Source organism: Pseudomonas violetae (genome assembly GCF_023072615.1).
Classification (GTDB): Bacteria; Pseudomonadota; Gammaproteobacteria; order Pseudomonadales; family Pseudomonadaceae; genus Aquipseudomonas; species Aquipseudomonas violetae.
Window position 1 is genome coordinate 1 of record NZ_JAKNRW010000013.1, and the last position, 56,768, is coordinate 56,768.

53 protein-coding genes, 1 other RNA gene, 1 pseudogene and 1 riboswitch (1 of these 56 running past the window's edge) are annotated in these 56,768 nt (G+C 59.8%); of the genes and pseudogenes, 38 read left to right on the top strand and 17 right to left on the bottom strand.

Annotated elements, in window-relative coordinates; genetic code table 11:
- Positions 1-400, top strand: a 400-nt coding sequence (locus tag L9059_RS16555) for an SOS response-associated peptidase (RefSeq protein ID WP_247292063.1), incomplete at its 5' end; no start/stop codon positions are given.
- A gap of 128 nt (positions 401-528) precedes the next feature.
- Positions 529-1,347: a M48 family metallopeptidase gene (locus L9059_RS16560; protein ID WP_247292064.1), complete on the top strand. Its 819-nt coding sequence runs from the start codon at positions 529-531 to the stop codon at positions 1,345-1,347.
- Positions 1,348-1,495: 148 nt separating this feature from the next.
- Here the strand turns inward: L9059_RS16560 and L9059_RS16565 are convergent, their stop codons facing one another.
- The 3 genes from L9059_RS16565 to L9059_RS16575 all read right to left on the bottom strand — a co-directional run bounded on the left by L9059_RS16565 (position 1,496) and on the right by L9059_RS16575 (position 4,342).
- Positions 1,496-2,080: a TMEM165/GDT1 family protein gene (locus L9059_RS16565; RefSeq protein ID WP_247292065.1), complete on the bottom strand. Its 585-nt coding sequence runs from the start codon at positions 2,078-2,080 to the stop codon at positions 1,496-1,498.
- Positions 2,081-2,170: 90 nt separating this feature from the next.
- Positions 2,171-2,293: riboswitch (yybP-ykoY riboswitch) on the bottom strand.
- A gap of 51 nt (positions 2,294-2,344) precedes the next feature.
- Entirely contained in the window at positions 2,345-3,343 is a 999-nt protein-coding gene (locus tag L9059_RS16570) for a methyltransferase (protein WP_247292066.1), read from the bottom strand.
- Positions 3,344-3,376: 33 nt separating this feature from the next.
- On the bottom strand, positions 3,377-4,342 hold the full coding sequence (locus tag L9059_RS16575; protein WP_247292067.1) for a 2-hydroxyacid dehydrogenase: 966 nt from the start codon (positions 4,340-4,342) through the stop codon (positions 3,377-3,379).
- Between the two features lie 131 nt (positions 4,343-4,473).
- Here L9059_RS16575 and L9059_RS16580 point away from each other — a divergent pair, with 131 nt between their 5' ends.
- Positions 4,474-5,103, top strand: a complete 630-nt coding sequence (locus L9059_RS16580) for a LysE family translocator (protein ID WP_247292068.1) — start codon at positions 4,474-4,476, stop codon at positions 5,101-5,103.
- A gap of 123 nt (positions 5,104-5,226) precedes the next feature.
- Here the strand turns inward: L9059_RS16580 and L9059_RS16585 are convergent, their stop codons facing one another.
- On the bottom strand, positions 5,227-5,865 hold the full coding sequence (locus tag L9059_RS16585) for a CatB-related O-acetyltransferase (RefSeq protein WP_247292069.1): 639 nt from the start codon (positions 5,863-5,865) through the stop codon (positions 5,227-5,229).
- Positions 5,866-5,896: 31 nt separating this feature from the next.
- Complete coding sequence (locus tag L9059_RS16590; RefSeq protein ID WP_247292070.1) at positions 5,897-6,790, bottom strand: glycosyltransferase family 2 protein; 894 nt, start codon at positions 6,788-6,790, stop codon at positions 5,897-5,899.
- A 233-nt stretch (positions 6,791-7,023) separates the two neighbouring features.
- Between L9059_RS16590 and L9059_RS16595 the strand changes: the two genes are divergently transcribed.
- The 6 genes from L9059_RS16595 to L9059_RS16620 all read left to right on the top strand — a co-directional run bounded on the left by L9059_RS16595 (position 7,024) and on the right by L9059_RS16620 (position 16,794).
- A complete protein-coding gene (locus tag L9059_RS16595; RefSeq protein WP_247292071.1) occupies positions 7,024-8,706 on the top strand; it encodes a fatty acid--CoA ligase in 1,683 nt (560 codons plus the stop codon).
- 335 nt (positions 8,707-9,041) lie between these two features.
- Positions 9,042-10,943, top strand: coding sequence for a DUF1302 domain-containing protein (locus tag L9059_RS16600; RefSeq protein ID WP_247292072.1), 1,902 nt, complete (start codon positions 9,042-9,044; stop codon positions 10,941-10,943).
- Positions 10,944-10,971: 28 nt separating this feature from the next.
- On the top strand, positions 10,972-12,336 hold the full coding sequence (locus L9059_RS16605; protein ID WP_247292073.1) for a DUF1329 domain-containing protein: 1,365 nt from the start codon (positions 10,972-10,974) through the stop codon (positions 12,334-12,336).
- Positions 12,337-12,518: 182 nt separating this feature from the next.
- Positions 12,519-15,257, top strand: a complete 2,739-nt coding sequence (locus L9059_RS16610; RefSeq protein WP_247292074.1) for a winged helix-turn-helix domain-containing protein — start codon at positions 12,519-12,521, stop codon at positions 15,255-15,257.
- 59 nt (positions 15,258-15,316) lie between these two features.
- Positions 15,317-15,961: an MBL fold metallo-hydrolase gene (locus L9059_RS16615; RefSeq protein WP_247292075.1), complete on the top strand. Its 645-nt coding sequence runs from the start codon at positions 15,317-15,319 to the stop codon at positions 15,959-15,961.
- A gap of 104 nt (positions 15,962-16,065) precedes the next feature.
- Positions 16,066-16,794, top strand: coding sequence for a YiaD family glycine zipper/OmpA-like lipoprotein (locus L9059_RS16620; protein WP_247292076.1), 729 nt, complete (start codon positions 16,066-16,068; stop codon positions 16,792-16,794).
- A gap of 184 nt (positions 16,795-16,978) precedes the next feature.
- On the opposite strand, the gene L9059_RS16625 is transcribed toward L9059_RS16620, so the two are convergent.
- Positions 16,979-17,413, bottom strand: a complete 435-nt coding sequence (locus tag L9059_RS16625; protein ID WP_247292077.1) for a Z-ring associated ZapG family protein — start codon at positions 17,411-17,413, stop codon at positions 16,979-16,981.
- Between the two features lie 145 nt (positions 17,414-17,558).
- Between L9059_RS16625 and L9059_RS16630 the strand changes: the two genes are divergently transcribed.
- From L9059_RS16630 to zapE, 3 genes are all read left to right on the top strand, one after another.
- Positions 17,559-18,188 (top strand): alpha/beta hydrolase, encoded by a 630-nt coding sequence (locus L9059_RS16630; RefSeq protein WP_247292078.1) that lies wholly within the window; start codon positions 17,559-17,561, stop codon positions 18,186-18,188.
- Positions 18,189-18,212: 24 nt separating this feature from the next.
- On the top strand, positions 18,213-19,568 hold the full coding sequence (locus L9059_RS16635; protein WP_247292079.1) for a tryptophan--tRNA ligase: 1,356 nt from the start codon (positions 18,213-18,215) through the stop codon (positions 19,566-19,568).
- A 91-nt stretch (positions 19,569-19,659) separates the two neighbouring features.
- Positions 19,660-20,754 carry a cell division protein ZapE gene (gene zapE / locus L9059_RS16640; protein ID WP_247292080.1) on the top strand — a complete coding sequence of 365 codons (1,095 nt, stop codon included), beginning with the start codon at positions 19,660-19,662 and terminating at the stop codon, positions 20,752-20,754.
- A 196-nt stretch (positions 20,755-20,950) separates the two neighbouring features.
- Here the strand turns inward: zapE and L9059_RS16645 are convergent, their stop codons facing one another.
- Entirely contained in the window at positions 20,951-21,871 is a 921-nt protein-coding gene (locus L9059_RS16645; protein WP_247292157.1) for a GlxA family transcriptional regulator, read from the bottom strand.
- A gap of 220 nt (positions 21,872-22,091) precedes the next feature.
- Between L9059_RS16645 and L9059_RS16650 the strand changes: the two genes are divergently transcribed.
- A complete protein-coding gene (locus L9059_RS16650; RefSeq protein WP_247292081.1) occupies positions 22,092-23,228 on the top strand; it encodes an acyl-CoA dehydrogenase family protein in 1,137 nt (378 codons plus the stop codon).
- A gap of 125 nt (positions 23,229-23,353) precedes the next feature.
- On the opposite strand, the gene L9059_RS16655 is transcribed toward L9059_RS16650, so the two are convergent.
- Entirely contained in the window at positions 23,354-24,394 is a 1,041-nt protein-coding gene (locus L9059_RS16655) for an NADP(H)-dependent aldo-keto reductase (protein ID WP_247292082.1), read from the bottom strand.
- Positions 24,395-24,639: 245 nt separating this feature from the next.
- Here L9059_RS16655 and rplM point away from each other — a divergent pair, with 245 nt between their 5' ends.
- The 7 genes from rplM (at position 24,640) to L9059_RS16690 (ending at position 29,525) form a co-directional block, all read left to right on the top strand.
- A complete protein-coding gene (gene rplM, locus L9059_RS16660; RefSeq protein WP_046048262.1) occupies positions 24,640-25,068 on the top strand; it encodes a 50S ribosomal protein L13 in 429 nt (142 codons plus the stop codon).
- Between the two features lie 14 nt (positions 25,069-25,082).
- The gene (gene rpsI, locus L9059_RS16665; RefSeq protein WP_003216038.1) at positions 25,083-25,475 is read left to right on the top strand and encodes a 30S ribosomal protein S9; all 393 of its coding nucleotides are present in this window, start codon (positions 25,083-25,085) and stop codon (positions 25,473-25,475) included.
- Between the two features lie 267 nt (positions 25,476-25,742).
- Positions 25,743-26,336, top strand: coding sequence for a ubiquinol-cytochrome c reductase iron-sulfur subunit (petA, locus tag L9059_RS16670; protein WP_247292083.1), 594 nt, complete (start codon positions 25,743-25,745; stop codon positions 26,334-26,336).
- Positions 26,336-27,547, top strand: coding sequence for a cytochrome b (locus L9059_RS16675; RefSeq protein ID WP_247292084.1), 1,212 nt, complete (start codon positions 26,336-26,338; stop codon positions 27,545-27,547). Before petA ends, L9059_RS16675 begins: the two co-directional genes overlap by 1 nt.
- Complete coding sequence (locus L9059_RS16680) at positions 27,547-28,326, top strand: cytochrome c1 (protein WP_247292085.1); 780 nt, start codon at positions 27,547-27,549, stop codon at positions 28,324-28,326. Before L9059_RS16675 ends, L9059_RS16680 begins: the two co-directional genes overlap by 1 nt.
- Positions 28,327-28,477: 151 nt before the next feature.
- Complete coding sequence (locus tag L9059_RS16685; RefSeq protein ID WP_007905304.1) at positions 28,478-29,095, top strand: glutathione S-transferase N-terminal domain-containing protein; 618 nt, start codon at positions 28,478-28,480, stop codon at positions 29,093-29,095.
- A 16-nt stretch (positions 29,096-29,111) separates the two neighbouring features.
- A complete protein-coding gene (locus L9059_RS16690) occupies positions 29,112-29,525 on the top strand; it encodes a ClpXP protease specificity-enhancing factor (RefSeq protein ID WP_247292086.1) in 414 nt (137 codons plus the stop codon).
- A gap of 51 nt (positions 29,526-29,576) precedes the next feature.
- On the opposite strand, the pseudogene L9059_RS16695 reads toward L9059_RS16690, so the two are convergent.
- From L9059_RS16695 to L9059_RS16715, 5 genes and pseudogenes are all read right to left on the bottom strand, one after another.
- A pseudogene (locus L9059_RS16695) lies at positions 29,577-29,666 on the bottom strand (outer membrane lipoprotein carrier protein LolA); the annotation flags it as partial.
- Positions 29,667-29,687: 21 nt separating this feature from the next.
- On the bottom strand, positions 29,688-30,266 hold the full coding sequence (locus L9059_RS16700; RefSeq protein WP_247292087.1) for a BON domain-containing protein: 579 nt from the start codon (positions 30,264-30,266) through the stop codon (positions 29,688-29,690).
- Positions 30,263-30,856: a phosphoheptose isomerase gene (locus tag L9059_RS16705; protein ID WP_045059278.1), complete on the bottom strand. Its 594-nt coding sequence runs from the start codon at positions 30,854-30,856 to the stop codon at positions 30,263-30,265. Before L9059_RS16705 ends, L9059_RS16700 begins: the two co-directional genes overlap by 4 nt.
- A 104-nt stretch (positions 30,857-30,960) precedes the next feature.
- On the bottom strand, positions 30,961-31,323 hold the full coding sequence (locus L9059_RS16710) for a YraN family protein (RefSeq protein ID WP_247292088.1): 363 nt from the start codon (positions 31,321-31,323) through the stop codon (positions 30,961-30,963).
- Entirely contained in the window at positions 31,323-33,134 is a 1,812-nt protein-coding gene (locus L9059_RS16715; RefSeq protein ID WP_247292089.1) for a penicillin-binding protein activator, read from the bottom strand. The genes L9059_RS16710 and L9059_RS16715 overlap by 1 nt, the downstream gene beginning before the upstream one ends.
- A gap of 176 nt (positions 33,135-33,310) precedes the next feature.
- Between L9059_RS16715 and rsmI the strand changes: the two genes are divergently transcribed.
- From rsmI to lpxC, 18 genes are all read left to right on the top strand, one after another.
- Positions 33,311-34,216 carry a 16S rRNA (cytidine(1402)-2'-O)-methyltransferase gene (rsmI, locus tag L9059_RS16720; protein WP_247292090.1) on the top strand — a complete coding sequence of 302 codons (906 nt, stop codon included), beginning with the start codon at positions 33,311-33,313 and terminating at the stop codon, positions 34,214-34,216.
- A gap of 76 nt (positions 34,217-34,292) precedes the next feature.
- Positions 34,293-34,646, top strand: an RNA gene (gene rnpB / locus L9059_RS16725) — RNase P RNA component class A.
- Between the two features lie 356 nt (positions 34,647-35,002).
- Positions 35,003-35,458, top strand: coding sequence for a division/cell wall cluster transcriptional repressor MraZ (gene mraZ / locus L9059_RS16730; RefSeq protein ID WP_008147486.1), 456 nt, complete (start codon positions 35,003-35,005; stop codon positions 35,456-35,458).
- Positions 35,455-36,402, top strand: a complete 948-nt coding sequence (gene rsmH / locus L9059_RS16735; RefSeq protein ID WP_428480279.1) for a 16S rRNA (cytosine(1402)-N(4))-methyltransferase RsmH — start codon at positions 35,455-35,457, stop codon at positions 36,400-36,402. The genes mraZ and rsmH overlap by 4 nt, the downstream gene beginning before the upstream one ends.
- Positions 36,399-36,692 (top strand): cell division protein FtsL, encoded by a 294-nt coding sequence (gene ftsL / locus L9059_RS16740; protein ID WP_247292091.1) that lies wholly within the window; start codon positions 36,399-36,401, stop codon positions 36,690-36,692. Before rsmH ends, ftsL begins: the two co-directional genes overlap by 4 nt.
- Positions 36,692-38,431 carry a peptidoglycan D,D-transpeptidase FtsI family protein gene (locus L9059_RS16745; protein WP_247292159.1) on the top strand — a complete coding sequence of 580 codons (1,740 nt, stop codon included), beginning with the start codon at positions 36,692-36,694 and terminating at the stop codon, positions 38,429-38,431. The genes ftsL and L9059_RS16745 overlap by 1 nt, the downstream gene beginning before the upstream one ends.
- Positions 38,431-39,894: a UDP-N-acetylmuramoyl-L-alanyl-D-glutamate--2,6-diaminopimelate ligase gene (locus L9059_RS16750; protein ID WP_247292092.1), complete on the top strand. Its 1,464-nt coding sequence runs from the start codon at positions 38,431-38,433 to the stop codon at positions 39,892-39,894. Before L9059_RS16745 ends, L9059_RS16750 begins: the two co-directional genes overlap by 1 nt.
- On the top strand, positions 39,887-41,254 hold the full coding sequence (locus L9059_RS16755) for a UDP-N-acetylmuramoyl-tripeptide--D-alanyl-D-alanine ligase (RefSeq protein ID WP_247292093.1): 1,368 nt from the start codon (positions 39,887-39,889) through the stop codon (positions 41,252-41,254). The genes L9059_RS16750 and L9059_RS16755 overlap by 8 nt, the downstream gene beginning before the upstream one ends.
- Entirely contained in the window at positions 41,254-42,336 is a 1,083-nt protein-coding gene (gene mraY / locus L9059_RS16760) for a phospho-N-acetylmuramoyl-pentapeptide-transferase (RefSeq protein WP_045059287.1), read from the top strand. Before L9059_RS16755 ends, mraY begins: the two co-directional genes overlap by 1 nt.
- A gap of 5 nt (positions 42,337-42,341) precedes the next feature.
- Positions 42,342-43,688 (top strand): UDP-N-acetylmuramoyl-L-alanine--D-glutamate ligase, encoded by a 1,347-nt coding sequence (gene murD, locus L9059_RS16765; RefSeq protein WP_247292094.1) that lies wholly within the window; start codon positions 42,342-42,344, stop codon positions 43,686-43,688.
- Between the two features lie 2 nt (positions 43,689-43,690).
- Positions 43,691-44,902 carry a putative lipid II flippase FtsW gene (ftsW, locus tag L9059_RS16770; protein ID WP_247292160.1) on the top strand — a complete coding sequence of 404 codons (1,212 nt, stop codon included), beginning with the start codon at positions 43,691-43,693 and terminating at the stop codon, positions 44,900-44,902.
- Positions 44,892-45,962 carry an undecaprenyldiphospho-muramoylpentapeptide beta-N-acetylglucosaminyltransferase gene (gene murG / locus L9059_RS16775; RefSeq protein WP_247292095.1) on the top strand — a complete coding sequence of 357 codons (1,071 nt, stop codon included), beginning with the start codon at positions 44,892-44,894 and terminating at the stop codon, positions 45,960-45,962. The genes ftsW and murG overlap by 11 nt, the downstream gene beginning before the upstream one ends.
- On the top strand, positions 45,955-47,415 hold the full coding sequence (murC, locus tag L9059_RS16780; protein ID WP_122838790.1) for a UDP-N-acetylmuramate--L-alanine ligase: 1,461 nt from the start codon (positions 45,955-45,957) through the stop codon (positions 47,413-47,415). Before murG ends, murC begins: the two co-directional genes overlap by 8 nt.
- Positions 47,412-48,368 carry a D-alanine--D-alanine ligase gene (locus tag L9059_RS16785; protein ID WP_247292096.1) on the top strand — a complete coding sequence of 319 codons (957 nt, stop codon included), beginning with the start codon at positions 47,412-47,414 and terminating at the stop codon, positions 48,366-48,368. The genes murC and L9059_RS16785 overlap by 4 nt, the downstream gene beginning before the upstream one ends.
- Positions 48,369-48,372: 4 nt before the next feature.
- Positions 48,373-49,242, top strand: coding sequence for a cell division protein FtsQ/DivIB (locus tag L9059_RS16790; RefSeq protein WP_247292097.1), 870 nt, complete (start codon positions 48,373-48,375; stop codon positions 49,240-49,242).
- Positions 49,243-49,257: 15 nt separating this feature from the next.
- Entirely contained in the window at positions 49,258-50,517 is a 1,260-nt protein-coding gene (gene ftsA / locus L9059_RS16795; RefSeq protein WP_247292098.1) for a cell division protein FtsA, read from the top strand.
- Positions 50,518-50,597: 80 nt separating this feature from the next.
- The gene (gene ftsZ / locus L9059_RS16800) at positions 50,598-51,791 is read left to right on the top strand and encodes a cell division protein FtsZ (RefSeq protein WP_247292099.1); all 1,194 of its coding nucleotides are present in this window, start codon (positions 50,598-50,600) and stop codon (positions 51,789-51,791) included.
- A 112-nt stretch (positions 51,792-51,903) separates the two neighbouring features.
- Entirely contained in the window at positions 51,904-52,815 is a 912-nt protein-coding gene (gene lpxC / locus L9059_RS16805) for a UDP-3-O-acyl-N-acetylglucosamine deacetylase (RefSeq protein ID WP_045059296.1), read from the top strand.
- Between the two features lie 114 nt (positions 52,816-52,929).
- Here lpxC and L9059_RS16810 read toward each other — a convergent pair whose 3' ends face one another.
- The 4 genes from L9059_RS16810 to L9059_RS16825 form a co-directional block, all read right to left on the bottom strand.
- The gene (locus L9059_RS16810) at positions 52,930-54,429 is read right to left on the bottom strand and encodes a sensor domain-containing diguanylate cyclase (protein WP_247292100.1); all 1,500 of its coding nucleotides are present in this window, start codon (positions 54,427-54,429) and stop codon (positions 52,930-52,932) included.
- Between the two features lie 290 nt (positions 54,430-54,719).
- Entirely contained in the window at positions 54,720-54,944 is a 225-nt protein-coding gene (locus L9059_RS16815) for a hypothetical protein (protein ID WP_247292101.1), read from the bottom strand.
- A 136-nt stretch (positions 54,945-55,080) separates the two neighbouring features.
- Positions 55,081-56,445, bottom strand: a complete 1,365-nt coding sequence (locus tag L9059_RS16820; RefSeq protein ID WP_247292102.1) for a heavy metal sensor histidine kinase — start codon at positions 56,443-56,445, stop codon at positions 55,081-55,083.
- Positions 56,435-56,768, bottom strand: partial view of a heavy metal response regulator transcription factor gene (locus L9059_RS16825; protein WP_247292103.1) — the 3' end only. The gene runs 344 nt beyond the window's last position; 334 of the gene's 678 nt are visible here — the last part of the coding sequence; its start codon lies off the right edge, out of view; the stop codon is at positions 56,435-56,437. Before L9059_RS16825 ends, L9059_RS16820 begins: the two co-directional genes overlap by 11 nt.

Sequence of the window (56,768 nt, forward strand, 5' to 3'; positions counted from 1 at the left end):
CGTGGCCGAACAACCCATGTTCCGCGAGGCCCTGCGCCGGCGCCGTTGCCTTTTGCCGGCCAACGGCTTCTACGAATGGCGCGGCACTGCGCGCAAGCGTCCTTACTGGCTGACGCCGGGTGAGGGCGCGTCGCTGTTTTTCGCGGCGATCTGGGAAGCGTATCCGGTGCAGGAGCAGGTGTGGTTGAGTACGGCGGTGATCACGCAGCCGGCCGCCAGCCAACGTCGGCCATTGATACTGGATGCCGCAGGGCAGCAGGCGTGGCTCGACCCCGAGACCCCGTTGCACGCCCTGCAGGCGCTGCTGGCGAGCGAGCCTGCGGCATTGCGCGAGCGGGTGCTGGCCAATCTGGTCAATGATCCAAAGCTCAATGGGCCCGAGTGTTTGACGCCGGGGTAGGCGCTGCCATGGCAAATTTTTGCTCTGGTTCGGACCTTTTTCTCAAATGCACGTCTGTATGTGAGTTGTATCTGGCGCCGATATCATTCCGCGCCTAGGATACCGGCATGTTTTCCAGGAGCTTTTCGATGAACAAGACATTGGTTTTGTGTGCACTGAGCGCAGGTCTGCTGCTCGCCGGGTGTCAGTCGGTCAATACCACCAGCGGTGGCGCGGTGGGCGTTGAGCGCAAGCAGTATATGTTCAGCATGCTGTCGACCGACGAGGTCAACCAGATGTATGCCCAGTCTTATCAGAAGACTGTCGGTGAAGCGACCACCCAGGGCGTCCTGGATAAGACTAGCAATGATGCCAAGCGCGTCCAGGCGATTGCCAGCCGGCTGATAGCTCAGGCGCCGGTGTTCCGTCCGGATTCGGCGCAGTGGAAGTGGGAAGTCAATCTGATTAAGAGTGACGAGCTCAACGCCAACTGCGGGCCTGGCGGCAAGATCATTTTCTACACCGGGTTGATCGACACGTTGAAGCTGACCGACGATGAAATCGCCGCGATCATTGGCCATGAAATCGCTCACGCCTTGCGCGAGCACGGGCGTGAAGCAATGTCCAAGGCCTACGGTATCGAGATGGCGAAGCAGGGCGCTGGTGCGCTGTTCGGCCTGGGTCAGGACAGCCTGGCGCTGGCGGACACCGTGGCCAACTACGGCATGACCCTGCCCAACAGTCGCTCCAACGAAAACGAAGCGGACCTGATCGGCCTGGAGCTGGCAGCTCGTGCCGGCTACAACCCGAATGCCGCGATCACCCTGTGGAACAAGATGAGCAAGGTGTCGGAAGGTTCGCCGCCGGAGTTCATGAGTACTCACCCGGCTTCGACCAGCCGCATTGCTTCGCTGCAAGCAGCGATTCCCAAGGTGATGCCGCTGTACGAGAAAGCCAAGAAGTCCTGATGGTCGTGCGGTGATGCCGCTGACGCCTTCGCGGGCAAGCCTCGCTCACACAGGTTTTGTGTCGTACACACATTATGTAATCGACCGAAAACCTGTGGGAGCGAGGCTTGCCCGCGAAGAACGATAAGCGGTCTAAAGACCTACCGCGTTAAACCCACCCACTGCTTTGCATCGCCTTGTACACCGCAACGATCGCCAGGATGAAAAACGCTGAAGCCGCCAGGCGCCGAATCAGGGTCAGTGGCAGTTTTTCCGCAGCAAAGTTACCAGCCAATACCACCGGCACGTTGGCAATCAACATGCCCAGGGTGGTGCCAATGATCACCAGCCACAATTCCGGATACTGCGCTGCGAGTATCACTGTGGCGATCTGGGTCTTGTCGCCGATTTCGGCGAGGAAGAACGCGATCAACGTGGTCAGGAACGGCCCGAATTTGCGCGCGGTGCTGGCTTCGTCGTCATCCATCTTGTCCGGCACCAGGGTCCACAGCGCCGTCGCGGCGAAGCTCGCGGCCAGGATCCAGTGCAGCATTGCATCCGAAAAGAAACTTCCTACCCAGGCGCCTACTGCGCCGGCAGCCGCATGGTTGGCCAGGGTCGCGGCGATGATGCCGGCGATGATCGGCCAGGGCTTGCGGAAACGCGCTGCGAGAATGAGTGCGAGCAGTTGCGTCTTGTCGCCGATTTCGGCCAAGGCAACTATTGCAGTTGGAACGAGTAGAGAGTCCAGCATCAGGGATTTTCCTAAGGGGCGGGTCGACACGGCTATGACACGTACAGCCTTCCCGCCCCGGGTAAGGTGTTCGTGTCATAGGTCTTGTCAAACCCTGAGGTCCGTCTGAGCGGACCTTGAGGTCGCATACGCCATGGTTTGAGGACCAAGTATGTTGACGTATGCCGGACGAGCATGGCGCTCGTGGGAGACTACTCCCCTAGGACGGAGCGGATTCTGCCTAGGCAAATCCGAATGAGCAAGTCTCTTTTTGCAGAAAAGGTTTCAGCCGCGCTTGGCACGATAGATTCTGAAGCCCTGTCCTTCGGCCTTGATTGCACACACGCCAAGGTGTTCTTCGATCAAAGGCTGGTACTTCAGGAAGCTGTTAGCGACAAGGCGCAGTTCTCCACCATTTTTCAGATGTTTGGCCGCTTTTCGCAGCAAGTTCTCGGTGGCGAAGTAGTCGGTATGTACGCCGACATGGAACGGCGGATTGCTCAGAATCGCACTCAAGCCCATAGGTGCCGCATCAATGCCGTCACCGGTTATCACCTCTGCTTCAAGGCCGTTCGCAGCCAGCGTCAGGCGACTGCTGGCTGCTGCGAATGCGTCCACGTCGAGCAAAGTCACCTGATTGTGCGGATACCGGCGCTTGACCGCCGCCCCCAGCACACCGGCACCGCAACCAAAGTCCAGCAGATGGCCACTAGGTAGTTTGTCGAGATGTTCAAGCAGCAGGGCGCTGCCGCGATCCAGGCGGCCGTGGCTAAATACGCCGGGTAGGCTGATAACGGTCAGCGGCCCTTCAGACAGGTCCAACTCATAGGTCTGAGCCAGGCTTTCCAAAGGTTTGGCGGCGGGCGTGGTGGTCACGGTGACCTGCCACAGCTGGCAGTGGCGGGCGCTGTCGAGCTTGCGCGGTTTGCCAAACGGGTTGAGCTGCTTGGCCGCGCCTTCGATGCCGCTGCGCTTCTCGCCGACCAGGAACAGCTCGCGACCGGCCAGGCGCGAGGCCAGGGCGTTGAGGATGTAGTCGGTGAGGTCCTTCGACTTCGGCAGAAACACCACTGCTGCATCGAACTCGCGCTCGGGCGCGGTTACGCCAAAGTGGCTGCGCCCGGCGAGGCGGGCGTCGAGGGCTGCTTGATCGCCAGCGTGCCAGCACCAGCCGTGGGCATCGGGCAGGCGTCCCAGCAGATCATCGGCAGGTAACCCGGCGAGCAACACCGAACCCTGGAATAACTCGGCCTGACGAAGCAGTACTTCACTGCGCGGATCCATAATCTGCTCCCTGGAAAAAAGTGCCGCAGTCTATCAACTGACGACCCGCAGCGCTTTACCGCTGAAGTATCCCTGCGCGTTTTCGGTCAATTGCCCGACGATCCGCTGGCGCGCCTCGCGACTGCCCCAGGCATTGTGCGGGGTGACAATCAACCGAGGAATGTCGTTGGCCAGTAATGGATTGCCCGCGGTCGGTGGCTCGACGCTCAGCACGTCGGTGGCCGCACCACCGAGATGGCCGTTGCGCAGGGCGTCGGCCAGCGCCTGCTCGTCAATCAGGCCGCCACGTGCGGTGTTCACCACAAAAGCGCCGGGTTTCATCGAAGCCAGCTCCGCGGCTCCTATGAAATGGCGGGTGTGTTCGTTTAGTGGGCAGTGCAGCGTCAGGGCATCGATCTGCGGCAGCAACTCAACCAGCGGCAGGCGATCCGGCCTGGCAGGGCGGCCCGGTATCTGGCCCAGCAGCACGCGCATGCCGAATGCTTGCGCCAGTCGGGCGACGGCGCCACCCAGTTCGCCGTGTCCTAGCAAGCCAAGGGTTTTGCCTTCTAGCTCGACAATCGGATAGTCCAGCAGGCAGAACTGTTTGGCCTGCTGCCAGCGCCCTTCGCCCACGGCTTTCTGGTAGTCGGCCAGGCGCGTCGCCAGGTTCAGCAGCAACATAATGGTGTGTTGCGCCACCGAGGGCGTGCCGTATCCCTGGCAGTTGCATACGGTGATGCCATGGGCGCGAGCGGCGGCCATATCGACATTGTTGGTGCCGGTCGCGGTAATCAGGATCAGCTTCAGCTCGGGGCTCGCGGCGATTGCCGCAGCATCAATCAGGATTTTGTTACTGATGGCGACGGTGGCGCCCCTGAGGCGTTCGATCACCTGGTCGGGCGTCGTTTGGGTGAACAGTTGCAAGTCGCTGAAACACTCGCGCAACGGTGTCAGGTCGAGGTCACCCAGGTCCAGGGAGGGGTGGTCGAGGAAAACTGCGCGGTGAGTGTTCGTCATCAACTGTACCTTTTGTGCATTGATCTGAAGGCGTAATCTGCCGAGCCTAACAGATGAAACAATCAGTTACTCATCGCTGGGCTGGTATCCACCTCCAAGATTTCGCCAGACCTGCCACTAAGGATTTCCGCATGTATTGGACAGAGTTCTTGACCGTTGCCCTCATCCACCTGCTTGCCGTGGCCAGCCCCGGCCCGGACTTTGCGGTGGTGGTGCGTGAAAGCGTGACCCACGGTCGTCGCGCCGGCACCTGGACCGCGCTGGGGGTCGGCTCGGCGATATTCCTGCACGTAGGTTATTCGCTGCTGGGCATCGGGCTGATCGTGTCGCAATCGATCGTGCTGTTCAACGCCTTGAAATGGGCTGCTGCCGCTTATCTGCTGTACATCGGGTTCAAGGCGCTGCGGGCGCAACCGGCCAAGCCGATGGCCGACGGCCTGCACAAGGAGGCCGGTGAGCGTACCGCCCGTGGTGCCTTTACTTCGGGCTTCGTGACCAATGGCCTGAACCCGAAGGCCACGCTATTCTTCCTTTCGCTGTTCACCGTGGTAATCAACCCGCACACGCCTTTGTCGGTGCAGGCCGGCTACGGAATCTATCTGGCGGTGGCAACTGCGATCTGGTTCTGTCTGGTGGCGATGCTGTTCAGCCAGCAGCGAGTCCGCGCCGGATTTGCGCGCATGGGTCACTGGTTCGATCGGACCATGGGCGCGGTGCTGATTGCCATCGGGGTGAAACTGGCGTTTACCGAAATGCATTGAGTGGCTGAACGAAGGCGTCTTCCGACGCACCCCCTCGTAGGAGCGAGCTTGCTCGCGATGGACTAGAGAGCGCCGCCGGGTATCAGTTTTCCCGCGTTATCGTTCACGACCATCGCGAGCTGGTTAGCTCCTACCCGGTTGAGTTGCCTGGCGCTGGCGGACGTAATTCAGAAAACCTTCCATATCACTGCTGCACAGAATGCGCGACGCAGTCTTGACCTCTTCCATCGGCCAGTCCCACCAGGCAGACGCCAACAGTTCCTGGCGTACATCTTCCTCGAAGCGCCAGCGAATGTGGCGGCTGGGATTGCCGCCAACGATCGCGTAAGGTTCGACATCGCGGGTCACCACGGCCCCGGCCGCGACGACCGCGCCGTGACCGATGGTGACGCCGGACAGGATCAGCACATTGGCGCAGATCCAGCAATCGCTGCCGATCACCACATCACCCTTGGTCGGACTGCATCCAGGAATGTCACGGGCTTCGTCGATCATCAGCGGGAACGGGTAGGTGCTGACCCAGTCGGTACGATGCCCGCCACCGAGCAAAATCTGCACGCCTTCGGCTATCGAGGTGTAGGAGCCGACCTTCAGGATCGTATCGTCACCGAACTCCATGACCTCGGGAATGCCGTAAGTCCCCACACCGACTTCATAGCGGGGGTAGCGCAGGCGAATTTTTTCTGGCGCCCGTTGCAGTTTTTCCAGGCGCTTGAGGTGTTTTCGGATTTTTCGTTGTTTGAGTTTTTCGAGAAATTTCATGGACAGGCCTGGAGAAACGGGGAGGGCGCGCTCAGCGATGCAGCATCAGGCGTTTCAAACGGCGGAAGCTGGTTCGATTCAAGTGACGCCAGGGAATGGAGCGCAGCAGTTCCCAGGCCTCTTTCTTATCTTCGACTACCGCGTACTTGAGGGCCTTGTTCACCAGTTGGGTGCGAGCGCTCTGATACGCGGGATGGCTCAGGTACGGCGCAATGGCTTCAAGGTCCGCCTGGAGCAGCACCTTGTACTTTCTCGACAGGTTGTTGGGATGACGACGATAGCGGGTCACGCACACGGGGAGCTCATGCACCTCGTAACCAAGGCGGGCGATGCGCAGGGTCATCTGGAAATCCTGGACCCGCAGGCTCTGCGCATAAAAACCGGCATTGCGCATGGCGCTCATGCGGTACAGCGCGACCGGGGCGCCGATCACCACGGCACCGCTGAGAATCTTGTCGAAATCGTATGTGCGGATCTCGTCGCGTTGCTGCTGCTTGATGGTATTTCCGTCGCTGTCCATGTAGATGATCAGCGCCCCTACACAGCCTACTTTTGGGTGCTGGTCCAGGTAATCCACCCGGATGCGCAAGGACTGCGGCAGCATGATGTCATCCAGGTCTGGCGTCGAAACGTAGTCGCCCTTGGCATAACGCAAGCCGTGGTTGAGTGCTGCGCTGACGCCTTGGTTCGCTTGGGTGTACAGCTGGAAGTCATGGGTTTGCTGCAATTGCCTGAGCAGCGCGACGCTGTTGTCGCTGGAACCATCGTCGACAATGATGACTTCGAAATTCGGGTAATCCTGGGCAAAGATGCTTTTGATCGCCTCTTCCAGGTATTTTTCCGCGTTGTAACAAGGCGCCACGATGGAAACCAGGGGCGCTTTTTTACTGGAGCAATCCAGAGGGGCGGTCACTTCAGTGTTCATCGTTGTCATTGTGTCAGTAAAAGTGCATAGGCTCGCACGAAACCCGTGCGGGCATCCATTACAACTTGACGTGCACAGGTAATGAGCGTGGCCGCCGGGGACCGCGGGATGTGGCGTAAAGCTATCATTTGCCCCGTTGATGAAATCATTCCTTTGGCTGATTTGATGCCTGGGCCGGCGCATTAAAGTGCTGTTTTTCAGCCACGACCGTGCAGTCAGGAAAAGGGATTCTTATGTTGCAGACTCGCGTTATCCCCCCAGCCGAAGGCGCTTACCAATACCCGCTGCTGATAAAACGCTTGCTGATGTCGGGTGCCCGGTACGAGAAAACCCGCGAGATCGTCTATCGCGATCAATTGCGCTACAGCTACCCAACCCTGATCAAGCGCGTGGCGCAACTCGCCAACGTACTGACAGCTGCCGGCGTCAAACCCGGGGATACCGTGGCGGTGATGGACTGGGACAGCCATCGCTATCTGGAGTGCATGTTCGCCATCCCGATGATCGGCGCGGTGATCCACACCATCAACGTACGCCTGTCCCCGGAACAGATCCTCTACACCATGAACCACGCTGAGGACCGCTTCGTGCTGGTCAATAGCGAGTTCGTGGGCCTCTACAACGCGATCGCCGGGCAGCTGACCACGGTCGAGAAAACCCTGCTGCTGACCGACCTGCCGGAAAAAACCGCTGACTTGCCCAATCTCGTGGGGGAATACGAGCAACTGCTGGCGGCGGCGAGCGCGCAATACGATTTCGCGGATTTCGACGAGAACTCGGTCGCCACCACCTTCTACACCACCGGTACCACCGGCAATCCCAAGGGCGTGTACTTCACCCATCGGCAACTGGTGCTGCACACCATGGGCGTGTCGACCATCATGGGCGCCATCGACAGCGTGCGCCTGTTGGGCACCAATGATGTGTACATGCCGATCACCCCGATGTTCCACGTGCACGCCTGGGGATTGCCGTATGTGGCGACCATGCTCGGGCTCAAGCAGGTTTATCCCGGCCGTTACGACCCGGAATTTCTAGTGGAGTTGTGGCGTAAGGAGAAGGTCACCTTTTCCCACTGCGTACCGACCATCCTGCAGATGGTCCTCAATTCCAAGGCGGCACAGAATACCGATTTTGGAGGGTGGAAGATCGTCATCGGCGGCAGTGCCTTGAACCGGGCGCTGTATGAGGCAGCCAAGGCCAAGGGTATTCAGTTGACCGCTGCCTACGGCATGTCGGAAACCGGGCCGCTGGTGTCATGCGCGCACCTTAACGACGAGCTGATGGCCGGCACCGAAGACGAACGCACCACTTACCGCATCAAAGCTGGTGTGCCGGGCCCGCTGGTGGAGGCGGCGATCGTCGACTCCGAGGGCAATTTCCTGCCGGCCGATGGCGAGACCCAAGGCGAACTGGTACTGCGCGCGCCATGGCTCACCGAAGGCTATTTCAATGAACCGCAGAAGGGCGCCGAGCTATGGGCGGGCGGCTGGCTGCACACCGGTGACGTCGCGACCCTGGACACCATGGGCGTGATCGATATTCGCGATCGCATCAAGGACGTGATCAAGACCGGCGGCGAGTGGATTTCCTCCCTGGACCTCGAAGACCTGATCAGCCGTCATGCAGCGGTACGCGAAGTAGCAGTGGTGGGCATCGCCGACCCGCAGTGGGGCGAGCGTCCGTTTGCCTTGCTGGTGATCCGCGAAGGCCACGTTATCGGGGCCAAGGAACTCAAGGAGCACCTCAAGCCGTTCGTGGAACTGGGGCACTTGAGCAAGTGGGCCATCCCGAGCCAGATTGCCCTTGTTACTGAAATTCCCAAGACCAGCGTCGGCAAACTCGACAAGAAAAAAATCCGCATCGACATCACCGAATGGCAGGCCAACAACAGCACCTTCCTCTCGACGCTTTAAGCGTTTCTGGCGTGCCCGAAAAGGCACGCCAGCCCCACCAAGCAAGCGCTTGGCTTGTGAAATCTGAATTTTCAGCCATTCTTCCCGTGCCGACAGTTGTCGGACTGGCGAAAGGACTGTTCCAGAGTGGCTGGCAGCTGCAAATCACACTTTAGAGGGATCAAGCTGTACTACCTGCTGGCTATAGTCCGCTCAAGGATTTTTAAGAACGGAGCAAGCGCACAAATGGGGCGATGCAAAACTGGAGCGACTTCGGGACCACTTGGGTGCCGGTCATCCACAACGTTTTTGAAAGTACTCACTGCCATAACAATAATGCACATGGAGTAGCGTCGATGACATCAGTAAACCAGTTCTGGCGCCGGGCTAAATTGCCGCTGGCGGTCAGTCTTGCTTCTACGCTCGCCGGGCCCGCATTCGGCGTCAGTTTTAACATTGGTGAAATCGAAGGTCAGTTCGACTCTTCTCTCTCCCTGGGCATGAGCGTCTCCACCCAGTCGCCGAACAAGAACCTGATCGGGGTCAACAACGGCGGCCACGGGCTGTCCCAGACATCCGATGACGGCCACTTGAACTTCAAGAGCGGCCAGGCCTTCTCGAAGATCTTCAAGGGCATCCATGACCTTGAACTGAAATACGGTGATACCGGTGTGTTCGTGCGGGGCAAATACTGGTACGACTTCGCGCTGCAAAACGAAGACCTCGAATTCAAGAACGTCAGCAACGACAACCGCAAGGAAGGCTCCAAGTCCTCCGGCGGCCAGATCCTCGACGCCTTCGTCTACCACAACTACTCCATTGCCGATCAACCGGGCTCCGTGCGTCTAGGCAAGCAGGTAGTGAGCTGGGGTGAAAGTACGTTTATCGGTGGTGGCATCAACTCGATCAACCCGATTGACGTTTCCGCATTCCGTCGTCCTGGCGCCGAGATCAAGGAAGGCTTGATCCCGGTCAACATGTTCTATGTCTCGCAGAGCCTCACCGAAAACCTCTCGGCCGAAGCGTTTTACCAGCTGGAATGGGACCAGACCGTTGTCGACAACTGCGGCACCTTCTTCTCTCAGCCGGATATCGTCGCCGATGGCTGTGACAACAACCTGCGCGTGCTGAACAAGCGTTCGCAGATTCCAGCCATTGCCCTCGGTCCATTGGCCGGCGCTGGCGTCGACGTCAACGAGGAAGGTGTACTGGTGCGTCGCGGACCCGATCGCGATGCGCGGGACAGCGGCCAGTGGGGCGCGTCCCTCAAGTACATGTTCGATCCGCTGGATACCGAATTCGGTGCGTACTTCATGAACTACCACAGCCGTGCGCCGATCTTCAGCGCCACGGGTGCGCCGCAGTCGGTGTACAACACTGCTGCGGGCCTGCCAGGTCCGTTCGCGGCACTGGCCCCTTTACTGGTAGCGGGCAACTCGCAGTACTTCATCGAATACCCGGAAGACATTCGTCTCTACGGCTTGAGCTTCTCTACCACCCTGCCTACCGGTACGGCGTGGAGCGGTGAGATCAGCTATCGTCCGAACGCGCCGGTGCAGCTCAACTCCACCGACATTCTGTTTGCTGGTATTCGTCCTTTGGGCGGCGGCAATCCGAATAATCCATTGACCAATGCTTCGTTACTTTCCGCTGGGGCGGGTAGCGACCTTCACGGCTATCGTCGTAAAGAGGTTACCCAGTTTCAGACCACCCTTACGCACTTCTTCGATCAAGTCATGGGCGCGAGCCGTCTGACGCTGGTTGGTGAAGTGGGCGTGACACATGTTGGCGGCCTGGAAAGCACCTCCGACGTCCGTTACGGCCGAGATCCGGTCTACGGTCCAGGTGAGTTGCCAGCCTCAGGCGCCGCGGATACCTGCACGACGCTCAATACCAGCACCATAAATGGTGCGGGGCCGGGTACTGCGGCCAACAACCGAAGCCGCAATTGCACCAACGAAGGCTTCACCACGGCGACTTCGTGGGGCTACCGCGGTCGTGCAATTTGGGAATACAACGATGTATTCGCCGGGGTCAACCTCAAGCCGAACGTGGCATGGTCCCATGACGTCAGCGGCTACTCGCCAGGCCCTGGCGGCAACTTCGAGGAAGGTCGCAAAGCGGTCAGCCTGGGTGTCGATGCCGAGTACCAGAACACCTACACCGCGAGCCTGGCCTACACCAACTTCTTCGACGGTAAGTACACCACTGTGGACGACCGCGACTTTGTTGCGCTCAGCGTCGGCGTGAACTTCTAAGCACAGTATTTTCAGGATGAACACACATATGAAAATAACAAAGAGTCTGTTCCAAGCCGGTGTTCTGGGACTTTCGCTGCTGGCGACCAGCGTGATGGCGGCGGTTCCCGCTGCCGAAGCGGACAAGTTGGGCAAGAGCCTGACGCCGATGGGCGCCGAGATGGCGGGTAACGCCGACGGTTCGATCCCGGCCTGGAAACCCATGGCCAAAAATGCTGGCACTGTCGACAGCAAGGGATTCCTCTCCGACCCGTACGGCAGTGAAAAGCCGCTGTTCACCATCACCGCGCAGAACGTTGATCAGTACAAAGAGAAACTTGCTCCGGGCCAGTACGCGATGTTCAAGCGTTATCCGGAAAGCTTCAAGATGCCGGTATACCCGTCCCATCGCGGCGCCACCGTGCCGGATGAAGTGTTCGCCTCCATCAAGAAAAACGCCGTCAACACCAAACTGGTGTCCGGCGGTAACGGCCTGGAAAACTTCGAGACTGCCGTCCCGTTCCCCATCCCGAAAACCGGCGTTGAAGTCATCTGGAATCACATCACCCGTTATCGCGGTGGCAGCGTGACTCGCCTGGTCACCCAGGCCACGCCACAGCCGAACGGCTCGTTCAGTCTGGTGTACTTCCAGGACCAGTTCGTGTTCCGCGACAAGATGAAGGATTACGATCCGGCGAACCCGGGAAATATCCTGTTCTACTTCAAGCAGAAAGTGACCGCGCCGGCACGTCTGGCCGGTGGCGTGCTGCTGGTTCACGAAACCCTCGACCAAGTGAAGGAGCCGCGTTCGGCGTGGGTCTACAACGCCGGTCAGCGCCGAGTGCGTCGCGCCCCGCAAGTGTCTTATGACGGGCCGGGTACTGCCGCCGATGGCCTGCGTACCTCCGACAACCTGGACATGTACAACGGTGCGCCGGATCGTTACGACTGGAAACTCGAAGGCAAGAAGGAGATGTACATCGCCTCCGACAGCTACAAACTCGACGATCCGAAGCTCAAGTATACTGACATCATCAAGGCCGGCCACATCAACCAGGACCTGGCTCGCTACGAGCTGCGCCGTGTGTGGCATGTGGTTGCAACCCTGAAGGAAGGCCAGCGCCATATCTATGCCAAGCGTGACTTCTACATCGACGAAGACACCTGGCAGGCGGCGGTGATTGACCACTACGACGGTCGCAACCAACTGTGGCGCGTTGCAGAAGCCCATGCCGAGAACTACTACGACAAGCAAGTACCGTGGTACGCCCTGGAAACCCTGTATGACCTGCAATCGGGTCGTTACCTGGCGCTGGGCATGAAGAACGAAGAGAAGTCGGCGTATGACTTCGGTTTCACTGCCACCACCAGCGACTTCACCCCTGCTGCATTGCGTCAGGAAGGTGTTCGCTAAGCTGCACTGAGCAGAGGCCGCATCCTCTGAAAACGCCCCGACTGGTTCGGGGCGTTTTTTTTGCCTGGCGTTTCGTGGCCTTTTTGTAGCCATTTGTAGCAACAACCTTCATTACCTCTTCGTTTACCGCTAGTCTGCGGACATCTGCAACGCCGCCACCCGCCATCAAACAAGAGCCGGCCATGACTGATCTGTCCCCCATCCCGGGCCCTGCAAGCGTTGCCGTCGCGGCATTAGACGGACGTTTTTTTCGCCCGCCGCTGCCTGATGGCCATGTGCTGCGGCCGCGTCTGTGCGAGCGCCTGAGTGCCGGGCTGGGCGGCAGGCTGCTGCTGGTCAGCGCCCCGGCAGGGTTTGGCAAAAGCTCCCTGGCTGTGGAGTTCTGCCAGGGCTTGCCAGCGCACTGGCAAAGTCTGTGGCTGGGCCTGAGTCCACGTGACAGCGACCCGGGGCGGTTTCTCGAGCGGTTACTCGAAGGCCTCCAGGATTTTTATCCCAGGCTTGGCAACCAGTCCCTTGGCCTGCTGAAAATGCGCCAGCGCCATCAGCCCTTTGCGTTCGAAGAGTGGCTGGATGGCTTGCTTGATGAGCTGGCGGTGCACTTGCTGCCAACGGCTCCACTGTTGCTGGTGCTCGACGACTACCACTTGGCCCAGGGCCCGGTGCTCGACCGTTGCCTGCAATTTTTCCTCAATCATCTGCCTGACGGCCTGCTGGTAATGGTCACCAGTCGCCAACGTCCGGACTGGCATCTGGCGCGCCTGCGCCTGTCACGGCAACTGCTCGAACTGCATGAGCAGGACTTGCGTCTGACTCACGATGAAGCCGTGACCCTGCTCGATCGTCACAGCACCTCGTTGCGCGGCGAAGCCCTGGAAAATCTCATCGAGCGCAGCGAAGGCTGGGTGGCTGGCCTGCGTTTCTGGCTGCTAGCCGCCTCCGAAGTGGGTGGCGAAGGTGCGTTGCCCCAGTCCCTGCATGGTGGGGAGGGGCTGATCCGCGATTACCTGCTTGAAGAGGTCATCGATTGCCTGCCCGTCGAGGTGCAGGCATTCCTGTACGACACCGCCCCCCAGGAGCGTTTCTGCAGCGAGCTGTGCGACGCGGTTCGCGAGGCTCATGACAGCGCGGAGATCCTGCGATTCCTCCTGGCTCACCAGGTGTTCCTGGTGCCGCTGGATGAGCAGGGCCACTGGTACCGTTATCACCATCTGTTTTCCGATCTGTTGCGCACCCGCCCGACCGCCCAGGCCATCGTGCCGGCGGCGAGCCTGCACTTGCGCGCGTGTCGCTGGTTCAACGCCCAGGGGTTGCTCGACGAAGCAGTGGAACAGGCGCTGCGCGCCGGTCACCTGGACGTCGCGGCGAGCCTGGTGCAGAACCTCTCCGAAGAGCAGCTGCTGGCTGAGCAGAACGTCGGCATGTTGCTGCGCTGGAAAATGGACTTGCCCGACAGCCTGCTGATCAGCACACCGCGCTTGATCGTGCTGTACAGCTGGGCCTTGGGGCTGGCCTGCCAACTGGACGCCGCCGAAGAACTGGCCAGCCATTTGAGCCGCTTCCTGCCGGCCCCCTCGGCCACTGCGCAGAAGTCCATGCTGGCGCAGTGGCTGGCCTTGAGCGGGATCATCGCCCGCGGGCGCGGCAACCGTGAACTGACCCTGCTGTATTGCACCGAAGCCCTGGAGAGCCTGCCGTCCAAACGCTATGGCCAGCGCCTGATGTGCCTGTCGACCCTGTCCAACCTGGCGATCGCCGATGGCGACCTGTGGCACGCTCGAGGGTTGAACCGCGACTCCCTGGAACTGGCTCAGCGAGTAGGTAATCCATTGTTCGAGGCGCTGGCGCATTACGATCGTGCGCGGGTGCTCCAGGCGCGTGGAGAAATCCTGCGGGCTTTGGATGAAGTACGCCAGGGCTTGCAGCGCCTCCAAGGGTTGTCGCCGCAACGACTCTACGCAGTCCGAGCACGCCTGACGTTATACGAAGGATTCCTGTTGGCCATGCGCCTGCAGCCACAGGCTGCGCGCAGCCGGCTGCAGGCAGGCCTGAACGAAGCACGGGCCTGCCGCGATATCAGCGTGTTGATCGGCCATTGCGTGATCGCCAGGCTCGAAGGCAGCAGCGGCGAATTCGCCAAGGCCTTCGCCGAACTCGCCGAAGCCGAGCGCCTGATGCATATCTGGGACGTGCCGCCGATTTATTACCTGGCGATGATTACCCTGGTCAAATGCGAGCTATGGCTGGCCCAGGGCCGCACCGATCTTGCCGAAGCCTGGCTGGCGCGCCTGAGCCAGACCTACAACGGCGAGCACCCCGCCGCACCACCGGAGTTTCATCCGCAACTGCCCTTGCATATCGAACTGCAGCAGGCCTTGCTGGAAGTCATCCAGGGTCAGCCGATGCTGGCGGAGGGGCGCCTGAACGCGTTGCTGCAAAACGGCCAGCAAACCGGGCGGCAGATGCTCAGTGTGATGGTGCTGACGCAGAAGACCGCGCTGCTGCTGGTCAGCAACCGCGAACCAGAAGCCCGCCAAGCCCTCACCCAGGCCCTTGATGCGGCGAGCGGCGGTGTGGTGCAACCTTTCGACGGCTTGCTGAGCAAACACCCGGCCTGGTTGCGTGAGCAGCTTCAGCTCAATGCCAGGACCGCAGTGTCCTCCACCCTCGCGGAGCACCTGCCCGCTATAGCCCCGCGCATTGCGTCGGAACCATCCCACGCCTGCGAGCAACTGAGTGCCCGTGAACTGGCTGTTCTGAAGCTCATTGCCCAAGGCTGTTCAAATCAGGAGATCAGTGATCAGCTGTTTATTTCGCTGCATACGGTGAAGACCCATGCCAGCCATATCAACAGCAAGCTGGGAGTGGAGCGCAGGACTCAGGCGGTGGCGCGGGCGAAGGAGTTGGGTGTGTTGGGGTGACGCTGTCGGGCCCGCCAGCCTGTGCCAGAATAGGCCATCCATTCTTCCCAGGAGCCACCATGGTCGCTGCCAGCCCCGCGCTTATCCGCGAAACCTTCCCCGTCGGTCCTTTGCAGTGCAACTGCACGATCATCGGCGATCCGATCACGAAAAAGGCCATCGTCGTCGATCCGGGTGGTAACCCTGAGCTGATCATGGCGCGTCTCGATGCGCTGGGGCTCAAGGTGGTGAGCATCATCCACACCCATGCGCACCTGGACCATTTCCTGGCTTCCGGCCAGATGAAAGAGATAACCGGGGCGACCCTGCATCTGCACAAGGAGGACCAGTTCCTGTGGGACAACCTGGAGATGCAGTGCCAGATGTTCGGCGTGCCTTACACGCCGGTACCCCCGCCAGATCGCTGGTTGGTCGACGATGAAGAACTGGCCTGCGGCTGTGGCGTGGCACTGCACACACCCGGTCACACTCCCGGCTCTATGAGTTTCTGGTTTGCAGACGCTAAGCTGCTCATCGCCGGTGACACACTGTTTCGTCGTGGGGTAGGGCGCACGGATTTATGGGGTGGGGATCAGGCTACTATTGTGCGGTCGATCAAGCAGCGCTTGTATACCCTTGATGAAGAGGCGACGGTGGTCACCGGGCATGGTCCGGACACGCGCCTGGGTGACGAAATGCGCGAGAACCCGTTCGTGCGTGCCTAATGTCTACCCGACGGAATTTTTACCGCGCAAAATGATCAAAAGCCGGCAAAGGTTCAATGCTTAAGTCCGTTGCACCACAGAATGCAAAAAAGTAGGAGCTCTTCATGTTCACCACGCCTCGTCTGATTATTGCCGCTACTGCCATCGCCGTGCTGTCTGGCTGCGCCTCGCCTAACCCGTATGACAACCAGGGTCAGGCCGATAGCGGTTCCCAGGGCATGAGCAAAACCGCCAAGTACGGCGGCCTCGGGGCTCTGGCCGGTGCGCTGGCGGGTGCCGCCATTGACCACAACAATCGTGGCAAAGGCGCGCTGATTGGCGCCGCCGTGGTAGGTGCGTCCGCAGCCGGTTACGGTTACTACGCTGACCAGCAGGAGAAAAAGCTGCGCGCCAGCATGGCCAATACCGGTGTGGAAGTGCAGCGCCAGGGTGATCAGATCAAGCTGATCATGCCGGGCAACATCACGTTCGCGACCGATTCGGCGAATATTGCGCCGAGCTTCTATCAGCCATTGAATAACCTGGCGGGTTCGTTGAAGGAGTTCAACCAGAACCAGATCGAAATCGTCGGTTACACCGACAGCACCGGCAGCCGCCAACACAACATGGACCTGTCCCAACGTCGCGCCCAGAGCGTGGCGACCTACCTGACGTCTCAGGGGGTCAGCGGTGCCAACCTTTCGGCTCGTGGTGCCGGTCCGGATAACCCGGTTGCCAGCAACGGTGACGTTAATGGTCGGGCGCAGAATCGTCGGGTTGAGGTCAACCTGAAAGCGATTCCGGGCCAGCAGTATGGTGGGCAGCAGCAGGGTAATGTTCAGCAGTATCCATAAGCGTTTGGCTGAACCCCTGATGTGAAAAAAGCCCGCCCGATCTTCTGCTGATCGGGCGGGTTTTTTGGGTGTTCGTGCTTGCCCGCGAAGAGGCCAGCACAGGCGACGCAGACCCCAATCAAAAACAAAAAAGCCCCCGGACAATCACTCATCCGGGGGCTTTTTCATGTCGCGCAAAACCTGCTTACTTCTTCAGGCCGTAATGCTCATCGAGCATGCCCGGCGCGTTTGGCGCTTTTGGCGCGTAATCGCGAGGCGGCTCCTGGTTGCGCGGCGGCGTCAGGCGCTCACGAGGCGGCTGGGCGGCGTCGGCATGCAATGCAGCCAGCAAGCGTTGGCGAGTCTGCTCGTCCAGGGCAAGGCGGTTTGCCCCATCAGCGAGATGATCCTGCACTTCCTGGTAGCTCTGGGTCATTTTCTTGACCAGGGTCGCCGTGCTGTTGAAGTGGGTGACCACCTCGTTCTGATAACTGTCAAAACGTTCCTGAATATCGTCCAGCTGACGTTGCGTGCTGTTAGGCGCGGCATTCGGCACCAGGCGAGCGATCAGGAAACCAATGGCGACACCCACAACCAGGGCAAGAGTCGGCAACAACCAAACTAAGAGCGAGTGTTCCACGAGTCCTTCCTCTATAAACGGCTTTGCTTTACGTTAACGGCTCGAACCTGCGCTGTATACCGCGATTCACTCGCAGGTAGATTGGCACAGACAAATTGCTAGACGAGTCGACCCGATTTGAGGTCACGGAGTTCCTTCCTTGCTTATGCGCGAAACCCCTGTATTGATTGATGGCCCAGTCGGTGAGCTGGAAAGTTTGTACCTGGATAATGAGCAGCCGCGCGGCATTGCGCTGATCTGCCATCCGAACCCGGTGCAGGGTGGCACCATGCTCAACAAAGTGGTTTCGACCTTGCAGCGCACGGCCCGCGACGCCGGTCTGGTGACTCTGCGCTTCAATTACCGTGGCGTAGGTGCCAGTGCCGGTTCCCACGACATGGGCACCGGCGAAGTCGATGACGCCCAGGCCGCCGCTGCCTGGCTGCGGGCGAAACATCCTGATCTACCTTTGACACTGCTGGGTTTCTCCTTCGGCGGTTTTGTTGCGGCAAGTCTCGGCGGTCGCCTGGAAGCCCAGGGTGAACAGCTCAAGCATCTGTTCATGGTGGCGCCAGCCGTCATGCGCCTGGGCGATCAGGATCAGCTGCCGCACCAGGGCGAGCTGACCCTGATCCAGCCGGAAACCGACGAAGTCATCGATCCGCAACGGGTCTACGACTGGTCCGAACAACTCGAGCGCCCCCATGAGCTGCTGAAAGTGGCAGAATGCGGACACTTTTTTCATGGCAAGCTGACCGATCTCAAGGATCTGATCCTGCCGCGTCTCTCGAACTGATTGCAGTCTGACAAGCGATAACCCATGACGACTCGTACCCGTATCCTCACCGGCATCACCACCACCGGCACGCCGCACCTGGGCAACTACGCCGGCGCCATCCGTCCGGCGATCCTCGCCAGCCGTGACAGCAATGCCGATTCGTTCTACTTCCTGGCCGACTACCACGCCCTGATCAAATGCGATGACCCGCTGCGTATCCAGCGCTCGCGTCTGGAAATCGCCGCGACCTGGCTGGCCGGCGGCCTGGATGTCGAGCGCGTGACCTTCTATCGCCAGTCCGACATCCCGGAAATCCCCGAGCTGACCTGGCTGCTGACTTGCGTCGCCGCCAAGGGCCTGCTCAACCGTGCGCACGCCTACAAGGCCTCGGTGGACAAGAACGTCGAGACCGGTGAAGACCCGGATGCTGGTATCACCATGGGCTTGTACAGCTACCCGGTGCTGATGGCCGCGGACATCCTGATGTTCAACGCGCACAAGGTGCCGGTCGGTCGTGACCAGATTCAGCACGTGGAGATGGCCCGGGACATCGGCCAGCGCTTCAACCACCTGTTTGGCCAGGGCAAGGAATTTTTCACCATGCCCGAGGCGCTGATCGAAGAAAGCGTCGCCACCTTGCCAGGCCTCGACGGTCGCAAGATGTCGAAGAGCTACGACAACACCATCCCGTTGTTCAACAGCGCCAAGGAAATGAAGGACGCAATCTCGCGGATCGTTACCGACTCCCGTGCACCGGGCGAAGCGAAAGATCCGGACAACTCCCACCTGTTCACGCTATTTCAGGCCTTCGCCACCCCGGCGCAGTCCGACGAATTCCGCAGCGAACTGCTGCAGGGCCTGGGTTGGGGCGAGGCGAAGAACCGTCTGTTCCAGCTGCTGGACGGCGAGCTGGGTGAATCCCGCGAGCGTTATCACCAACTGATCGAACGCCCGGCCGACCTGGAAGATATCCTGCAGATCGGCGCCAAAAAAGCCCGTGCCGTGGCCACGCCGTTCCTCAACGAGCTGCGTGAAGCGGTTGGTCTGCGTTCGTTTGTCGCCCAGGCTCAGGTGGCTGCCACCACGAAAAAGAAAGCGGCCAAGGCCGCGCGCTTTGTCAGCTTTCGCGAAGACGACGGCAGCTTCCGTTTCCGCCTGCTGGCGGCCGATGGCGAGCAATTGCTGCTGTCGCGCAACTTTGCGGATGGCAAAACCGCGGGCCAGGTGACCAAGCAGCTGCAAGCGGGCCAGGCTCTGGACGTGCGTAGCGAAGACCTGAGTTTCAGCGTCTGGCTGGAAGGCGAGTGTGTGGCAGACAGCGCCACGTTCGCTGACAGCGCCGCTCGCGATGCCGGCATTGATGCGTTGCGGATCGCGCTGACCCCGGTTCAGGAATAAATCAACGGCTCGGTCCGACCAAGGGCTGATTGCCATTCCGACGGGCCGTCGCTACAGTGACGGCCCGTTTTTGTTACCTTGCTAACGAATTATGACGCCCCTAGAACGATATCAAGCTGATCTGAAACGCCCGGAATTCTTCCATGATGCCGCGCAGGAAACTGCCGTGCGTCACTTGCAACGCCTGTACGACGATCTGGTGGCGGCCTCGCAGAACAAACCGGGTTTTCTCGGGAAATTGTTCGGCAAGAAAGACCAGACCCCGGTCAAGGGGCTGTACTTCTGGGGCGGCGTGGGACGCGGCAAGACTTACCTGGTCGACACCTTCTTCGAAGCGCTGCCCTTCAAGGAAAAGACCCGCACCCACTTCCACCGCTTCATGAAGCGCGTGCACGAGGAAATGAAAACCCTGGGCGGCGAAAAGAACCCGCTGACGATCATCGCCAAGCGTTTCTCCGACGAGTCCCGGGTGATCTGTTTCGATGAATTCTTCGTCTCCGACATCACCGACGCCATGATCCTCGGCACGCTGATGGAAGAGCTGTTCAAGAACGGCGTGACCCTGGTCGCGACCTCGAACATCGTGCCGGACGGTTTGTACAAGGACGGCCTGCAGCGTGCGCGCTTCCTGCCGGCCATTGCGCTGATCAAGCAGAACACCGAGATCGTCAACGTCGACAGCGGCGTCGATTATCGCCTGCGCCACCTCGAGCAAGCGGAACTGTTCCACTTCCCGCTGGACGAGGCGTCCCACGAAAGCCTGCGCAAGAGCTTCCGCGCCCTGACGCCGGAATGCACCGCCGCAGTCGAGAGCGACGTGCTGATGATCGAAAATCGCGAGATCCGCGCCTTGCGTACCTGTGACGACGTGGCCTGGTTCGACTTCCGCGAACTTTGCGACGGCCCGCGCAGCCAGAACGACTACATCGAACTGGGCAAGATCTTCCACGCGGTACTGATCAGTGGCGTCGAGCAGATGAGCGTCACCACCGACGACATCGCCCGGCGCTTCATCAACATGGTCGACGAATTCTACGACCGCAACGTGAAGCTGATCATCTCCGCCGAAGTCGAGCTCAAAGACCTCTACACCGGCGGTCGCCTGAACTTCGAATTCCAGCGCACCCTTAGCCGTCTGCTGGAAATGCAGTCCCACGAGTTCCTGTCCCGGGCGCATAAGCCTTAAACAGATCTTCAGCGTATAAAAAGGGCCTGCAATTGCAGGCCCTTTTTGATTTGTGCTGAAGAAAAAACCGAATGCACTGCAATCCCTGTGGGAGCGGGCTTGCCCGCGATGGCGTCGTGTCAGGCAATATTCATTCCTCTGACAAATCGCTATCGCTGGCAAGCCAGTTCCCACAGGTTTTGTATTTTTCTCGGGGCTAAGCTGCCTGCTGAAACTGCTGCCGATACTGATTCGGCGACAGCTCCGTATGCTGGCGGAACAAGCGGGCGAAGAAGCTCGCATCGTCGTAACCCACCTCGTAACTGATGGTCTTGATGCTTTTGCGGCTGCCGGACAGCAGGCCCTTGGCGGTTTCGATGCGCAGGCGTTGCAGGTAGTGCAGCGGTTTGTCGCCGGTGGCTGTTTGGAAGCGGCGCATGAAGTTGCGGATGCTCATGCCGTGTTCGCGGGCGACGTCTTCGAAGCGGAATTTGTCGGCGAAGTGTTCTTCGAGCCAGTGCTGGATCTGCAGGATGATCACGTCCTGATGCAGTTTTTGTCCGCCGAAGCCGATGCGGCCGGGGGAGTAGCTGCGCTGCACTTCATATAGGATGTCCCGGGCCACGGCTTGTGACACGTTGGCGCCGCAGAAGCGTTCGATCAGGTAGATGTACAGGTCGCAGGCTGAAGTGGTGCCGCCGGCGCAATACAGGTTGTCGGCGTCTGTCAGGTGCTTGTCCTGATTGAGCTGGACCTTGGGAAAGCGTTCGGCGAAGGCGTTGAAGAAGCGCCAGTAAGTCGTAGCTTCCTTGCCGTCGAGCAGCCCGGCTTCGGCGAGCCAGAACACGCCGGTTGCCTCGCCACACAGCACCGCGCCGCGGGCATGTTGCTGGCGCAGCCAGGGCAGGACTTGCGGGTAGCGTTGGCACAGGGTCTCGAAGTCGTCCCAGAACGCCGGCAGGACGATGATGTCGGCGTTTTCCAGGCCGCCGTCCACCGGCATGATGACATCACTGAAGCTGTTCACCGGCTTGCCATCCGGGCTGACCAGGCGAGTCTCGAAGGCCGGGACGAGGCCGTGGCCAAGCTGTTTGCCATAGCGCAGGCTGGCAAGGTGGAAGAAATCCTTGGCTTGCATGAGGGTGGAAGCGAAAACCCGGTCGATAGCCAGGATGCTGACGCGCCGTAAAGGCGTGGAGGCTTGGTTAGACATAATTCAACTTTATTTTTATAAGGGAAAGTGGTCACCAGACGGCTGGATCGTCTTATTTTTTGTCTGATGTGTCCAGTGTCCTGTAGCGGAGGCGAGGCATAGTCTCTGGAGGCCACATCCCTCCAACAATAACGACCGGTGCCGCATGATCCCCAGAACCTTGTTCAGTTCCGAGCACGAACTCTTTCGCGACAGCGTTCGAACGTTCCTTGAGAAGGAGGCGGTGCCGTTTCATGGGCAATGGGAGAAACAGGGCTACATCGACCGCAAACTCTGGAACAAGGCGGGGGAGGCGGGGATGCTGTGCTCACATCTGCCCGAAGAATATGGCGGGCTGGGGGCGGATTTTCTCTATAGCGCGGTGGTAATCGAAGAGGTGGGTCGACTCGGTCTGACCGGCATTGGTTTCTCTCTCCATTCGGACATTGTTGCACCCTATATCCTGCATTACGGCAGCGAGGCCTTGAAACACAAATACTTGCCGAAACTGGTGTCTGGCGAAATGGTCACGGCGATTGCTATGACCGAGCCAGGGGCTGGCTCCGACTTGCAGGGGGTCAAGACGACGGCGGTGCTGGATGGCGACGAATACGTGATCAACGGCTCCAAGACTTTCATCACCAACGGCTTTCTGGCCGACCTGGTGATTGTCGTGGCCAAGACCGATCCCAAGGCTGGCGCGAAGGGCACCAGCTTGTTTCTGGTGGAGGCCGATACGCCGGGATTCGACAAGGGCAAGCGCCTGGAAAAAGTCGGCATGAAGGCCCAGGACACTTCGGAGCTGTTCTTCCAGGACGTTCGGGTGCCCAAGGAGAACCTGTTGGGTCAGGCGGGGATGGGCTTTGCCTATCTGATGCAGGAGTTGCCTCAGGAGCGGCTCACGGTTGCCATTGGCGGCCTGGCTTCGGCCGAAGCGGCGCTGCAGTGGACGCTCGACTACACCCGCGAGCGCAAAGCGTTTGGCAAGGCCATTGCGGACTTTCAGAACACTCGGTTCAAGCTGGCGGAAATGGCCACTGAAATTCAGATTGGCCGGGTCTTCGTCGATCGCTGCCTGGAGTTGCACCTGCAGGGCAAGCTGGATGTGCCGACGGCGGCGATGGCCAAATATTGGGGTACGGACCTGCAATGCAAGGTGCTCGACGAGTGCGTGCAGTTGCATGGCGGCTACGGGTTCATGTGGGAATACCCGGTGGCCCGGGCGTGGGCGGATGCCCGGGTGCAGCGCATTTATGCGGGGACCAATGAGATTATGAAGGAGATTATTGCCCGGTCGCTTTGATTTATGCGCTGGCTGGAACGACGCCATCGCGTGTAGGAGCGAGCTTGCTCGCGATGGTCGTCAACGATAACGCTGGGGGCCTGGCACCCCGCAGCGCTCTCCGAGCTCGCGCCTACAATTGCCGCCTACGGCGCTGGATTCGGATGATCCTTGTGAATCGCCTCAATCCCCTGAAGCACGTCATCCGAGAGCTTCAGTTCCAGGCTCGCTATGTTGCTCTCAAGCTGCTCCAGGGTCGTGGCACCAATGATGTTGCTGGTGACGAACGGCTGTTGGTTGACGAACGCCAGCGCCATTTGCGCTGGATCCAGACCGTGTTCGCGGGCCAATGCCACATAGCGGCTGCAGGCGGCTTCCGACTGTGGGTTGAAATAGCGGCTGAAGCGGCTGTACAGGCTCAGGCGGCCTTTTGGCGGGCGGGCACCACCTTCGTACTTGCCGGACAGGAAACCGAACGCCAGGGGAGAGTAGGCGAGCAGGCCGCATTGTTCGCGGAGGGCGATTTCCGCCAGGCCAATCTCGAAAGTGCGGTTGAGCAGGTTGTAGGGGTTCTGGATCGACACGGCGCGCGGCCAGCCTCGGGCTTCGGCCAGCGCCAGGAAGCGCATGGTGCCCCACGGCGTTTCGTTCGACAGGCCGATATGGCGGATCTTGCCGGCCCTGACCTGCTCGTCCAGCGCTTCGAGAGTTTCCTCCAGGGGCGTGAGGTTGGCTTGCGTCTGGTGCTTGTAACCGAGCTGGCCGAAGAAATTGGTGCTGCGCTCCGGCCAGTGCAACTGGTACAGATCGATGTAGTCGGTTTGCAGGCGCTTGAGGCTCGCATCCACGGCTTCGGTGATGTGCTGGCGGTTGTGTCGCAGGTTTTTGTCGCGGATGTAGTCGATGGTGTTGCCGGGGCCGGCGATCTTGCTGGCGAGGATCCAGTCGGCGCGATCGCCGCGGCTTTTGAAGTAATTGCCGATGTAGCGCTCGGTGGTGGCGTAGGTCTCGGCCTTGGGCGGCACCGGGTACATCTCGGCGGTGTCGATGAAATTGATCCCGGCACTCTTGGCCCGTTCGATCTGCGCGAAGGCTTCAGCCTCGCTGTTTTGCTCGCCCCAGGTCATGGTTCCGAGGCCGATGGCGCTCACGTTCAGATGGGTCCGGCCTAGCTGTCGATAATCCATTGGGTGCTCCTTGGGCAAAACAATCATAAAAGCAGGTTGAAATATTTTTCGCAATCTGCATAATTGCGCACCTCTTTCTGCAGTGGAAGTGATGCGCCGCCGCCGAAGAATCTTGCCGTTGAACGGACGCGCCGACCCGAGCCCCCGAAAGCGTCTGTATCCGGCTGCCTTTGACTTGTCAAAGTACGCACTATTCAGTAAGATCCGCCGTCTAATTTACAGGGCGGCCCCTGAGGCTATAAAGAATGAAAACTTTTACTGCTAAACCGGAAACAGTACAGCACGACTGGTTTGTCGTCGACGCTGCAGGTCAGACCCTGGGTCGTCTGGCCACCGAAATCGCGAGCCGTCTGCGTGGCAAGCATAAAGCTGAGTACACTCCTCACGTTGACACCGGCGATTACATCGTCGTTATCAATGCCGAGCAGATTCGTGTAACCGGTGCTAAAACCACCGACAAAATCTACTACTCCCACTCCGGTTTTCCGGGCGGCATCAAGTCGATCAACTTCGAAAAGCTGATCGCTAAAGCCCCTGAGCGCGTGATCGAGACCGCGGTCAAAGGCATGCTGCCTAAGAACCCGCTGGGTCGCGACATGTATCGTAAGCTGAAAGTCTATGCGGGCGCTGTACACCCTCATACTGCTCAGCAGCCCCAAGAACTGAAGTTTTAACGGAATAGTTCATTATGTCGGCGACTCAAAATTACGGCACTGGCCGTCGCAAGACCGCAACCGCACGCGTTTTCCTGCGTCCGGGTACTGGTAACATCTCCATCAACAACCGCACCCTGGAAAATTTCTTCGGCCGCGAAACTGCCCGCATGGTAGTTCGTCAGCCGCTGGAATTGACTGAGACTGTCGAGAAGTTCGACATCTACGTCACCGTGATCGGCGGTGGTGTAAGTGGTCAAGCTGGCGCAATCCGCCACGGTATCACTCGCGCTCTGATGCAGTACGACGAAACCCTGCGTGGCGCTCTGCGCAAAGCTGGCTTCGTGACTCGCGATGCTCGTGAAGTTGAACGTAAGAAAGTTGGTCTGCGTAAAGCGCGTAAGCGTCCGCAGTACTCGAAGCGTTAATTCGCTTCCACGTTCAAAAAAGAACGCCCAGTTCCTCACGGAGCTGGGCGTTTTTTTATGGGGGCGATTTATCAAAGAATTGCTCTGTGACAACTTGCCACAGCCGTAGAGGCCCTATACTACAAGGCTTGGCAGTGGAGCTCTTGGGTAATTACCTTGTCAGAATTGGGGCTTTTCATTACCATTCGGCAAAATTTTTATAAGTACATAGATTTACTTAGTAGATGCCTGATTTAACAGGCCACAAAGCTGATGGGAGAGGACTGAATGAGCAATGACGGCGTGAATGCAGGCCGGCGTCGCTTCTTGGTAGCAGCCACATCCGTGGTGGGTGCTGCAGGAGCGGTGGGGGCTGCGGTCCCGTTCGTGGGGTCATGGTTTCCCAGTGCCAAGGCGAAAGCCGCAGGTGCACCGGTGAAGGTGAATGTCAGCAAAATCGAACCAGGCCAGCAGATGATTGCTGAGTGGCGCGGTCAGCCGGTGTTCATCGTCCGCCGTACCGAGGAAATCCTGGGGAATCTGAAGAAGATCGAGGGCCAGCTTGCTGACCCGACCTCCAAGAACTCGACACAACCGACTTATGTCGACCCGGAAACGCGTTCGATCAAGCCAGAAGTACTGCTGCTGATCGGTATCTGCACGCACCTGGGTTGTTCGCCGACCTTCCGTCCCGAAGTGGCGCCTGCTGATCTGGGCAAGGACTGGGTAGGCGGTTATTTCTGCCCTTGCCACGGTTCCCACTACGACCTGGCTGGTCGCGTCTACAAGTCGCAACCTGCGCCTTTGAACCTGCCAGTTCCCCCGCATTCCTATGAGACCGATGAAATCATTGTCATCGGCGTCGATACGGAGAAAGCGTGATGAGCAAGTTCATGGATTGGGTTGATGCGCGCTTTCCCGCGACCAAAATGTGGGAAGACCATCTCAGCAAGTACTACGCCCCGAAGAACTTCAACTTCTTCTATTTCTTTGGCTCCCTGGCGCTGCTCGTTCTGGTCAACCAGATCGTCACTGGTGTCTGGCTGACCATGAGCTACACCCCGTCGGCGGAGGAAGCCTTTGCTTCCGTCGAATACATCATGCGTGACGTCGAGTACGGCTCGATCCTGCGTCTGTTGCACGCGGTTGGTGCTTCGATGTTCTTCATCGTGGTCTACCTGCACATGTTCCGTGGCTTGCTCTACGGTTCGTACCAGAAGCCGCGTGAGCTGGTGTGGGTCTTCGGCATGCTGATCTACCTGGCGCTGATGGCTGAAGCCTTCATGGGCTATCTGCTGCCTTGGGGCCAGATGTCCTATTGGGGGGCCCAGGTCATCATCTCGCTGTTCGGTGCGATCCCGGTCATCGGTAACGACCTGACCCAGTGGATACGTGGTGATTACCTGATTTCCGGCATCACCCTGAACCGCTTCTTTGCCCTACACGTCGTGGCCTTGCCGATCGTGATTCTCGGTCTGGTGGTGCTGCACGTCCTGGCGTTGCACGAAGTTGGGTCGAACAACCCGGATGGCGTGGACATCAAGAAACACAAGGACGAAAACGGCGTACCGCTGGACGGCATTGCCTTCCACCCGTACTACACCGTGAAAGATATCGTCGGTGTGGTGGTGTTCCTGTTCATCTTCTGCTCGATCGTATTCTTCTTCCCGGAAATGGGCGGCTACTTCCTCGAGAAGCCGAACTTTGAGACGGCGAACGCTTTCAAGACACCCGCGCATATTGCTCCGGTCTGGTATTTCACGCCGTTCTACGCGATCCTGCGGGCGGTTCCCGACAAGCTCCTGGGCGTGATCGCCATGGGTGCGGCTATCGCTGTGCTGTTCGTTCTGCCATGGCTCGATCGTAGCCCGGTCAAGTCGATGCGCTACAAGGGTTGGCTGAGCAAGATCTGGCTGGTGGTGTTCTGCGTTTCGTTCGTGATCCTCGGCATCCTAGGTGTCCTGGCTCCGACGCCAGGCCGTACCTTGCTGTCGCAGGTGTGTACCTTCCTATACTTCGCCTACTTCATTCTTATGCCGTTCTACACCAGGCTCGAGAAGACGAAACCGGTTCCGGAAAGGGTGACTGGCTGATGAAAAAGCTATTTGCAGTTTTGATTCTTGCTGTGCTTCCTGCGGTTTCTTTTGCCAACACTCTTGAGCCTGAGCTTGAAAAGGTTGAGATTGACGTTGCTGACAAAGTCGCCTTGCAGGATGGTGCGCGTACATTTGCAAACTATTGCATGGGTTGTCACAGTGCGAAGTACCAGCGCTATGAGCGGGTAGCCAATGATCTGGATATCCCTGTGGATCTGATGCAAAGCCATTTGATATTCACTGGTGCAAAAATCGGCGACCACATGAGCATCGGCATGCAACCGGCAGATGCCAAGGCCTGGTTCGGTGCGGCACCGCCCGACCTGACCTTGGTCGCCCGCGTGCGTGGCACCGACTGGCTCTATAGCTACCTGAAGTCGTTCTACGAAGACCCGGCGCGTCCTTGGGGCGTCAACAACAAGGTCTTCCCGAACGTCGGCATGCCTAACGTGCTGGTCGGCCTGCAAGGTCGCCAGGTTGTCGGCTGCAAACAGGTGCAGATCGTCGAGGATGGCAAGAAGCAATATGACCCTCTGACCGGTACGCCGCTGACTCATGAGGCATGCGATCAACTGACCATCGTGCCGAAGAGTGGAGCGCTGACTGAAGAGCAGTTCGATGAGAAGGTCAAGAATCTGGTAACCTTCCTCGCTTACTCGGCTAACCCGGTTAAGCTGCAGCATCAGCGCATCGGTACGTACGTATTGCTGTACCTGGCGTTCTTCTTCGTATTCGCTTACCTGCTCAAGCGCGAATACTGGAAAGACGTGCACTGATAACGCTTTAAGCAATTGCTGTTAATCGCGCGCGCCCAAGGGCGTCTCTGAAGATGTAACGGATCTGGTTATCCAGAGGTTACGGAGAGGCGCCCTCTGGGCGCGCTCGTTTTTTCCGCTTTCGAAATTTCAACAAGCGAGGAGGACCGCCATGGGCGTGACCAATCGGTTGGCCTGTTACTCCGACCCCGCCGACCACTATTCCCACCGGGTACGCATCGTACTCGCAGAGAAGGGTGTCAGCGCCGAGATCATTTATGTGGAAGCTGGTCGCCAGCCGCCTAAACTGATCGAAGTGAACCCTTACGGGAGTTTGCCCACCCTGGTCGATCGTGACTTGGCGTTGTGGGAATCGACCGTAGTGATGGAATATCTGGATGAGCGTTACCCGCACCCGCCGCTACTGCCGGTTTATCCCGTGGCGCGTGCCAACAGCCGTTTGCTGATCCATCGTATCCAGCGTGACTGGTGTGGCCTGGTGGATCTGATCCTGGATTCACGGACCAAGGAAGCGGCCCGCGTAGTGGCTCGCAAGGAACTGCGCGAGAGCCTGACAGGCGTGTCGCCGTTGTTTGCGGACAAGCCGTTTTTCCTCAGTGAGGAACAAAGTCTGGTGGATTGCTGCCTATTACCAATACTCTGGCGCTTGCCTATTCTGGGTATTGAATTGCCGCGGCCCGCGAAGCCGCTGCTTGATTATATGGAGCGCTCGTTTGCGCGTGAGGCTTTCCAGGCGAGTCTGTCTGGTGTCGAACGCGATATGCGCTAAGGCTTAAGGAGCCGCTATGAACTCCAGTCGACCTTATCTGGTCCGCGCGCTCTATGAGTGGATTGTAGATAACGATTGCACCCCGCACATGCTGGTCAATTCCGAGTATCCGTCGGTGCAGGTGCCACAGGGTTTTGCCAGTGACGGACAGATTGTCTTGAACGTATCGCCGGCAGCCGTGCGGCATTTGCACATGGACAACGAAGCGGTCAGCTTCGAAGGGCGCTTCGGTGGCGTGCCGCACACTCTATACGTGCCTATCGCATCGATCCTGGGCATTTATGCCCGGGAGAACGGTCAGGGCATGGTGTTCGATCTGGAGTCGCCTATGGACGACGAGGAAGAGATCGAGCCGGATGATGATGTTCCGCCGCCCGACAGCGAGCCGCCGCGACCAAGCGGAAGGCCAAGTTTGAAGGTGGTGAAGTAATAAAAAAGGCGATCCGAATGGATCGCCTTTTTTATTACTTCACCACCTTCAAACTGTAGGAGCGAGCTTGCTCGCGAAAAAACCGAGAGCGCCTCGGGGTGTCAGGATTGGCGCGTTATCGTTGACGACTTTCGCGAGCAAGCTGGCTCCTACAAAGGCAGGTCAGTCGATGTATTCAAACAACTTCACGATCTTCTGCACACCAGAAACGCCTTGCACCAGATTGGTCGCCTGGGCCGCTTCCTGCTTGGTCAGTAGGCCCAGCAGGTAGACGATGCCATTCTCGGTGACAACTTTGATGCGCGAGCCGGGAATGCTCGCATCGGTCAGCATCTGGGTCTTGATCTTGGAGGTCAGCCAGGTGTCGTTCTGGCGAGCCAGAAAACCGGAAGGTGGCAGCACCTGCAATTCGTTATGCACCGTCTTCACGCGCTGGACCGAGGATGCGGCCTGTTCGGCTTTGGCCTTGAGGGCAGCGGTAGGCGTTTGCCCGGCCAGCAGCACCACGCCGTTGAAGCTCGTGACGACGATGTGCGAATCGTTGTCCAGGGCTGGATCGGCCTTGGCGACGTTCACGCCGACCTTGGTTTCGATCAAGGTGTCATCGATTTTGCTGCCGAAGGTGCGGGTCCCGCGGTCATCATCAATTGGAGCCTCACGGCTGGCGTTAACCACCGAAGTGCAGCCGCTGATGCCGAGGCATAGTGTCAGGGCCATCAGGCCTAGGCGATTAGGGGTCATTCTTCACTCCCGAACAGTTGGCTGTCGATCAAGTCGCAGAGGCAATGGATCGCCAGCAGGTGGACTTCCTGAATACGTGCAGTGACGTTGGCCGGGACACGGATCTCGACGTCCTCGGGCAAAAGCAGTGACGCCATGCCGCCACCGTCGCGCCCCGTCATAGCTACGACAATCATTTCGCGATCATGTGCGGCCTGGATCGCTTGAATAATATTGGCCGAGTTGCCGCTGGTCGAAATTGCCAGCAATACATCGCCCGGTTGACCCAGGGCGCGGATCTGCTTGGAGAAGATTTCGTTGTAGCTGTAGTCGTTGGCAATCGAGGTGATTGTCGAACTGTCGGTGGTCAGCGCAATGGCTGGCAGGCTCGGGCGCTCTCGTTCGAAACGGTTGAGCAGTTCCGAGGAGAAATGCTGGGCGTCGCCAGCAGAGCCACCATTGCCGCAGGACAGCATCTTGCCCTCGTTGAGCAGGGCGTTGACCATCACCTGGCTGGCTTGCTCGATGTGCGGTGCAAGTACGTCCATCGCCATTTGCTTGGTGTCGATACTGGCCTGAAAAAGCTGGCGAATTCGGGATTGCATGTCCATCTGTGTGACCTTAATTAGCGCGGCTACTTGGCACAGGAATGTGCAGCCCGCAAAGCAAAGAGCAAAAATGTTGGGTGGAAGTGTCCGGTTCAGCGCGCGGTCGATCAGCTGTCGAAGGCATTTTGTAACCAGTTCAACTGATCGAGATTGCTGTCGATGGCAATCACGTCGAAACGGCAAGGGGAATTGGCCCAGCGCGACTCGCGCTGAAGAAAATACTGCGCGGCAAAAATCAGCTTCTGCCGTTTGCGCTCATCGATGCTATCGAGCGCGCCACCCCATTGAGTGTTTTTTCTGTAGCGGACTTCAACGAATACTACTGTATCGCCATCGAGCATGACCAGATCAAGCTCACCGCGTTTGCATAACCAGTTCTGCGCCACCAGGCGCAGACCCTGTTGTTGCAGATGCTCGAGCGCATGGCGCTCGGCATCCTGACCGCTTTGTCGACGTGACCTCTCGGGCATCAGCGCGAGGTGTCCGGCAGGCGCTGGACCTGGCCATTGACGAACTGCGCCCACGGTAACTGGCGTTCGACGCGCTGGTTCTGGGTCATGCCCAAGCTGCCCGACTCACCCTCGATGCGGCTGTCCGGCAGGGCCTTGAGCTGCCCCAGGCGAGGTGCCAGGCGGTAGGCGTCGGCGCCCATCGCATACAGTCGACCCAAGCTGCCGGCGGCTTGTGGCCACTGTGCGGTGACCTGTTTGCGTAGTGGATCATTGACGTCCAGCAGCCATGGAGTTTCGCAGAACCGCACGCCATTCATGTCCTTGTACTGGTTCACATCACCGCTGGCACTGTACACGTGGGACGTGGCGTAGACCGGCACGTCGCCCGCGTATTGGAAGTTCAGGGTCGGCTTGATCTGCTGGGCTTGCTGCGGAGTTGCCGCGAGGAAGATGAACTCGATGTCCTGGCGACGCGAAGGCTGGGCCGCGACCTGCGAACCTACCGTGCTTTGCAGGCTCTTGGCGCGACCTTCGCTCTGGCGCAGTTGGAACATGTCGGCTATCTGCTGGGCCAGTTGCACCGGCTGGTCGATACGTTCGGTGGCGACGATACTGCCGCCGTTTACCTGCCAATCCTGGCTGAACGCTCGCAGTACGCGATCGCCCCATTCGCCTTTCGGCACCATGATGGCGGCGCGGGTCAGGCCGTCGGCGCGCGCGCGGCGGGAGACTTCCCGGGCCTCGTCTTCGGCGGCAAGACCAAACTGGAACAGTTGGGCCGGGCCTTGGGCGCCTTCACTGTAGTTCAGGGCCAGGGTAGTGATAGGCAGTTGCGGGCGAGTGCTGAGTTGTTTGACCAGCGGCTTCTCCAGTGGACCCACGACCAGTTGCACGCCGTCGGCCTGGGCCTTGCGATAGAACTCGTCCATGGAGGTCAGGCGCGAGCTGTCATAGAACTCGATGGCTGGTGGGTTCTGACCAGCTTGCTGTGCCTGGTAGTGAGCTGCCATGAAGCCTTCACGCAGCGCCCTGCCGACTGAGGCCAGTGGCCCGTCTTGTGGCAGCAGCAGGCCAATCTTGCCCAGGGGCTGGCTGGCCAGTTCCTTGAGCTTGGTCAGGGGGGTCGGCAACTGGATGGCTGCTGGGTGCTTGGGGTTCTGTGCGCGCCAGCTGTCGATCGCGGCTTGCTGTTGTTCCAGGGTGCCCGCCGTCTTAACGGCCAGCGCCAGGCTCATCCAGCCACCGAGGTCATCGGTGGAAGTGGGCTGCAGTTGATCGGTCGGCAACGAAGCGATCAGGGTCCAGATCGTTTCATGGTTCTTGCTGGCCGCTTCACCTTCGAGCATGGGGGCGATGAAAATTCGCTCCCGTGCGGCCGCCAGTGTCTGGCCATCGGCTTCAAGCGCGCGGGCATGTACGGTGCCGGTGCGCACCTGTTGCTCGACCGGCAGTTCGCTCAGGCGCTGCAGGCTCGGATGGCTCAATGCGGTCAGCGCCGCCTTGGGCTGATTGCGCACCATCGCCAGTTCTGCCGCCAAGGTACTGGCGAACACCTGTTGTCCAGGCTTGAGTTGTTCCACAGGTACTTGCTGGAGAATTTGTGCGGATTGGCCGGCGTTACCCTGGCGATAGGCCAGGTCGGCGGCGCTCAGGCGCAACAGTGCAGCCTTCTCCGGGTCTTTGCTTTGGGAGGCCTGCTCGAGCAGTTGCTCGATACTGGCATCCGGAGTCCGTGGAAGGTCGCCAAGGCTGGAGGAGGGCGAGCTGGCGCAAGCCGCCAGCAAGGCAGCAAGGCAGAGGGCAGTGAACAGCCGCAGGCAAGCGATCATGTAGTGTTCCTGATACTCGATCAAATTAGCGTGGAATTGTACCCAAGCACTGGCCGGGGCGCGATGTTACTGGCGTGAATCCATCAATTTAGCTCATGTAGATGTTGCAGCGTGGTAGCGATGGCTGGAAAACCTGCGGTGGCAGACGCCTGTCGCCGGCGGCTCTACGCGCTACAATGGCGACTTTTAACGATCATGAGGTGTGCGCTTTGACTGCTCCAGGTGCTTTGAATTCCGCTGCTGGCTCGCTTTATGTGGTGGCGACGCCCATCGGCAACCTGGACGACATCAGTGCGCGCGCGCTGAAAATCCTCCGTGAGGTGGCGTTGATTGCCGCCGAAGACACTCGGCACTCCCAGCGCCTGATGCAGCACTTTGGCATTCCAACGCCGCTGGCGGCCTGTCATGAACACAACGAGCGAGATGAAGGTAGCCGCTTTATCACCCGCTTGCTGGCAGGTGACGATGTGGCATTGATATCCGATGCCGGCACGCCACTGATTTCCGATCCAGGCTATCACCTGGTGCGCCAGGCGCGCGCGGCGGGGATAAATGTAGTGCCCGTCCCGGGCGCCTGTGCATTGATTGCGGCATTGTCGGCGGCGGGCCTGCCGTCGGACCGGTTCATCTTCGAGGGATTCCTGCCTGCCAAGGCAGTGGGGCGCCGGGCTCGTCTGGAACTGGTCAAGGAAGAGCCCCGCACCCTGATTTTCTATGAGGCACCGCACCGTATTCTGGAATGCCTGCAGGATATGGAGCTGGTGTTTGGCGGTGAGCGTCCGGCCTTGCTGGCCCGGGAGATCACCAAAACCTTTGAAACCCTCAAGGGCCTGCCCCTGGCGGAATTGCGCGAGTTCGTCGAGTCGGACAGCAATCAGCAGCGGGGTGAGTGCGTGGTGCTGGTGGCGGGCTGGTCCGCTCCCGAAACTGAAGATGCTGTTAGCAGCGAGGCAATGCGAATCCTCAATCTGCTGCTCGAAGAAATGCCGCTCAAGCGTGCCGCCGCCCTGGCTGCGCAAATCACGGGTGAGCGCAAGAATGTGCTTTATCAGGTCGCACTGGATAAACAGAAGGGTGAGTAAAAACCCGACGCGCAGGAGTGGCTAAAGGCTTTTACTGCTTGTTCTTCGGCCGCTGTGCCGTTAATCTTCGCGGCGGAGAGTCGATCGGACAGTCGCTGCCCTCTATGAAAATTAGGGGGGGGAGGAAAGTCCGGGCTCCATAGGGCGAAGTGCCAGGTAATGCCTGGGAGGCGTGAGCCTACGGAAAGTGCCACAGAAAATAACCGCCTAAGCGCTTCGGCGCCGGTAAGGGTGAAAAGGTGCGGTAAGAGCGCACCGCACGTCTGGCAACAGTTCGTGGCTAGGTAAACCCCACTTGGAGCAAGACCAAATAGGGTCCCAAGGCGTGGCCCGCGCTGGGACCGGGTAGGTTGCTAAAGATGTCCAGTGATGGCCATCGTAGACGAATGACTGTTCAAGACAGAACCCGGCTTACAGATCGACTCTCCACCTTTTTCCCCCTCCCTGTTTGCAGTACTGGACAGGGCGCAGATAGTAGCGATTTTCCTCCTTCCAGAAACGTCAGCAGAAGCACTTTCGTAATACCAAAAAAATCTTACTCTTAACAAACTACTTTAACTTCCGAGCGCAGCCATCAGTGCTGGTTCAAGTTGTTGAGCAGGATTACGCGTCAGATTCTCGTTACCCCTCCTTTTGCGTTCCTAAATCACAGTTATGTAAGACTTTTCCTTTACCGCGCGCCTTGACGGTGTGGTGGGCGCATTCCTATAGTGTGCGCAAGTGGCGGAAAGTGGCATGAAGTGGGTTTTTTGAGCTCAAAACGCTAAAATTTGGAGAAACGCTGACGTGTTTCGCGGAGCTAACGCTATCAGTCTCGATGCAAAGGGCCGTCTCGCTATGCCGAGCCGGTATCGCGACGAGCTTGTTTCGCGTAGTTCAGGGCAGTTAATCGTGACAATCGATGCCGTTGATCCATGTTTGTGTGTTTACCCCCTCGATGAGTGGGAGATTATCGAAACCAAACTGCGCGCACTGCCTTCGCTTCGCGAAGAAAACCGCCGCCTGCAACGTTTACTGATCGGTAATGCCGTCGACCTCGAGCTCGATGGCAGTGGTCGTTTTCTGGTTCCACCGCGTCTGCGTGAATATGCCAAGTTGGATAAGCGCGCGATGTTAGTAGGCCAGCTGAACAAGTTCCAATTATGGGACGAGGATGCCTGGGATGCGGTTTCTGCCGCTGACCTGGCTGCTATTCAACAACCGGGCGCCATGCCTGATGAACTGCGTGATTTAATTCTGTGACTATTGATAGCGGCTTCAACCACATCACCGTACTGCTTGACGAAGCCGTCGAGGCTCTTGCCGTACGCCCTGATGGCTGCTATCTGGACGGTACGTTCGGACGCGGCGGGCATAGCCGGTTGATTCTCAGCCAATTGGGGCCCGATGGCCGGTTGCTGGGGTTCGACAAAGATCCTCAAGCGATTGCCACAGGGCAAACGCTGGCGGCCGAAGACGGCCGCTTTGTCGTTGTGCAGCGCAGCTTTGCCGAGCTGGGTTCGGAAGTTGCCGAGCGCGGCCTGGCCGGCAAGGTCAGCGGCATTCTGCTGGACCTCGGCGTCTCTTCCCCGCAGCTTGACGACCCTGAGCGTGGCTTCAGTTTCCTCAACGATGGCCCGCTCGACATGCGCATGGATCCTTCGCGAGGGATCAGCGCTGCCGAATTCGTCAACACCGCGCCGGCGCAAGAGATCGCCCGGGTGTTCAAGGAATACGGCGAAGAACGTTTTTCCGGACGCATGGCCCGTGCTGTCGCCGAGCGTCGCGACATCAAGCCATTCGAACGCACCGCCGATCTGGCTGAAGTCCTGAAAGTGGCCAACCCGGCATGGGAGAAGGGCAAAAACCCAGCGACCCGTGCCTTCCAGGGCTTGCGTATCCACGTCAATAACGAACTGGGCGACTTGGAGGCCGGCCTTGAGGCCGCCCTGGAGTGCCTGGAAATCGGCGGCCGTCTGGTGGTGATCAGCTTTCACTCCCTGGAAGACCGCATCGTCAAGCTGTTCATGCGCAAGCTGGTGAAAGGCGAAGCTGACAACCTTCCGCGCAACCTGCCGGTGCGGCACGTCGCCTTCGAACCGAAAATCAAAGTCCATGGCAAAGCGCAGTCCGCCTCCGAGGCCGAACTCAAAGCCAACCCACGTTCCCGTAGTGCCGTCATGCGTGTCGCGGAGAAGTTGCGGTGAGCAAGCTTTTCGCCAAGCCACTTCCCGGCGGAAGCTTTTTCATGCTGCTGCTGTTTATAGGCGTGCTCGTGTCGGCCATTGGCGTGTCTTACAGTGCCCACTGGAACCGTCAGCTACTGAACTCGCTGTACAACGAATTGAGCGTTCGCGACAAGGCGCAGGCGGAGTGGGGCCGGCTGATTCTCGAGCAGAGCACCTGGACCGCGCATAGCAGAATCGAAGTCCTCGCCTCCGAGCAGTTGAAGATGCGCATTCCCGGCGCCGCTGAAGTACGAATGGTGGCGCCATGATGAAACTCGAAGGTGCACTGTTCCCATGGCGGTTTCGCCTGGTACTGGGCTTGCTCGGCGTCATGGTAGCGGCGATATGCTGGCGTATCATCGATCTGCAAATCGTCGACCGTGCTTTCCTGAAAGGCCAGGGCGATGCGCGCAGCATGCGGCACATTCCTATTCCGGCTCACCGAGGTCTGATCACCGACCGTAACGGCGAGCCCTTGGCCGTCAGTACTCCGGTCACCACCCTGTGGGCCAACGCAAAGGAAATGCAATTCGCCAAAGAGAGGTGGCCGGCTCTGGCGGCGGCTCTGGGACAAGACCCCAAAGCCCTGAGCGAGCGTCTCGAAGCCCAGGCCAATAAGGAGTTTATCTACCTGGTGCGTGGCCTGACCCCGGAGCAGGGCCAGTCGGTACTCGACCTGAAAGTGCCCGGCGTCTACGGCATCGAAGAGTTCCGGCGTTTTTATCCTGCCGGTGAAGTCACCGCGCACATGGTCGGGTTTACCGATATCGACGACCACGGTCGCGAAGGTGTCGAGCTAGCCTATGACGAATGGCTAGCCGGTGTCCCCGGCAAGCGCCAGGTCATCAAGGACCGGCGCGGCCGACTGATCAAGGATGTCCAAGTCACCAAAAACGCCAAGGCCGGCAAGCCCTTGGCGTTGTCAATTGACTTGCGCCTGCAGTACCTGGCCAACCGCGAGCTGCGCAACGCGATCATCGAGAATGGCGCCAAGGCCGGCAGCCTGGTGATCATGGATGTGAAGACCGGCGAGATCCTCGCCATGGTCAACCAGCCGACGTACAACCCGAACAACCGTCGCAACCTGCAGCCGGCGATGATGCGCAACCGCGCAATGATCGACGTGTTCGAGCCGGGTTCGACGATGAAAGCGATTTCCATGAGCGCCGCGATTGAATCCGGGCGCTGGAAACCGACCGATACCGTCGAGGTGTATCCGGGTACCTTGCGGATCGGTAAATACACCATCAAGGACGTATCCAGGTCCGAAGGCCCGGTACTCGACCTAACCGGTATCCTGATCAATTCCAGTAACGTCGGAATGAGCAAGATCGCGTTCGACATTGGCGGCGAAACCATTTTCCGCCTGGCACAGAAAGTCGGCCTCGGCCAGGACACCGGCCTGGGTTTTCCGGGTGAACGAGTCGGCAACCTGCCGAACTACCGCGAATGGCGCAAGGCTGAAACCGCCACGCTGTCTTACGGCTACGGTATTTCCGTTACTGCGATCCAGTTGGTTCACGCCTTTTCGGCCTTGGCCAACAACGGTCGCCTGGCGCCACTGACTCTGATCAAAACCGACAAGGCGCCGCAGACCACTCAAGTATTGCCTGAGGCGGTCGCGAAGACCATGCAGACCATGCTGCAACAGGTGATCGAGGCCCCGCGCGGCGTATTCCGTGCGCAGGTCCCGGCGTATCACGTGGGCGGCAAGTCAGGTACTGCGCGTAAAACGTCGGTCGGCACCAAGGGCTATGCCGAGAATTCCTATCGTTCGCTGTTCGCTGGCTTCGGCCCGATGAGCGATCCGCGCTACGCAATCGTTGTAGTCATTGATGAACCTACGAAAGCCGGTTACTTCGGCGGCCTGGTTTCGGCGCCGGTGTTCAGCAAAGTGATGTCCGGGACCTTGCGCCTGATGAACATCACCCCTGACAACCTGCCTGCGGTCCAGCAAGCCAATGCAACCCCGGCAGTTCCGCTGAAAGCCAATGGAGGGCGCGGCTGATGTCTCTAAGTCTGAACAAGATATTCGCCCACGCCGGTCGTGATCTGCTGATCCGCGAACTGACCCTGGATAGCCGCAATGTGCGGGCTGGCGACCTGTTCCTCGCTGTGCCTGGCGGCAAGTTTGACGGCCGTGCTCACATCAGTGATGCCTTGCAACGCGGCGCGGCAGCCGTGGCCTATGAAGTCGAAGGCGCCACCGTGCTGCCGATCACTGACGTGCCACTGATTCCGGTCAAGGGCCTGGCGGCGCAGCTATCGGATATCGCCGGACGATTTTATGGTGATCCGAGTCGCCACCTGAACCTGGTGGGCGTCACCGGCACCAATGGCAAGACCAGCGTTACCCAACTGGTTGCGCAAGCCCTGGACATGCTCGGCCAGCACTGCGGCATCGTCGGCACCCTGGGCAGCGGTTTCTACGGCGCCTTGGAAAGCGGTCTGCACACTACGCCAAACCCGATTGCCGTGCAGGCGACCCTCGCCGACTTGAAGAAAGCCGGGGCCAAGGCCGTGGCCATGGAAGTGTCCTCCCACGGCCTGGACCAAGGGCGAGTGACTGCCTTGGCGTTCGACGTGGCTGTGATGACTAACCTGTCCCGCGATCACCTCGATTACCACGGCACCATGCAGGCTTACGGCGAAGCCAAGGCGAAGCTGTTTGCCTGGAACGACCTGAAATGCCGCGTGGTCAATCTCGACGATGAGTTCGGTCGCCAGCTGGCTGCCGACAAACGCGAGTCGCGGCTGATCACCTATAGCCTCGAAGACGCCAGCGCCTATCTTTATTGCCGTGAAGCGTATTTCGACGACGAAGGCGTGCGCGCCACGTTGGTCACGCCCCAGGGCGAGCATCACCTGCGCAGCACGCTGCTCGGCCGTTTCAACCTGAGCAACGTGTTGGCCGCAGTCGGCGCCTTGCTCGGCCTGGATTACGCGCTCGACGAGATTCTCAAGGTGCTGCCCAAGCTGGAGGGGCCGGCCGGCCGCATGCAGCGCCTGGGCGGCGGTGTTCAACCGTTGGTGGTGGTCGATTACGCTCACACACCGGATGCGCTGGAAAAAGTTCTGACGGCCCTGCGTCCACACGCCAAAGGTCGCCTGTTGTGTCTGTTTGGCTGCGGCGGTGACCGCGATCGCGGCAAGCGCCCGCTGATGGCTGAAGTGGTCGAGCGCCTGGCGGACGGAGTGCTGGTCACCGACGACAACCCGCGTACCGAAGACCCAACGGTGATCTTCGACGACATTCGTGCCGGTTTCAGCGCTGTGGATAACGTGACTTTTGTTGCCGGTCGTGGCCAGGCGATTGCCCAACTGATCGCCAGCGCCTCGGCCGATGACGTCATCGTCCTGGCAGGTAAAGGCCACGAGGACTATCAGGAAATCAACGGCGAGCGCCAGCCGTTCTCCGACTTGGTCGAGGCCGGTCGTGCCCTGACTGCATGGGAGGTGGCCCGTGCTTGAAGCCTTGAAATTGAGCGAACTCACCGGCGCGCTGAATGCCCGCCTGGTCAACGCCGACGCGAGCTTCGCCGGTGTCAGTATCGATAGCCGGGCGATCCAGCCCGGCCAGTTGTTCGTGGCCCTGACCGGTCCGCGGTTCGACGGGCATGACTACCTGAATGACGTCGCCGCCAAAGGCGCAGTTGCAGCATTGGTCGAACGCGAAGTTGCCGACAGCCCACTGGCGCAACTGGTGGTGAAGGACACCCGCCAGGCCCTCGGCCAGTTGGGCGCGCTGAACCGTATCGCGTTCACCCAGCCCGTGGCGGCCATCACCGGTTCCAGCGGCAAGACCACGGTCAAGGAAATGCTCGCGAGCATCTTGCGCACCCGTGGTTCCGTGCTGGCCACCCGCGGCAATCTGAACAACGACCTGGGTGTGCCGCTGACCCTGCTCGAACTGGCGCCGGAACACTGCGCAGCAGTGATCGAGCTGGGTGCTTCGCGGCTCGGCGAAATCGCCTACACCGTCGCGATGACCAAGCCCCATGTCGCCGTGCTCAATAACGCGGGGACCGCCCACGTCGGCGAGTTTGGCGGGCCGGAAAAAATCGTCGAGGCCAAGGGCGAGATTATCGAAGGGCTGGATGCCGATGGCATCGCCGTGCTCAATCTAGATGACAAAGCCTTTGAAATCTGGATGACCCGCGCAGCCGGTCGCAAGGTGCTGACCTTTGCCCTGAGCAATGTCGCCGCCGACTTCTACGCCAGTGACCTGGACCGCGACGCTCGCGGCTGCCCGGCGTTCAACCTGCACAGTCCCGACGGTGTGGAGCGCGTTCAACTGAACCTGCTCGGCACCCATAACGTCGCCAATGCCATGGCTGCGGCAGCCGCTGCCCATGCGCTGGGTGTCTCCCTGTTCGGCATCGCCACCGGCCTCGGCGCGGTGCAACCGGTCAAGGGCCGCACCGTTGCGCAGCTGGCCAGCAATGGCATGCGCGTCATCGATGACACTTACAACGCGAACCCCACCTCAATGTGCGCCGCCGTTGATATACTCGCCGGCTTTTCCGGCCGCACCGTTCTGGTGCTCGGGGATATCGGCGAGTTGGGCGACTGGGCGGAGCAGGGGCACCGCGATGTGGGCGAGTACGCCCGCGACAAGGTATCTGCGCTTTATGCAGTGGGGCCAATGATGGCCCATGCCGTGAACGCGTTTGGCGAGCAAGCCCGTCACTTCAGCACCCAGGCTGAACTGATCCAGGCCCTCGGCGCCGAGCAAGACACCAACACCACCATTTTGATCAAGGGCTCGCGCAGCGCTGCGATGGAAAACATCGTTGCCGCTTTGTGCGGGTCCAGTTTGGAGAAACATTGATGCTGCTGCTGCTAGCGGAGTACATGCAACAGTTCTACAAAGGCTTCGCGGTCTTCCAGTACCTGACCCTGCGCGGGATTCTCGGTGTGCTGACCGCGCTGGTCCTTTCGCTGTGCTATGGCCCGTGGATGATTCGTACCCTGCAGAAGCGTCAGATCGGCCAATCGGTGCGTAACGACGGTCCGCAATCGCACCTGTCCAAGTCGGGCACCCCGACCATGGGCGGCGCGTTGATCCTGTCTTCGATCGGTGTCAGCACCTTGCTCTGGGCTGACCTGAGCAACCGCTATGTCTGGACGGTATTGCTGGTGACCCTGCTGTTCGGCGCGATCGGCTGGGTGGATGACTACCGCAAGGTGATCGAGAAAAACTCCCGTGGTCTACCAAGTCGCTGGAAATACTTCTGGCAGTCGGTGTTCGGCCTGGGCGCGGCGATCTTCCTGTTCATGACCGCCACCACGCCAGTGGAAACCACGCTGATCCTGCCGATGCTCAAGGACTACAGCATTCCATTGGGCGCGGGCTTCATTGTCCTGACCTACTTCGTGATCGTCGGCTCGAGCAACGCGGTCAACCTTACCGATGGCCTGGACGGTCTGGCGATCATGCCGACCGTCATGGTCGGTGGCGGCCTGGGGATCTTCTGCTACCTGTCGGGTAACGTGAAATTCGCTGAATACCTGCTGATCCCTTACGTGCCGGGCGCCGGTGAACTGATCGTATTCTGCGGCGCGCTGATTGGTGCGGGCCTGGGCTTCCTCTGGTTCAACACTTATCCGGCGCAAGTCTTCATGGGTGACGTCGGTGCGTTGGCGCTGGGCGCCGCCCTGGGCACCATCGCGGTCATCGTCCGCCAGGAAATCGTCCTGTTCATCATGGGCGGCGTGTTCGTGATGGAAACCCTGTCGGTGGTCATCCAGGTGGCCTCCTTCAAGTTGACCGGGCGCCGGGTGTTCCGCATGGCACCGATACACCACCACTTTGAACTCAAGGGCTGGCCCGAGCCGCGCGTGATCGTCCGATTCTGGATCATTACCGTGATTCTCGTACTGGTTGGCCTTGCCACCCTGAAGCTGAGGTAGAACGAGTGTCTCTGATCGCTTCTGACCACTTCCGCATCGTTGTCGGCCTCGGCAAGAGCGGCATGTCCCTGGTTCGCTTCCTGGCGAGCCGGGGCACGTCGTTTGCTGTGGCCGATACGCGGGAAAATCCACCGGAACTGGCCACGCTCAAGCGTGACTATCCGCACGTGGAAGTGCGTTGTGGCGAGCTTGATGTCGAGTTCCTGTGCCGTGCCGACGAGCTCTACGTGAGCCCCGGCCTGGCGCTGGCGACTCCGGCCCTGCAGGCCGCCGCCGCCCGAGGGGTGAAATTGTCCGGTGACATCGAACTGTTCGCGCGTAACGCGAAGGCGCCGATAGTCGCCATCAGTGGTTCCAACGCGAAAAGCACCGTGACCACCCTCGTTGGTGAGATGGCCGCAGCCGCCGGCAAGCGTGTGGCGGTCGGCGGCAACCTTGGCACGCCGGCGCTGGACCTGCTCGGCGACGACGTCGAGTTGTACGTCATGGAGCTGTCGAGCTTCCAGTTGGAAACCACCGATAACCTCGGTGCTGAAGTAGCGACCGTGCTCAACGTCAGCGAAGATCACATGGACCGCTACAGCGGCCTGCCGGCCTACCACCTGGCCAAGCACCGGATCTTCCGCGGCGCCCGGCAGTTCGTGGTTAACCGTCAGGACGCCCTGAGCCGTCCATTGATGGGTGAAGGCCAGCCTTGCTGGACCTTCGGCCTTAGCAAACCTGATTTCAAGGCATTCGGTATCCGCGAAGAAGATGGCGAGAAGTACCTGGCCTTCGAATTCCAGAACCTGCTGGCGGTGCGCGAATTGAAGATTCGCGGTGCCCACAACCAGTCCAACGCCTTGGCGGCATTGGCGCTGGGGCATGCGGTGGGCCTGCCGTTCGACGCCATGCTCTCGTGCCTGCGCACCTTCGCCGGCCTTGAGCATCGTTGCCAGTGGGTCCGTGACCTGGATGGCGTTGGCTACTACAACGACTCCAAGGCCACTAACGTAGGCGCTGCGCTGGCAGCCATCGAAGGCCTGGGCGCAGATATCGACGGCAAGGTCGTGCTGATCGCCGGTGGCGACGGCAAGGGCGCCGAGTTCAACGATCTGCGTGATCCGGTTGCGGCCAACTGCCGCGCCGTGATCCTGATGGGGCGCGACTGCGACAAGATCGGTGCGGCTGTTGGCAACCGTGTGCCGCTGATCCGCGTCGGGTCCCTGGTCGAGGCGGTGGAGCAATGCCGCGCCGCAGCCCATCCGGGTGACGTGGTGCTGCTGTCGCCGGCCTGTGCCAGTTTCGACATGTTCAAGAATTACGAAGACCGTGGTCACCAGTTCGTCCGCGCCGTGGAGGATCTGGCATGAGCCTGCTGAGTATCATCAAACCGTACCCGTCGCCGATTATCACCGGGCGCGGCATCGATCTCGACTTCCCGATGCTCGCCGGTTGTCTGGCATTACTGGGCCTGGGCCTGGTGATGATCGCCTCGGCGTCGACCGAAGTCGCCGCAGCACAGTCGGGCAGCGCCCTGTACTACATGATCCGCCACCTGATTTACGTGATGCTGGGCCTGGGCGCCTGCATCGTCACCATGATGGTCCCGATCGCTACCTGGCAGCGCCTGGGCTGGCTGATGTTGATTGGCGCGTTCGGCTTGCTGGTGATGGTGATCATCCCGGGCATCGGCCGTGAAGTGAACGGTTCGATGCGCTGGATTGGGTTCAGCTTTTTCAACGTGCAGCCTTCCGAGATCGCCAAGGTGTTCGTGGTGATTTACCTCGCCGGTTACCTGGTGCGGCGCCAGAAAGAAGTGCGTGAAAGCTGGATGGGCTTTTTCAAACCATTCATCGTGCTGTTGCCGATGGCCGGGCTATTGTTGATGGAGCCGGACTTCGGCGCCACCGTCGTGATGATGGGGGCCGCTGCGGCCATGCTGTTCCTTGGCGGGGTGGGGCTGTTTCGCTTCCTGCTGATGGTGCTGCTGGCCGTCGGTGCCGTGGTGCTGCTGATCCAGATGCAGCCGTATCGGATGGCGCGCCTGACCAACTTCGCCGACCCATGGGCCGACCAGTTCGGCGCCGGCTACCAGTTGTCCCAGGCGTTGATCGCTTTCGGTCGCGGCGAGTGGCTGGGCGTCGGCCTGGGCAACAGCGTGCAGAAGCAGTTCTACCTGCCGGAAGCCCACACCGACTTCGTGTTCTCGGTCCTGGCCGAAGAGCTGGGTGCAGTAGGCTCGCTGGTCACGGTTGCACTGTTTGCCTTCGTCTGCGTACGCGGCATGTACATCGGATACTGGGCGGAAAAAGCCAAGCAGTTTTTTGCGGCCTACATTGCCTATGGCCTGTCATTCCTGTGGATCGGTCAGTTCCTGATCAATATCGGCGTGAACGTCGGCCTGTTGCCAACCAAGGGCCTGACCCTCCCGTTTCTGAGCTATGGCGGCAGTTCGCTGGTGATCTGCTGTGCCTGTCTGGGCCTGCTGCTGCGCATCGAATGGGAGAGTCGAACCCATCTGGGTAGCGAAGAGATGGAGTTCCAGGAAAGCGACTTCGCCGAGGAGCCGACCCATGGGCGCTAACGTGCTGATCATGGCGGGCGGCACCGGTGGCCACGTGTTCCCGGCGCTGGCCTGTGCACGCGAATTCCAGGCCCGCGGGTATACCGTGCATTGGCTCGGCACCCCGCGTGGCATCGAGAACGAACTGGTGCCGATGGCCGGTATCGAGCTGCACCGCATCAATGCCAGCGGTCTGCGTGGCAAGGGCAAGCTGTCGCTGCTCAAGGCCCCGATCATGTTGCTCAAGTCGGTCTGGCAGGCGCGGGCGATCATTCGCCAACTGCGGCCGGTCTGCGTGGTCGGCTTTGGTGGCTATGTGACCGGTCCTGGCGGTGTTGCCGCCAAATGGGCTGGCGTGCCGGTGATCGTTCATGAGCAGAACGCCGTGGCCGGTACCGCCAATCGATTACTGGTGCCGTTGGCCGCTCGGGTGTGTGAAGCCTTCCCCGACACCTTTACCCTGTCGGACAGCCGCCGTACCACCGGTAACCCGGTACGTACCGAGCTGTTCCTCGAAACACCGCGTTCGGCCCTGGCCGGGCGCAAGGCGCGTTTGCTGATCCTGGGCGGAAGCCTGGGCGCAGAGCCATTGAACAAGTTGCTGCCTGAAGCCCTGGCCCAAGTCGCTGCCGACCTGCGCCCTGAAGTGTTTCATCAGGCCGGCAAAAACCACGATGAAGTGACTGCAGAGCGCTATCGCGCGGCCGGCGTCGAGGCGCAGGTGCAGCCTTTCATCAAAGACATGGCCCAAGCCTATGGCTGGGCCGACCTGGTGGTGTGCCGCGCAGGCGCGCTGACCATCAGTGAACTGGCTGCCGCCGGTCTGCCCTCGATGCTGGTGCCTTTGCCCCACGCCATTGACGATCACCAGACCCGCAATGCCGACTATTTGGCCCGTGAAGGCGCTGCCTTCCTGATGCCACAAAGAACGACCGGCGCTGCGGATCTTGCCGCACGCCTGACAGAGGTCCTGATGCAACCACAACGACTCAATGACATGGCCTCCGCCGCTCGCCGCCTGGCCAAACCAGACGCCACTCGCAACGTTGTCGATACCTGCCTGGAGGTGGCCCATGGTTGAGAATCAGAAAGCCATGCCACATCCGGAAATGCGCCGCATCCGTCGCATCCACTTCGTCGGTATCGGCGGCGTGGGCATGTGCGGGATTGCCGAAGTGTTGTTGAACCTGGGTTATGAAGTGTCCGGTTCCGACCTGAAGGCTTCGCCGGTGACCGAGCGCCTGGAATCCTTTGGTGCCCACATTTACATCGGCCACCGCGCCGAGAACGCCGCGACGGCCGATGTGCTGGTCACCTCCAGCGCCGTGAACACCTCCAACCCGGAAGTCGCCACCGCCCTGGAACGTCGAATTCCAGTGGTGCCGCGCGCCGAAATGCTGGCTGAGCTGATGCGCTACCGTCACGGCATCGCCGTCGCCGGTACCCACGGCAAAACCACCACTACCAGCCTGATCGCGTCGGTGTTCGCCGCTGGCGGCCTGGACCCGACGTTCGTCATCGGTGGGCGTCTGAATGCAGCGGGTACCAATGCACAACTGGGTACCAGCCGTTACCTGATCGCCGAAGCCGATGAAAGCGACGCCAGTTTCCTGCACTTGCAGCCGCTGGTAGCTGTGGTCACCAACATCGACGCCGATCACATGGCGACCTACGACGGTGACTTCAACAAGCTGAAGAAAACCTTTGTCGAGTTCCTTCACAACCTGCCGTTCTACGGTCTGGCGGTGGTGTGCCTGGACGATCCCGTGGTCCGCGAAATCCTTCCACTGGTTAAACGTCCGACCGTCACCTACGGCTTCGGCGACGACTGCGACGTGCGCGCGATCAATGTGCGCCAGCAAGGCATGCAGACCTTCTTCACCGTGCTGCGCCCTGAGCGCGAGCCGCTGGATGTCTCGGTGAACATGCCGGGTAATCACAACGTCTTGAACGCCCTGGCGACCATCTGCATCGCCACCGACGAAGGCGTCAGCGATGAGGCCATCGTTCAGGGCCTGTCAGGGTTCCAGGGTGTCGGCCGACGCTTCCAGGTCTACGGCGAACTGCCGGTGGACGGCGGCAACGTGATGCTGGTGGACGACTACGGGCACCACCCGACCGAGGTCGCCGCGGTGATCAAGGCCGTGCGCGGTGGCTGGCCTGAGCGCCGCCTGGTGATGGTCTACCAGCCGCACCGCTACAGCCGCACCCGCGACCTGTACGACGATTTTGTCAATGTATTGGCCGACGCGAACGTGCTGCTGCTGATGGAAGTCTATCCGGCCGGTGAAGAACCGATCCCGGGTGCCGACAGCCGCAAGTTATGCAACAGCATCCGCCAGCGCGGCCAGTTGGACCCGATCTACATCGAACGTGGTGTGGATCTCGCACCCATCGTCAAGCCGCTGCTGCGCGCCGGCGACATCCTGCTGTGTCAGGGCGCGGGCGACATCGGTGGCCTGGCCCCGAAACTGTTGAACAGTCCGTTATTCGTTGGTGCCGTTGCTGCGCCGAGCGTGGGGAAGTTGAAATGACCGCTGCATACGCCAACCTCTTTTCCACCATCGCGCCGAAAGACTTCGGTCGGGTGGCCGTGCTGTTCGGTGGCAAGAGCGCCGAGCGCGAGGTGTCCCTCAAGTCGGGTAACGCCGTCCTCGAGGCGCTGCAAAGCGCTGGAGTCGATGCGTTTGGTCTCGACGTGGGCGATGATTTGTTGCAGCGCCTGCTGAACGAAAAGATCGACCGCGCCTTCATCATTCTTCACGGTCGTGGCGGTGAAGACGGCAGCATGCAGGGCCTGCTCGAATGCCTGGGCATCCCGTACACCGGCAGCGGCATCCTCGCTTCGGCATTGGCCATGGACAAGCTGCGTACCAAACAGGTGTGGCACAGCCTCGGCATTCCGACGCCGCGTCACGCCGTGCTGTGCAACGAGGCCGATTGTATTTCTGCGGCGACGGAACTGGGCTTCCCTTTAATCGTCAAACCGGCCCATGAAGGTTCAAGTATCGGCATGGCCAAAGTGACTTCCACGTCCGAGTTGATCGACGCCTGGAAAGCGGCCAGTACCTACGATTCGCAAGTGTTGGTCGAGCAATGGATTCACGGTCCGGAGTTCACCATCGCCACCCTGCGTGACCAGGTGTTGCCTCCGATTGCCCTGGGCACGACCCATAGCTTCTACGACTACGACGCCAAGTACGTGGCTTCCGATACCCAGTACCGGATTCCCTGCGGGCTCGACAGCAACAAAGAGAAAGAACTGATCGACCTCACGGCGAAAGCCTGTGAGGCGCTGGGTATCGCCGGTTGGGGCAGGGCAGACGTGATGCAGGACGCCGATGGGCAGTTCTGGTTTCTCGAAGTCAACACCGCGCCGGGCATGACCGATCACAGCCTGGTGCCGATGGCGGCCCGTGCTGCCGGTCTGGATTTCCAGCAACTGGTTCTGGCCATTTTGGCCGCCAGCCTAGAGCCGCGAGGTTAAGAACATGCAAGGCGCCCAGCTGAGACATCAGCCTCCCGCACCGCCCGGCCGCAAGCCGGTGCCGCGGGGTGCAAGCCGAATGGTGGCCAAAGAGCCGATGTCCGCGCGCCTGCCGAAAGCCAACTTCGGTTTTCTTAAAGCCCTGTTCTGGCCGGTACTGCTGATAGCTCTGGGGGTCGGTACTTACGAAGGTGCGCAGCGTCTGCTGCCGTACGCCGACCGGCCGATCACCAAGATCGCCGTACAAGGCGACCTGAGCTACATCAGCCAGCAAGCGGTGCAGCAACGGATCGCCCCTTTTGTGGCGGCGAGCTTCTTCACCATCGACCTGGCGAGCATGCGCACCGAGCTGGAACAGATGCCATGGATTGCCCATGCCGAAGTGCGTCGGGTATGGCCGGATCAGGTAGTGATTCGCCTGGAAGAGCAACTGCCGGTGGCCCGTTGGGGCGACGAGTCGTTGCTGAACAACCAGGGCCAGGCATTCACCCCGCGCGAGCTGGCGAACTACGAACACTTGCCACAGCTGTTTGGCCCACAACGGGCCCAGCAGCAGGTGATGCAGCAGTACCAGGTGCTGAGCCAGATGCTCAGACCGTTGGGCTTCTCGATTGCACGGCTGGAATTGCGTGAGCGCGGCAGCTGGTTCCTGACCACCGGAGCCGGCAGTGCGGGCCCGGGCATCGAGCTACTGCTGGGACGCGGCAACCTGTTGGAGAAGATGCGCCGTTTTATCGCCATCTATGACAAGACGCTTAAAGAACAGATTACGAACATTGCGCGCATCGATCTGCGCTACGCCAACGGCCTCGCTGTTGGCTGGCGGGAACCTGTAGCGCCCACGACAGCCCAACCCGCTGTCGCGAAGAATTAAGAAGAGGCAGGACCCATGGCAAACGTGCAAAGCGGCAAAATGATCGTCGGTCTGGATATCGGCACTTCCAAGGTGGTGGCGCTGGTCGGCGAGGTCGCGGACGATGGCACGCTGGAAATCGTCGGGATCGGTACGCACCCATCCCGCGGCCTGAAGAAAGGCGTGGTGGTGAACATCGAGTCCACCGTGCAATCGATCCAGCGCGCAATCGAAGAAGCGCAGCTGATGGCCGGTTGCCGGATCCACTCGGCGTTCGTCGGCGTGGCGGGCAATCACATCCGCAGCCTGAACTCCCACGGCATCGTGGCGATTCGAGATCGTGAAGTCAGCTCCGCCGACCTCGAGCGCGTTCTCGACGCCGCCCAGGCCGTGGCGATCCCGGCTGACCAGCGAGTGCTGCACACCCTGCCGCAGGATTACGTGATCGATAACCAGGAAGGTGTACGTGAGCCCCTGGGCATGTCCGGCGTTCGCCTGGAAGCCAAGGTCCACGTGGTCACCTGCGCCGTCAACGCTGCTCAGAACATTGAGAAATGCGTGCGTCGCTGCGGCCTGGAAATCGACGACATCATTCTCGAGCAGCTGGCTTCGGCCTATTCGGTGCTGACCGACGACGAGAAAGAACTGGGTGTGTGCCTGGTGGACATCGGCGGCGGCACCACCGACATCGCGATCTTCACCGAAGGCGCGATCCGTCACACCGCCGTGATCCCGATTGCCGGTGATCAGGTGACCAACGACATCGCCATGGCGTTGCGCACCCCGACCCAGTACGCCGAAGAGATCAAGATTCGGTACGCGTGCGCCTTGGCCAAGCTGGCCGGTGCTGGCGAGACCATCAAGGTGCCAAGCGTTGGCGACCGTCCACCGCGCGAACTGTCCCGCCAGGCCCTGGCCGAAGTGGTCGAGCCGCGTTACGACGAACTGTTCACCCTGATCCAGGCCGAGTTGCGTCGCAGCGGCTACGAAGACCTGATCCCGGCCGGCATCGTGCTGACCGGCGGCACCTCGAAAATGGAAGGCGCGGTTGAACTGGCCGAGGAAATCTTCCACATGCCGGTCCGCCTGGGCGTGCCCCATGGCGTCAAGGGCCTGGATGACGTGGTGCGTAACCCGATCTACTCCACCGGCGTTGGCCTGTTGATGTACGGCCTGCAGAAGCAGTCTGACGGGATTTCGTTCTCGGGAATCAGCAGCCGCGACAGTTATAGCAACGAAGAACCGAAAGCCGCCTTGCTCGATCGCATCAAGAGCTGGGTTCAAGGCAACTTCTAACGAAGCAGTTTCAAGTGGCACAAGCGGCAAGCAGTAAAAGCAGTAGGCGAAAAAACTAGAGAATGTAAAGGAGAGGGAAAATGTTCGAACTCGTAGACAACATCCCCGCAAGCCCGGTCATCAAAGTTATCGGTGTTGGCGGAGGCGGCGGCAACGCTGTCAACCATATGGTCAAGAGCAACATTGAAGGCGTTGAATTCATCTGCGCCAACACTGATGCCCAGGCGCTGAAATCCATCGGCGCGCGGACCATCCTGCAACTGGGCACCGGCGTGACCAAAGGTCTCGGCGCTGGCGCCAACCCTGAAGTAGGTCGTCAGGCCGCTCTCGAAGATCGTGAGCGCATTGCCGAAGTCCTGCAGGGCACCAATATGGTGTTCATCACCACTGGCATGGGTGGTGGTACCGGTACCGGTGCTGCGCCGATCATTGCTGAAGTGGCCAAGGAAATGGGGATTCTCACCGTTGCGGTGGTGACTCGTCCGTTCCCGTTCGAAGGCCGCAAGCGCATGCAGATCGCCGACGAAGGTATCCGTCTGCTGTCTGAAAGCGTCGACTCGTTGATCACCATCCCCAACGAGAAGCTGCTGACCATCCTTGGTAAGGACGCCAGCCTGCTGTCGGCTTTCGCCAAGGCAGACGATGTACTGGCCGGCGCCGTTCGCGGTATTTCCGACATCATCAAGCGTCCAGGCATGATCAACGTCGACTTTGCCGACGTACGTACCGTGATGAGCGAAATGGGCATGGCGATGATGGGCACTGGCTGCGCCAGCGGTCCGAACCGTGCTCGCGAGGCTACCGAAGCGGCCATTCGCAACCCGTTGCTGGAAGACGTGAACCTGCAAGGTGCACGCGGCATCCTGGTGAACATCACCGCCGGTCCTGACCTTTCCCTGGGTGAGTACTCCGACGTGGGTAGCATCATCGAAGCCTTCGCTTCCGAACACGCAATGGTCAAGGTCGGTACCGTTATCGACCCTGACATGCGCGACGAACTGCACGTGACGGTGGTTGCTACCGGTCTGGGCGCGAAAATCGAGAAGCCTGTCAAGGTTATCGACAACACCATGCACACGTCCGTGGCTTCCCAGCCACAGCAACAGGCACCCGCTCGTCAGGAAGCTCCTGCCGTGAACTACCGTGATCTGGACCGTCCGACCGTCATGCGTAACCAGGCCCAGGCCGGTGCTGCGACTGCCGCGAAGATGAATCCGCAAGATGACCTGGACTACCTGGACATCCCGGCTTTCCTGCGTCGTCAGGCCGATTGATGGAATGTATCAGGGCTATGAAGGTGATTGGTGTTCAGCAAAGGTCTGGTCTGCTATTATCGCCAGCCTTTGTTGATACCAGTTCGCAAATTGCGCTGAAGCGGCCCAAGCCATGATTAAACAACGCACACTGAAAAATATTATCCGTGCCACAGGTGTAGGCCTGCACTCCGGGGAGAAGGTATACCTGACCCTCAAGCCCGCACCTATCGACACCGGCATTGTGTTTTGTCGTGCCGATCTCGACCCTGTGGTGCAGATTCCTGCCCGCGCGGAAAACGTTGGTGAAACCACGATGTCGACCACGCTGGTCAGTGGTGACACCAAAGTGGATACGGTGGAGCACTTGCTCTCGGCCATGGCTGGCCTGGGCATCGATAACGCCTACGTCGAGCTCTCCGCGTCCGAAGTTCCAATCATGGATGGTAGCGCTGGACCTTTCGTATTCCTGATTCAGTCGGCTGGCCTGGAAGAACAGGACGCCGCCAAGAAATTCATCCGCATCCTGCGCGAAGTGACAGTGGAAGACGGCGACAAGCGCGCCACTTTCGTCCCTTTCGAAGGTTTCAAGGTGAGTTTCGAGATCGATTTCGATCACCCGGTTTTCCGTGACCGCACACAAAGTGCAAGCGTGGATTTTTCCAGTACTTCGTTTGTAAAAGAAGTCAGCCGCGCCCGTACCTTTGGTTTCATGAGTGACATCGAGTACCTGCGCAAGCACAACCTCGCACTCGGCGGCAGCGTTGAAAACGCTATTGTGGTCGACGCGGATGGCGTACTGAACGAAGACGGCCTTCGCTATGAAGACGAATTCGTGAAGCACAAGATCCTCGATGCTATTGGTGACCTCTACCTGCTGGGCAATAGCCTGATAGGTGAGTTCAAGGGCTTCAAGTCCGGACATGCATTGAACAACCAGCTGCTGCGCAAGTTGATTGAGCAGACAGATGCTTGGGAAGTCGTGACTTTCGAAGACGCCAGCACTGCACCGATCTCTTACATGCGTCCAGTCGCGGCCGTGTAAGTAAAAACCTCTCTAGTTTTTAAGGGCTGCCTTCGGGTGGCCTTTTTTTATGATCCGATTTTTTGTGGCGCCTGGGCTGACCTTTTCGCGAGCAAGTCAATCAACTAAAAATCGTCAGCCGGCAACCACCCGATTCCGCCCATTTTCCTTGGCCTGATACAGCGCCTTGTCCGCCGTAAACAATAGCTGCTCCAGGGTCGCTTCCGTCTGGGTGGTCCAGGTGCTGATACCGATACTGACCGTCATCGGTAACTCGTCTCCCTCCACCTTCGGCAACTGTTCCACCGCCGCCCGGATCTTTTCGGCAATGAGCTGTGCGCCTGCGCTATCGGTTTCCGCCAGGATCACCGAAAACTCCTCGCCACCGTAGCGCGCCACCAGGTCTGCAGGGCGCCGCACATTGGCCGCGATTACCTTGGCGACTATGCGCAAAGCCTCGTCACCCCCTTGATGGCCATGACGATCATTGAAGGCCTTGAAGTGATCGGCATCGATCATCAGCACCGACAGTGGCTGGCCTGAACGTTGCGCGCGGAACCATTCGTGGCGCAGGGTCAGATCGAGGATCCGGCGGTTGGCGACCCCGGTCAGGGCGTCGGTGGCGGCCAGTTGCGCCAGCTCCTGCTCGGCGTGATGGCGCAAGCCCAGCTCCCGACACAGCAACCAGCTAAGCCACAGCAAGCCAATACACAGCACGCCCGTTGCCCCACTGATCACTAGCGCCGTGCGCTGCCAGGCCGCAAACACGTCGTTGCCGGACAGCGCGACGATGACCGTCAGCGGCAGGTTGCCGACCCGGGAAAAGGTATAGAGACGTTGCTGGCCATCGATGCTTGAAACGCTCTCGAAGCTGCCACTGCCCTCGCGCAGGATGCGCACGACATTGGGGCGGTTGGCGAAGCTCTTGCCGATCGAGTCATGCTCCAGGTAGGGCTTCTGCGCCAAGAGGATGCCTGCGTCGTCGATGATGTTCAGCGTGCTGTCGCTGCCAATGTACAGGCTGTTGAACAATTGGTCGAAATAGGCCAGGCGCATCGATGCCACGGCCACGCCCAAGAACTCCCCGGTCGGCGAGGCAATGCGCCGGCTGAAGCTGATTCGCCATTCATTGTTGTCTTCGCAATCGCACCGGGGCTTGAACGGGCGGCTGATGAACATACCGCTGTCGGTGTTGCTGACGTGGGCTTGAAAGTAGTCGCGGTCGGCGAAATTGCCCGGCCGGGGCTCTATCAGGGATGAGTCGGCGAGTACCTCGCCATGCTTGTCGAGCAGCAGGATATCGCCCTTGAATCGGGCGGTAGTGGAGCGGTCGAACAGCACCAGGTGACGGATCTGCGGTGACACCTGGCGCAGGTCGTGCCGCTGCGCGGCAGATATCAGACCTTGCAGGGTCAGGTCGTAGAGCTCGATGGTGCGCAGCACGTCGGCATCGATGAGTTGTGCAATCGTGGTCGCACTGCGGGTGGCGGCCTCCTTGGCGCCCGCATGTTCGCGGATCAACAGGAAGGTGACGATACCCAGAATCGCGATAACCGTCAGTGTGCTGCCGAGGATCACCATGAGTTCAGGTCGACCGGTCTTGCCTGAGACTTGAGGGAGGCGACTGGCGATCATGGGATGAGGTCTGCGTGAACTTCGGTTAGGTCTTTGTAGGAGCGAGCTTGCTCGCGAAGAACGCCAATGCACCACGTTAAACCAGGCAGCCCGCGTATTCGTTGACGTTCTTCGTGAGCAAGCCCGCTCCTGCAGTGAGTTAAGCAGGTAGTGGGCGGTTTCGCCTATCGTTGCATGCATTGTAAGAATCGGTGGACGAAAAAAAGCCGCTGGCAACAGCGGCTTGAAGACAACTTTTCAAAGGGAAGAGCCGATGGAAAGTGTCGAGGGAAACAGATTTCTGCAGCGGGTCAGCTGTCTTTCTCAGCCTGAGGCTGGGCATGAGTCGTCGATGCTTGCGGGGGCTGGCCAGCTTCCTGGGCCTTGGCCGTCATCTCTCCTTGGTACGCCTCGAAGGCCGCAGCGCGTTCGGCGTTGCGGGCGGCGAAGGTCAGGGACTCTTCCGCCATGGCGAGTGGGGAGAGGAAGAATGAGGACAAAACGAAAGCGCTGGCAATACCCATGGAGTTGGACATCTAAAAAACCTTCTTGCTTGGCAAGTGCTGTTTGGTGGCGCAAAGATAAGGCTGAACGGGGTGGGGAAAAAGAGTGGATTCGTGAAATGACTGTTGCCGTTTAGGCAATAGTAGATGGCCGCAAGGGGGGAGGGCTTCAGATTGGCAGGTGAATCCCGAACGTATTTACGCCCTGATCACTGCGCGCAAACACATCACCGCCATGCATCAGCGCAATGGCCTTGACGATCGCCAGGCCAAGCCCATGGTTATTCCCGCTGTTGCTGCGCGAAGCATCAACCCTGTAGAAGCGTTCGAACAAGCGCGGCAGGTGCTCACTGGCAATCGGGTCGCCCGGGTTGGCCACGCCGATGCTGACCTGATGCGCCTGGGCTTCGATGTGAACCTGGATCACCTGCCCCGGCTCGGTGTGCTGCACGGCATTGCTCAACAAGTTGATCAGGGCCCTGCGCAGGTGTGCGATCTCGATTCGTACCTGCGCATCGCCGCTGACCTGTACCTGTACCCGAGCGTCTTCGAGGATGAAATCCAGATACTCCAGGGTGGTCGCCACTTCATCCGCCAGCGAGGTGAAGGTCAGCTTGGTGGCCTTGCTACCCTGGTCGGCACTGGCCAGGAACAGCATGTCGTTGATGATCGAGCGCAGTCGCTCAAGCTCTTCGAGATTGGATTGCAGCACTTCGAAGTAATGCTCCGCCGATCTTCCTCGAGTCAGCGCGACCTGGGTCTGGCCGATCAGGTTGGTCAGGGGCGAGCGCAGTTCATGGGCCACATCGGCGTTGAAGGATTCAAGACGAGAGTAAGCCTGCTCGACTCGCTCCAGCGTCGAATTGAATGAGCTGACGAACTGGTTAAGCTCCGGTGGCAGTGGCGACAGTTGCAACCGCCCGGACAGCAGCGGCGGCGCCAGGCGTTGGGCTTCCTGGGACAATTTGATCAAGGGTTTGAGGCCGATCCGTGCCACCCAATAGCCGAGGGCCGACGCCATCAGCACGCCTATGATTGCCAGGCTGATCAGCGCAATCAGCAAATGGTGCTGAGTCTGGAAAAAGGTTTCGGTGTCGATGCCGATCATAAAACGTAGCGCAGGACGCTGGTCCTTGGCGGGGAACTGGCTGACCAGCACTTTCAGTGGATAAGGCAGCTCCGGCAGCTTCAGGTCGCGCATGCCCAGCGGGCCCTGGGCAAAGGCGCGGATCTGGGGCGTCAGCTCGCCGTATTCATAGTGGGGGTCGGCGCTGATGATCCAGAAGCGTATGCGCTTGTCTTCTTCGCCCAGCAGCTTGAGCTTGTTGTTGATCTTCACCCAGTGCTCGGGTGTGCCGTAACGGCCGACGGTGGATTCGAGCACGCTGTATCGCGCATCCAGTTCGGCTTCGGGCAGCAGGCCCAGGCCCTTGTCGACCTGCTGGTACAGGGCCCAGCCAATCAACAGGAACACCAGCAAAGCCACCAGCGTAAACATGCCGCTGAGGCGTAAGGCAATTGAGTTACTGGACATTGCGGCTCTCCAGCACGTAGCCCATGCCACGAATCGTGTGCAGCAATTTCTCATCGAACGGCCCGTCGAGTTTGGCGCGCAGACGCTTGATCGCGACCTCGACGACGTTCGTATCGCTGTCGAAATTGATGTCCCAGACCATCTCGGCGATCGCGGTTTTCGAGAGGATTTCACCCTGGCGGCGGGCGAGCACGCTGAGCAGCGAGAACTCCTTGGCGGTCAGGTCCAGGCGGGTTCCGGCACGGGTCGCCTTGCGACTGATCAGATCTATCCACAAGTCGGCGATGCTCACCTGCACAGGTTCATGCCCGCCACTGCGCCGG

Excerpts from the sequence above, each read along its gene's own strand:
- L9059_RS16790 (WP_247292097.1), top strand. The coding sequence starts at position 48,373 with ATGCAAGGCGCCCAGCTGAGACATCAGCCTCCCGCACCGCCCGGCCGC.
- L9059_RS16685 (WP_007905304.1), top strand. The coding sequence starts at position 28,478 with ATGGGCGTGACCAATCGGTTGGCCTGTTACTCCGACCCCGCCGACCAC.
- L9059_RS16610 (WP_247292074.1), top strand. The coding sequence starts at position 12,519 with ATGACTGATCTGTCCCCCATCCCGGGCCCTGCAAGCGTTGCCGTCGCG.
- L9059_RS16580 (WP_247292068.1), top strand. The coding sequence starts at position 4,474 with ATGTATTGGACAGAGTTCTTGACCGTTGCCCTCATCCACCTGCTTGCC.
- L9059_RS16700 (WP_247292087.1), bottom strand. The coding sequence starts at position 30,266 with ATGACCCCTAATCGCCTAGGCCTGATGGCCCTGACACTATGCCTCGGC.
- mraY (WP_045059287.1), top strand. The coding sequence starts at position 41,254 with ATGCTGCTGCTGCTAGCGGAGTACATGCAACAGTTCTACAAAGGCTTC.
- petA (WP_247292083.1), top strand. The coding sequence starts at position 25,743 with ATGAGCAATGACGGCGTGAATGCAGGCCGGCGTCGCTTCTTGGTAGCA.
- L9059_RS16595 (WP_247292071.1), top strand. The coding sequence starts at position 7,024 with ATGTTGCAGACTCGCGTTATCCCCCCAGCCGAAGGCGCTTACCAATAC.
- murG (WP_247292095.1), top strand. The coding sequence starts at position 44,892 with ATGGGCGCTAACGTGCTGATCATGGCGGGCGGCACCGGTGGCCACGTG.
- L9059_RS16710 (WP_247292088.1), bottom strand. The coding sequence starts at position 31,323 with ATGCCCGAGAGGTCACGTCGACAAAGCGGTCAGGATGCCGAGCGCCAT.
- L9059_RS16785 (WP_247292096.1), top strand. The coding sequence starts at position 47,412 with ATGACCGCTGCATACGCCAACCTCTTTTCCACCATCGCGCCGAAAGAC.
- L9059_RS16600 (WP_247292072.1), top strand. The coding sequence starts at position 9,042 with ATGACATCAGTAAACCAGTTCTGGCGCCGGGCTAAATTGCCGCTGGCG.
- rsmI (WP_247292090.1), top strand. The coding sequence starts at position 33,311 with ATGGCGACTTTTAACGATCATGAGGTGTGCGCTTTGACTGCTCCAGGT.
- L9059_RS16620 (WP_247292076.1), top strand. The coding sequence starts at position 16,066 with ATGTTCACCACGCCTCGTCTGATTATTGCCGCTACTGCCATCGCCGTG.
- zapE (WP_247292080.1), top strand. The coding sequence starts at position 19,660 with ATGACGCCCCTAGAACGATATCAAGCTGATCTGAAACGCCCGGAATTC.
- rpsI (WP_003216038.1), top strand. The coding sequence starts at position 25,083 with ATGTCGGCGACTCAAAATTACGGCACTGGCCGTCGCAAGACCGCAACC.
- L9059_RS16745 (WP_247292159.1), top strand. The coding sequence starts at position 36,692 with ATGAAACTCGAAGGTGCACTGTTCCCATGGCGGTTTCGCCTGGTACTG.
- L9059_RS16715 (WP_247292089.1), bottom strand. The coding sequence starts at position 33,134 with ATGATCGCTTGCCTGCGGCTGTTCACTGCCCTCTGCCTTGCTGCCTTG.
- L9059_RS16630 (WP_247292078.1), top strand. The coding sequence starts at position 17,559 with ATGCGCGAAACCCCTGTATTGATTGATGGCCCAGTCGGTGAGCTGGAA.
- L9059_RS16820 (WP_247292102.1), bottom strand. The coding sequence starts at position 56,445 with ATGTCCAGTAACTCAATTGCCTTACGCCTCAGCGGCATGTTTACGCTG.
- ftsA (WP_247292098.1), top strand. The coding sequence starts at position 49,258 with ATGGCAAACGTGCAAAGCGGCAAAATGATCGTCGGTCTGGATATCGGC.
- L9059_RS16570 (WP_247292066.1), bottom strand. The coding sequence starts at position 3,343 with ATGGATCCGCGCAGTGAAGTACTGCTTCGTCAGGCCGAGTTATTCCAG.
- murC (WP_122838790.1), top strand. The coding sequence starts at position 45,955 with ATGGTTGAGAATCAGAAAGCCATGCCACATCCGGAAATGCGCCGCATC.
- L9059_RS16645 (WP_247292157.1), bottom strand. The coding sequence starts at position 21,871 with ATGCAAGCCAAGGATTTCTTCCACCTTGCCAGCCTGCGCTATGGCAAA.
- L9059_RS16810 (WP_247292100.1), bottom strand. The coding sequence starts at position 54,429 with ATGATCGCCAGTCGCCTCCCTCAAGTCTCAGGCAAGACCGGTCGACCT.
- L9059_RS16750 (WP_247292092.1), top strand. The coding sequence starts at position 38,431 with ATGTCTCTAAGTCTGAACAAGATATTCGCCCACGCCGGTCGTGATCTG.
- L9059_RS16690 (WP_247292086.1), top strand. The coding sequence starts at position 29,112 with ATGAACTCCAGTCGACCTTATCTGGTCCGCGCGCTCTATGAGTGGATT.
- L9059_RS16615 (WP_247292075.1), top strand. The coding sequence starts at position 15,317 with ATGGTCGCTGCCAGCCCCGCGCTTATCCGCGAAACCTTCCCCGTCGGT.
- L9059_RS16655 (WP_247292082.1), bottom strand. The coding sequence starts at position 24,394 with ATGGATTATCGACAGCTAGGCCGGACCCATCTGAACGTGAGCGCCATC.
- L9059_RS16815 (WP_247292101.1), bottom strand. The coding sequence starts at position 54,944 with ATGTCCAACTCCATGGGTATTGCCAGCGCTTTCGTTTTGTCCTCATTC.
- L9059_RS16675 (WP_247292084.1), top strand. The coding sequence starts at position 26,336 with ATGAGCAAGTTCATGGATTGGGTTGATGCGCGCTTTCCCGCGACCAAA.
- ftsZ (WP_247292099.1), top strand. The coding sequence starts at position 50,598 with ATGTTCGAACTCGTAGACAACATCCCCGCAAGCCCGGTCATCAAAGTT.
- L9059_RS16680 (WP_247292085.1), top strand. The coding sequence starts at position 27,547 with ATGAAAAAGCTATTTGCAGTTTTGATTCTTGCTGTGCTTCCTGCGGTT.
- L9059_RS16705 (WP_045059278.1), bottom strand. The coding sequence starts at position 30,856 with ATGGACATGCAATCCCGAATTCGCCAGCTTTTTCAGGCCAGTATCGAC.
- rplM (WP_046048262.1), top strand. The coding sequence starts at position 24,640 with ATGAAAACTTTTACTGCTAAACCGGAAACAGTACAGCACGACTGGTTT.
- L9059_RS16560 (WP_247292064.1), top strand. The coding sequence starts at position 529 with ATGAACAAGACATTGGTTTTGTGTGCACTGAGCGCAGGTCTGCTGCTC.
- L9059_RS16650 (WP_247292081.1), top strand. The coding sequence starts at position 22,092 with ATGATCCCCAGAACCTTGTTCAGTTCCGAGCACGAACTCTTTCGCGAC.
- L9059_RS16635 (WP_247292079.1), top strand. The coding sequence starts at position 18,213 with ATGACGACTCGTACCCGTATCCTCACCGGCATCACCACCACCGGCACG.
- L9059_RS16590 (WP_247292070.1), bottom strand. The coding sequence starts at position 6,790 with ATGAACACTGAAGTGACCGCCCCTCTGGATTGCTCCAGTAAAAAAGCG.
- L9059_RS16575 (WP_247292067.1), bottom strand. The coding sequence starts at position 4,342 with ATGACGAACACTCACCGCGCAGTTTTCCTCGACCACCCCTCCCTGGAC.
- L9059_RS16585 (WP_247292069.1), bottom strand. The coding sequence starts at position 5,865 with ATGAAATTTCTCGAAAAACTCAAACAACGAAAAATCCGAAAACACCTC.
- lpxC (WP_045059296.1), top strand. The coding sequence starts at position 51,904 with ATGATTAAACAACGCACACTGAAAAATATTATCCGTGCCACAGGTGTA.
- L9059_RS16565 (WP_247292065.1), bottom strand. The coding sequence starts at position 2,080 with ATGCTGGACTCTCTACTCGTTCCAACTGCAATAGTTGCCTTGGCCGAA.
- L9059_RS16605 (WP_247292073.1), top strand. The coding sequence starts at position 10,972 with ATGAAAATAACAAAGAGTCTGTTCCAAGCCGGTGTTCTGGGACTTTCG.